Consider the following 56,224-nt stretch of genomic DNA (forward strand, 5'->3'; position numbering starts at 1 on the left):
TCATGAATTACGGCGGCATCCGCCTTTCCGAGGAATATCTGCAGGCAGCGTACAAAGTGTGCCGCGCCACCGACACGCCCGTACTGTGCGACGAGATCCAGTCCTGTGCATGGTATGACGGACTGTTCCTGTTCCGCAAATACGGCCTTACGCCGGACTTTGTCTCCGTAGGCAAGGGCTTCCCCGGGGGCGTTTACCCCGCCAGCAAGATCCTGACGAGCGCCGCTTTCGACAGCCTGAGCCAGTTCGGTGCGCTTGTGACCAACGGACAGGAAGAACTGGCCAGCCTGGCTTATCTTGTGACAATGGAATTCATCGGGGCCAACGGCGCGCACATCGAAGCCGCGGGCCGGTATTACCACGAACAGGTACGCGCACTGGCGCAAAAATACCCGCAGGTATGCACAGGCGTGGAAGGTGACGCCCACATGACGGCGCTGTGCTTCGACAGCGTGGACGATGCGGTGGATTTCTGTACCCGCATGAACCGGGACCGCTGCGTGGACATCAGTGCACAGACCTATAAGCCCAATTGTCCGCCGGTAGCTCTTACAAAGCTGCCGCTCATTACCACAGAAACGATGGCCGGAAGGCTCGTCGCCCTGTTTGACAGCGCGCTGGCCGAGACAGCCGCGCAGAAGGGAGCGGCCCTATGAATATGGAACCCGTGCGCTTCGGTGTGATCGGCTGCGGCCTGATGGGCCGCGAATTCGCCAGCGTCTCCATGCGCTGGCTGCATCTGGCATGCGAGCTGCCCCGCCCCGTCATTGTTGCTGCGTGCGACCTCTCGCCAAAAAATCTCGACTGGTTCCGCCAGGTGCCGGACACAAAGTACTTTTACAGCGATTACCACGAGCTGCTGGCCAATCCCGAGGTGGAGGCCGTATACTGCGCGGTGCCCCACCACCTGCACGCACAGGTGTACGGCGACGTCATCCGCGCGGGAAAACACCTCATCGGGGAAAAACCTTTCGGCATGGACCTTGCGGCCTGCGAGGAGGTGGAGGCCGCCATGGCCGGTCGCCCCGAGGTATTTGTGCGGTGCGCCAGCGAATTTCCATTCTATCCCGCCGTACAGCAGATGGTAAAATGGTACCGCGAGGGCGCATTCGGGCAGATCATCGAGGCACGCTTCGCCATCAAGCATTCCTCCGACATGGATCTGGCAAAACCCATCAACTGGAAGCGCATGCGTGCAGCCAACGGAGAATACGGCTGTATGGGAGACCTGGGCATCCACACGCAGCACCTGCCCTTCCGGCTTGGTTTTTCGCCCCGCACCGTCAGCGCGCAGCTTGCCAATATCGCCAAAACACGGCCGGACGAAAGCGGCGTGCCCGTTCCCTGTGAAACCTGGGACAACGCCATCCTGATGTGCGAAGCGCAAAACACAGCGGGGGATACGTTCCCCATGCAGCTTGAAATGAAGCGTATGGCCCCTGGCTGCACCAACACCGTGGAGTATGAAATTTACGGTCTCAACCTGTCGGCCCGGTTCACCACCGACGATCCCAACGCCATCCATTATACACAGGCCGTTGGCCGTGAACAGGCATGGGCGCGGCTGGTCATCGGCCAGAAAACGCTGTATCCCGTTATCACCGGCTCTATTTTTGAATTCGGCTTTTCCGATTCCCTGCTGCAAATGTTCGCGGCGTTCGTCAGCGAGCTGCGCGGCCTTCCCTGCTCCTTCGGCTGCTTCACCCCGGCCGAGGCGCATCTGAGCCATCGCGTGCTCACGGCAGCCCTGGAATCCTACACGCAAAAGCGCGTGGTGACGCTGGAATAAAGCAAAAACCGGACAGATTTTACTCCTGTCCGGTTCAGCTTGTCGGAAAAGCACAGCTTTTTCGACAAGCTGCTTACGACCAGTGCCAAGGCCCTGGTCGCCACGCACGGCGGCCTTCGGCGGGCGCTTCGCTCTACACGCCTCGGCACTAGCCCTGCGGGGTGTCGCGGGGTTATTTTAAATGAAAAAAGGAGTTCACCACCCCTTTTTCAAGCTTTTCCTGGTGATATCTTTTGCGTTTCTACTTTTTCGATAGCCTAAACCGGACAGGTTTTACCCCTGTCCGGTTTTACTTATTCCTTTTTTGGATTTTTTGTTCTTCCCATCAAATAATCAACGCTAACGTTATAATAGTCCGCCAGCTTGATAAAAACTTCAACTGGGATGCCGCGTGCTCCAATTTCATAGTTTGTATAGCTGCCGCGCGAAATTTGCAGATAGCCCGCAAGTTCCTGCCGGCTTAAATCCCCCCTCCTCACACAACGCGCAAACATTCGGATATTCCATTGGCATCACCACCCTTTCCGTTATAAATTGTTTCATATCGACGCATCGTCATGCGCGTCAATATGACGCATAATGAAAATACAGCAGGTGTGCAAATGAAAAATGTTGGATTTATTCGTAAAGCGGATTCTCCAGGACGCATTGTGATTCCCAAAGAAATATGTAAAATCCCCGGCTTTGACGCTGGTTCTTTATCGTTTGTGCATTGGCAGGACAGACAGCTAATTTTCGAAGAATACCAAAAGACTCGCGCTTTTTGCGGCGCCTGCCCCGCACTGAAATTCGATACAAAAATTCTATGCGGCGGCGCAGACTGTTATGCCGATTTGCGCCTCCACGTCGAGGCGCAAAAAGAAAGCCGCGGCAATTCCAGCAAATAGGCAGAAAGCGGGAACCCGCAACAGGCGGGTTCCCGCTTTTCTTATGATGTCTACGATTCAAGCATTCACCACATTCTGCGGCGCGCCCGCCAAAAAAGCTTTCAGGTTTTCCACCGCAATGTCCATCAGCCGCTGGCGGCTTTCCTTCGGTGCCCAGGCAATGTGCGGCGTCACCAGGCAGTTTTCTTCCTTCAGCAGCGGGTTATCCATGCGCGCAGGCTCCACAGCCAGAACATCCAGGCCCGCGCCCGCCACCTTGCCGCTGTGCAGCGCCGCAGCCAGGTCCTCCTCCACGATCAGGGGCCCGCGGGAGGTATTGATGAGCAGTACGCCATCCTTCATCTTTGCAATGCTCTCCCGGTTGATGATGCCCTGCGTGTCCAGAAACAGCGGGCAGTGCAGGCTGATCACATCGCTTTGCGCCAGCAGTTCGTCCAGTGTCACCATGCGCGCCACGCCGTCGTCCTGCGCGAACTTATCGAAAGCAAGCACCTCCATGCCGAAGGCCGCGGCCAGCTTCGCCGCCGCCCTGCCGATGCGCCCGTAGCCGATAACGCCGAACGTCTTGCCCGCCAGCTCGATGAGAGGCGTATTCCAGTAGCAAAAGTCCGGACAGCTGCTCCAGCCGCCCTCTTTTACCGAGCGGCTGTGGTCCCCCACATGGTGGCACAGCTCCAGCAGCAACGCCATCACAAACTGGGCCACCGCCGCAGTGCCGTAGGTTGGGATATTGCACACGGGCACGCCCTGCGCTTTGGCCGCGGCGGTATCCACCACATTGTAGCCTGTGGCCAGTACGCCGATATACCGCAGTTCCGGCGCAAGTTTCGCCAGCGTTTCAGCGGAAAGCGGCGTTTTGTTCACGATGAGGATATCCGCCCCCTTCGCCCGCCGCACGATCTCGCCGCTGCCGTCGGCAAAGGGTGTGCGGTCGTATACCGTTACCTCTCCCAGCGCCTCAAAGCCGTTCCAGCTCAAATCTCCGGGGTTTTCCGTGTATCCGTCCAGAATTACGATTTTCATGCCTGCTCCTTCCCGCGCAGCCCGGCTATTTCCGAGGCGCCCAGGGCCAAAAGCCCATTGTCGCTGTTCCACATATTCATCTGCATCCCGCGGGCAAGCCACGGTTTCAGCGGCTCCGCCGCGCCGAAATGTACGCCGGCCCACTTTCCGTTTTCCTCGGCCGCCGCGATGACCTTTTCAAACGCCGCCACGATATCAGGATGGCCGAACTGGTTCAGGATACCGTAATCCTGCGTCATATCGTTCGGGCCGATGAAGCCCACGTCGATACCTTCCACCGCCATGATCTCGCCGATGTTCTCCACGCCCTTGCGGGATTCGATCTGGCACATCAGGATGGTTTCTTCATTGGCCCGGCGCATATATTCCCGTCCGTCTACTCTTTTAAAATCCGTATGCGGACGCGAAAGCGAAACGCCCCGGTGTCCCATGGGCGCGTATTTGGTGCAGTCCACCAGCATACGCGCCTGTTCGGCTGTTTCCGTATTGGGCAGAAGCAGCCCGGACGCCCCCATCTCCATGAATTTGAGCGCGTGCTCCCGGCGCATCTCCGGGATACGCACCAACGCGGGCATACCGATGCCGCGCGCCACCGCAATGATGTTCGCCGCCTCGCGCGTAGTGAACGCGCCGTGCTCGCAGTCCACGATGAAGAAGTCAAACCCACAGCTCTGCAGTATTTTCGCCATATCCGGGCTTGCAAATGCCGTCACCATGGTCCCCAGTACCTGCTCGCCGTTTTTCAGGCGTTCTTTTAACAATGCCATGTCTCTCTTCTCCTTTTTTCAGCAGCGCGCCGTGCGGCGCGCGTTCTCTCCTATGCGGGGCCTCCGTTCAGCGCACCGGCATACCGCGCCCGCCGCCCCCGCCGCGGGCGCGGTATGCCTTTCGCCGGTACGCGGCGGGCTCAGATTTCCTTGCCGTCATACCAGGCTTTCCAGCGGCATGCATTCCACACGGCACACGCCGGAGGCCACCATCGCATCCACCTGTCCGCGTTCGGGCAGCGCCATCCCGATGGCACCTTTTTTCTTGATGACCAGCGTGCCCGCACAGTTGCAGAACGCCGCCAGCCGTGCCAGGGGCATATCCTCCTGCAGGCCTACGCACAGTGCCGCGGCAAGCGTATCGCCCGCGCCCGTGGGGTCGACCGGCTCTTCGTCGATGCCCGCCGCAACAGCCACCTCACCGCCGCGGCTCAGCACGGCGCCGTCTTTGTCACGCGTGAGCGCCACGACCCGCGGCCCCATTGCATGCAGCGCGCGCAGCACGCCGCCGATGCTCGTTTCACCCGTAATCATCTGCCCCTCGCTCAATGTGGGCGCCACTACGTCCGCATGGCGCACCGCCCACAGCAGGCGCGCCCGTGCGGCCGCATCCGCTGAAAGCTCGCGGCGGATGTTTGGGTCGAACGAAACCAGAATCCCCTTCTCCCGCGCGATCTCCACCAGACGTTCACATGCACCGCGCATTTCTTCCGTCAGCTCCAGCAGCATGCCGGGGAAATGCACCGCATAGGCGCCGCTGATGTACTCCGCGTCCAGCTCACTGGCCCGCAGCAGGCTGCCCACTGAATTTTTACGGTAATACTGATAATTCCGCCCTTCCGGCAGATATTCCAAAAACGCAAGGCCCATCTGCCCCTCGTCCGAGACGATGAGACGGGAGAGATCCACCCCCTGGCCGCGCAGTGTGCCTGCTACCATCCGGCTGAGGCTGTCGCGCCCCACTTTGCCGATGAAGCCGCCCCGTCCGCCCAGCAGCGTGGCGGCGCAGGCGAAAATGCCCGCCGAGCCGCTGGCCGTTTTTACAACAGGGCCCGCGTCCTCGATACGCATGCCCTCACGCCCGGGTACAAGGTCCACAAGCAGCTCCCCCAAAGCCAGGATCGGCTTGCGCGCTCCTATATTTCCGCTGTTTCCGCCCTTTTCCATTCCTACTGCACCGCTTTCTTTTGCCTGTGTAAAATATTAGTAATAATATTTCAATATAAATAATATTTTGCACTTTCAGTATATCCGACCTGCAGCCCGATGTCAAGAGATATCAAGCCCTCAAAGCGCCAAAAGATTTTCCCTGCTTTTGGTCACTATGTTTGACTTGAAGAATTTTTCTGCTATAATATTAGTAAGATATTATTAAAAAGGAGCGTCTGGACCATGAAAAAGGCCACCTCGCAGGATGTTGCGGAACTTGCGGGCGTTTCGCAGGCGACCGTGTCTCTTATTTTAAACAACAGCGATAAGATCACCTTCAGCAACGAGACCAAGGAGCGCGTGCTCGCAGCAGCTCAAAAGCTGAACTACCGCCTGCCTCAGCGCAAAAAACAGCGCGAAAAAAAGGCCAGCAACATGCTTCTCGTTCTGACGCCCACGCTCACCAACCAGTACTATGCCGAGCTGATCCAGGCCATCGAGGACTATGCCGACACGCTGGATTACCGCGTCATCGTCTGCAACACCTTCCGCAAGCCGGATCTGGAAAAGTTCTATCTCGACACTTTTGTCGGCGCGCATGTGGACGGTATCATCTATACTTTTCTGCCCAGCTTCCCGCGCCTGGTGGAGCAGATCTCCTCGTCCACACCCACGGTCATCATCGGGGAAAAGCTGGACGACCTGTCCATCTGCTCCATCGAGCTGAGCAACGTGAACGCAGGCGCCATGCTGGCCGAGCATTTGTATCAGCTGGGCCACCGCAAGCTGGTGTTCATCTCCACGCCGTTCAACCAACTGACACTGGCGCGTGAGCAGCGCCTGGAGGGAATCCGCAAGCAGTTGGAGCTGCACGGTGTGACGGATGGACTGGAGGTGCTGGTGGCCGACCGCCAGGCCGAGGCAGACAGCCAGGATGACGGCCTGCCCTACGAATATTCGGTTGGGCGGCAGCTCACGGCGGAGCTGATCCGGCGTGAGAGCATGGCCACAGCCCTCATCGGCGTGAATGATATGACGGCGCTCGGCATTCTGAGCGAGCTTGCAGCCCAAGGTCTGCGCGTACCGCGTGATTTTTCGGTGTGTGGCTTCGACAACATTTTTTCTTCCAGCATCACCACGCCGGGTCTCACCACCATTGACCATCATCTTCGCACCCGCTGCCAGGCGGCGGTGGATATGGTCATCACACAGAGCACGCCTTCGCGCATCCCCACTCCCTTCGTGAATAAAATCGAATACACGCCGCAGCTCATCGTACGCAGTTCCACCGGGCAAAGCCCGACGCACCGCAGCAGCGAAAAAATCTGAATTTGCCGCAGGGCGCGGCGCCCTTCTATACATTCAAAAAAAACACCGGTCGCAAAGACCGGTGTTTTTTATCATGCAACCAAAACGCACGTCCGCTTTTCAAACAATTCACCCAATAATAATTATTTATTTTCAATAATGTGTTGACAAACAATATTATACACAATATAATATTGTCAACGGAATAAATCATCCGGAATGCCGGGCGGCCGGCGCCGTGCAACCCCGGCCGCCCACGCAACAGAAACGGAGTGAAAGACGATATGGCTTTTAACACAGGAGCAGCCCTGATGGATGCCCTGGTGCTGAGCGTCGTGGCCAGTGAAAGCACATACGGCTACAAGATCACGCAGGATGTGCGCAGTGTGATGGAGGTGTCCGAGAGCACCCTCTACCCGGTGCTGCGGCGTCTGCAGAAGAGCGAGTGCCTGGAGACCTACGACCGTGAATTCGCAGGCCGTAACCGCCGCTATTACAGCATCACGGAAAAGGGGTGCGAGCAGTTGGAAACGTACCGCCGTGAGTGGACGGAGTATAAAGCGAAGATCGACAACGTATTGTTCGGAGGAATCAGTAATGAATAGAGCGGAGTTTATGGCGGCCCTGGAAGCCCAGCTGCGCGATATCACCACAGAGGAGCGCGACGAAGCGCTGAAATTCTACAACGAATATCTGGATGAAGCAGGCCCGGAGAACGAGGCCGCTGTGCTGGCCGAGCTGGGCAGCCCCCAAAAGGTGGCCTGCATCATTCGCGCAAACTGCGGCTTCGGCGTACCCGCCGTGCGTGATGCAGCGGAAAAAAGCACCACTCCGGAAAAGCCGGAACAGGCGCCCGTTCCGGAGCTTACACTGGACGGCCCGGACTGGCAGGCGTCCCAGGTCTCGGCGCAGGAAACAGAACGCTCTTGGGCCGAAGGCCAGCGCGCGGACGAGGAAGCTCCGGACGGTTTCCCGAATGCGCAGGCGGCGGACGGCGCGCAGCACGGCCCTGCCTATGCATACAGCTATCGCCAAGACGGCGCGCAACGCGAAAACGGCGGACGCTCCGCCTCCAACCGCACGCTCTGGGTCATCCTGCTCATTCTCACCTGTCCCATCTGGATCGGCCTCATCGGCGGCCTGTTCGGCGGCGTAGTGGGCATCGTCGGCGGGCTGTGCGGCATTGCGTTCGCGGGCTTTGCCACAATGATCGCGGGCGTGGCGGCTTTCGGCGGCGGCGTTGGGCTGCTGTTCACATCCGTTCCCAGTGGTATCCTGACGATGGGTCTCAGCCTGCTGTGCATCTCCATCGGCGCGCTGCTGGGCGCGGGTACGGTATGGGTCGTGGCCAAGGCCGGTCCGGCGCTCTTCCGTGCCGTCGGTTCGCTGTGCCGCACCCTGTTTGGGAAAGTGAGGTAAGACGGCGATGACAAAATTCATAAAAACACTGCTGAGCATTGCGGGCGGCTGCCTTGTATTGGGCATCATACTCTCTATCGTGGGCCTGTGCCTGGGCGGACGGCTTACCAGTATCCGCGTCGGCTGGGACAACGGCCCCCGTGTCTATTACACCGACGCTTTTACCGACGGTGAATTCGGCATGTTCCGGGCAGACGCCTCCGGCGCTCCCTCCGCCCCTGGTGCGCCCTCCCCCTCCAGCTCCGGCTCCGTCCCCACCGGCAGCGTGCGGGAACTGGAAATCGATATCTCCACGGCAGAGGTCGTCATTCAGCCGGGTGACGCGTATGACCTGCAGGTCTCCGGCAGCCCGCGTTATGAGTCCAGGGTCTCAGGCGGGGTGTGGACGATTAAGACGACCGGCGACTGGCAGCTGCGCAACTGGGAAAACGTAAAATTTTTCATCACGGTTCCCCGGGACACCGTGTTTGACGAGGTGGAGCTTTCCATCGGCGCGGGCACGCTGAAGGCGGACGGCTTGGCCTGCCGCACAGCCGACCTTGAGGTGGGCGCGGGCGAGATGACCGTAAAAAATCTCACCTGCACACAGGAGAGCAGCCTGGATGTCGGCATGGGTAAGCTGACCATCGACGGCGGCAGCCTGGACGGCAAAAACGAGGTTTCCTGCGGCATGGGCGTCGCCGAGGTGGCCGTCTCCCGGCCGGCGGACTACGGCTACGCGCTGGAGAGCGGCATGGGTTCCGTGACCATCGACGACTATTCTCATTCCGGCATGGGCGTCGAGCTGGAAGTAAACCGCAGCGCGGCCACATTTTATGACATCGAATGCGGCATGGGCGAAGTAACGATCACATTCAACTGATAACAGGAGGAAATGACTGATGGACCAGAAACGTTTGTATAAAGCCCGCGGCCACCGTATGGTATGCGGCGTGTGCGGCGGCATCGCGGAATATTTCGGCGTAGACCCAACCATCGTACGGCTGGCGTTCGTGCTGCTGTGCTTCGGCTGGGGCTCGGGCCTGCTGGCCTATATCGTAGCCGCGCTCATTATGCCGGAGCCGCCCTACGACCCCAACGATGTACGTCCATAACAGCTGAAATGCAGCGGCCCGCGCCGGGGTGTACCGGTGCGGGCCGCTTTGCTTTACGCTTTGGACGAACGGCCTTACTCCGCCGCCAGACGGGCAAGATCCTCTTTCGTCAGTCTCCATGTTGTCCATTCATCCATCGGCTTTGCGCCAAGGCTCTTATAGAACTCCTGGCTGGGGGTGTTCCAGTTCAGGCAGCACCACTCCATGCGGCCGCAGTTTTCCGCCGCGGCGATCTTGAACAGCTCGCGGATGAGCCGCTTGCCGTAACCGGCCTTACGGTATTCGGGATACAGGAAAAGATCCTCCAGATAGAGGCCTTTTGTACCGATAAACGTGGAATAGTTGTAAAAGTACAGCGCGTATCCAATGACCTTGCCGTCCAGCTCTGCCAGCAGGCAGCGGGTGACGTGTTCGTCGAACATCGCATGCCGGATGGTCTCTTCGGTAGCAACGACTTCGTCGCTCATCTTTTCGTATTCCGCAATGCCGCGGATCAGCTCCAGAATGGTGCCGCAGTCCTCAGGCCGGGCGGGGCGGATGCTAAATTGTGCCATAGGTTTTTGTCCTCCCGTTTCGTTGGGGTGGTAAAACATATATGCGCAAAAAAGAAGCCGGCTGCCGCCGGCTTCTTCGCACAGGCTTTGCTGATAAACGCGGTTTAAACGGATTCCCGAATCTTGGACGGGCTGTATGTCTTGACGGCGGAGACATCCTCCGTCACGGCATAGGCCGCAGTCTCCTCCTCCACTTTGTCCGAGAACGCGGCCGAAGTGATCTCGCTGAGGATGGTCGTTTTGTAATTCGCGGTGAAATCGTCATTGTCCTCGTAGTTGGCGATTTTCTGATAGATCATCGGAACACTGTAACCGTCGTACACGCCGGCGGCGCCCACCTCAGCGGCGACGACCCCCTGCACGAATTCCTCGGAATAGCTGGTGGATTCCGCGGTGAGGAAGCTTTTGGACATATACGACGAAGCGGTGTCCTCGGCATACTCGCGGCCGCAGATCTCAAACGCCTTTTCCAGCGTTTCGGGGCCAAGCTCATCCATGGAACCGCCCGCGTTCAGGTCGTCGGCAAGCTGGGCCGCCAGTACGTTCAGCTCTTCCAGCTTTTCGCCAGGCAGCGCGGCGGAATCCGCATCCGTAGTTGGCAACACCAGCGTCTGGATGCGGGAATAGGTCTCGTCCATGTACTTTTTGGCCTCGGCGTCGGTGATCTTGTCCGATTCGCCGTCCTGATACTCAGCCAGCAGCTTTTCATACTTCGCTTCGCATTCATAGAAGCGGCGGTAGTTTTCCCGCCCAATGCCGTTGGCCGCCAGCAGGGCTTCGTTGTTGGCCCAGATGGCATCGAGCTGGCTGTCGATGGACGCCTGCTCCTCCTCGGTGAAGGTAAGGCCCGCTTCCGCAAAGGCTTTTTCCACCCAGACATAACGTTTTGCGGAGGCCACCGTCTCGTTGTGGATCCATTCCTCAGCTTTCACGCCCTCGATCTCGCTTTTCAGTACCTTGGCGCTTTTATCCTCCAGCTTGCTTTTTGCGCTGGAATACGCCTGATACTGGTACATCAGGTACAGGCCCGCGGGGATATCCTCGCCCTCCACCGTCATCACGACGGCGGGCGTGGTGAACTTACAGGCAGCCATAGAAAGGGCCAACGCCGCGCACAGCAGCAGGCCGGTGAATTTTTTCAGCTTCAATGTGTTTCCCTCCGCGCGGGCGCCGCTTCGGCCGCGGCCTTCACCCGCAATGATACAACAAATTATACCGCGTTGCGCGGCTGTTGGCAAGTGCCGGGCAAAACTTTCGGCCCCGGAGCGCGTTACTGCGGCCGCTCCAGCTCCGCCATTTTGTCGAACACGGCATTCATCACATCCAGCGGCTTTTCGCCGGGCAGGATGCGCACCGAAAGGTACGGCTTGCCGGAAGCGTTCACCAGCAGGCGGCGGCCCATATCCTTGAGCAGGGGCTTGAGCGTGGCGAGGTCCAGCTTATCGGAATACAGAATGAGCGTATCCCGGTTTTGTGTGATCTCGTAGATGCCAAGCTTTGCAGCCACCACCCGCACCAGGCTGATGTCGATAAGCCCCTGCACGCTTTTGGGCACAGGACCGTAACGGTCCGCCAGCTCGTCCAGCACGTCGTCCGCGCCGGGGCGGTCGTCGATGGCGGCAATGCGCTTGTATGCCTCAATGCGTCCGGCGGCGTCCGGGATGTATTTTTCTGGGATGTAGGCGTCCACGGTGATGTCAATGAGGCAATCGCTCTTATCCGCCTGAACAGCCTCTCCCTTTTCGGCGGCGATGGCCTGGTTCAGCAGCTTGACATACATCTCATAGCCCACAGCCTCCATGTGGCCGTGCTGGCTCTGCCCCAACAGGTTGCCCGCGCCGCGGATCTGCAGATCGCGCATGGCGATGCGGAAGCCGGAGCCGAAGCTTGTGAACTCCCGGATGGCGGAAAGACGCTTGGCCGCAATGTCCGTGAGCACTTTATCCCGCCGGAACGTGAAATAGGCGTAGGCCTTGCGGCCCGAGCGGCCCACGCGGCCGCGGATCTGGTACAGCTGGGCAAGACCCATGCGGTCCGCGTCCTCTATGATGAGCGTGTTGCAGTTGCGCACGTCCACACCTGTCTCGATGAGCGTGGTGCACACCAGGACATCGATCTCGCCGTCCAGCAGCTTCTGCCATACCCCCGAAAGCGTGGCCTCGTCCATACGGCCGTGGGCCGTGGCGATGCGCGCGCCGGGCAAAAGCTCCGCCAGCTTTGCCGCACACTGGTCGATGGTGTCGATGCGGTTGTGGATATAATACGCCTGGCCGCCGCGGTCCAGCTCGCGCCGCAGGGCCTCGGCCACCACGCCCGCGTCGTATTCCATCACATAGGTCTCGATGGGGCGGCGCTCAAAGGGCGGCTCTTCGATGGTGCTCATGTCCCGCAGGCCGCTCATCGCCATGTTCAGCGTGCGCGGGATGGGCGTAGCCGAAAGCGTCAGCATGTCCACGCCGATGAAATTTTCCTTCAGCTTTTCCTTGTGCTTGACGCCGAAGCGCTGCTCCTCGTCGATGATGACAAGGCCCAGATCGTGAAATTTCACATCCTTCTGCAGCATACGGTGGGTGCCCACCACCACATCCACAGTACCCGCGGCAAGGCCCTTAATGGTCTCTTTCTGCTGGCGGGCGCTGGCAAAGCGGGAGAGCAGCCCCGCTTTGACGGGGAACGCCTCCATGCGGGAGAGAATGGTGGTGTAGTGCTGCCACGCCAGGATCGTGGTAGGCACCAGCACGGCCACCTGCTTGCCGCCCATGATGCACTTGAACGCGGCGCGCAGCGCCACCTCCGTTTTGCCCACGCCCACGTCGCCGCACAGCAGGCGGTCCATCGGGTGGGGCTTTTCCATGTCTTTTTTTATTTCGGCCGCGCTGGTGAGCTGGTCGGCCGTTTCGTCGTATTCAAAACGCGTTTCAAAATCCCGCTGCCACTCGTTGTCCTCGGGGAACGCATAGCCCTGGGCCTGCTGGCGCCGGGCATACAAAGCGATCAGCTCTTTTGCCATCTCCTGCGTGGCCTTGCGCACGCGGCTTTTGGTTTTGTTCCACGCGTCGCCGCCCAGCTTCGAGAGCTTGACGCGCTCGCCGTCGCCGGGAGCTGTATAGCGGCTGATAAGGTCCAGTTGGGTAACGGGCACATACAGCGTGTCCGCTTTGTCGTAGTTGATTTTGATGTAATCCTTCACCACGCCCTGCAGGTCCAGCCTCTGGATGCCCGCATATACCCCGATGCCGTGGTTCTGGTGCACCACATAATCGCCGGGCGTGATGTCCGACAGGCTGGAAAGGCCCTTGTTCTTTGCCCTGGCCTTCTGCGGCGCGGCCGCGTTGTGGCGGCGGCTGGTGAACACGGCGAACTTGGCGAAGGGGTAATCCGCGCCCGCGTTCAGGTGGCCTTCAAACACACCCACGCTACCCGGCGCAAGGGACGGCGGTTCCTTATGATACGCCTGGGCGGAAAAGCCCGCGGCGGCAAGGTCCCGCGCAAGCGCGGCGGCCGCGCGCTGCGTGCCCGCCAGCACTGCCACGGCATACTTTTGTGCCGTGAGCGGGCGCAGGTCGTCGGCCAGCGCGCTCACCTCGCCGCCCCAGGGCGGCAGGCTGTGGGTCTGGGCGTTGACGGTATCCGCCAGTTTCAGGTCCGGGATGGTGCGGGCAAAATTTTCACACACCACGGCATGCCGCTTCTCCGTCTCGTGCAGCAGATACGCGGTGTCCTCGTAGAAACGGTCCAGCCCGGGGGCCAGCACACCCTCTTCCAACAGGCCCTTGAACGCCTCTCCGAAGCGGAACTCCACGCCTTTGGCGGCCTCGCGCACGGCGCTTGGCTCGTTGAGGAACACGATGGGCGCGTCGAAATATTCAAAGATCGTCGCCGGCTTTTCGTACCGCAGCGCCAGATATTTGTCCATGGCGGCGGGCATCGTACCCGCGTCCAGCGCCTTGAGGTCGCCGTCCATGGCGTCGGCCAAAGCTTCCGCATAGGCGGGCTTTGCCTTGGAAAGCGCCGTGCGCAGCAGCCTTGCGGCGGCCTCGGTGTCTCCGAACAGCACTTCCCGGGCCGGGGAAAGATAAATTTTTTTCACCGCCCCTTCCCGCCGCTGGGAAACAAGGTCAAAGCTGTGGATGCTGTCCACCTCGTCGCCCCAAAACTCCAGGCGGTGGGGCTTCTGCATGTCGGGCGCGTAAATATCCACAATACCGCCGCGCACCGAAAACTGGCCCGGGCCGTCCACCTGGAAGCGGCGCAGATACCCCGCGCCGAACAGCCGCTCGATGAGCACGTCCATGGAGATAGCCATTCCCTGCTTCACCGTGAGAGTGTTGCCGCAGAATTCCTGTTTGGGCGTTGTATATTGCAGCACGGCCTCCACGGGCGCGCACGCGACGCTCGTGCGGCCGCCCACCAGGTTGCCCAGCACGGCAAGGCGCCGGTACTCGTATTCATGGCTCTGGCCTTCCACGGGGCGCAGCACATAATCCCGTGCGGGGAATACCTCGGCCCGCCGGCCGAACACGGCGGCGTCCTCCGCAAAGCGCGTGGCATCGGCCTCGCCCGCGCACACCACCAGCGCGGAACGGCCCGTATCCTCGCACAGTGCGGCCAGCATCTGGGCGCGGGCCGTGGGCGGCATACCGAACAGGGCCACCACAGCGGGCTTCGCGCCCGCCATGCCCGCCAGCAGCCGTTTGTATTCAGGTGTTTGTTTCAGGAGAGCAGTCAGCATGAAAAAACCTCTCTGCGCCAAAGGCGGCTATATCGTCAAATAAAGAAAAAAACATACGCACAGCGCCGCCACGCCCACGCACAAAACGAGTGCCAGCGCCAACGGCCCCTCGCGGTAGGCCCGCGTCTCAGCGGCAGGCGTACGGCGCAGATGCACCACGGCCGCCAGAACGGAAGCCACACCCAGGCCCAGCGCAGCCGCGGGCACGAACACGGTGCCGGCCAAAAGCGTCAAGATGATAACGCTCTCCGCCAGCACGTCGTCCAGGCCCGTCACATTGCCCGGCAGCAGATACAAAAGCCATGTAGCGCCCGCCCAGGCAGGCACCGCCAGCGCGAACCGCACGGGCCGCGTAAAGCTTTTTGCCAGCAGGCGCTGCTTGTCGCGGCACAGCCACAACCGCGCCGCCGCGCACCACAAAAGCGCCGTCAGGCACACGCCCAGCAGCGGGATAACGGCAAACGTCCATTCGTTGGGCCGCAAAATGCAGCCCAGCGCACCACCCAGCACCACGCCGCCCAAAATCAGGCAAGCAAGCTCATACCGGCGCTCCGGCGTCATTTTCTCTTTTTTCTTATCCATTGTACCTCGACATCGCAGTGTCAAACTGCCCTTTCATCATAAGCTCCAGCGCGCCGCAGATATCGTCGTAACGCGCCTCCACGGCCTTTTTCTCAGCCTGCGTCAGTCGGCTCAGCACCCAGTCCGCCAGGTCGTACTCCGGACGCGGCTTTTCCCCCACGCCGATCTTTACCCGCGGGAAATCCTGCCCGATGTTCCCAATGATGCTTTTGATGCCGTTGTGCCCGCCCGCCGAGCCCGTTTTCCGGATGCGCAGGCGTCCCGGCGCCAGCGAGATATCGTCGAACAGAACGATGATGCGCTCCGGCGGGACCTTGTAAAAATCCGCCGCCTTGCGCACGGCATCTCCGGAAAGGTTCATAAAGGTCTGCGGCTTCATCAGCAGCACCTTCACGCCCGCCGCCGTGCCCGTGCCCGTCAGCGCGTCGAACTTCGCCTTCGTCACCCTCACGCCCCATTTTTCCGCCACATGGTCCAGCGCGGCGAAGCCCGCGTTATGGCGCGTGCCTTCATATTTTTTGCCCGGGTTGCCCAGGCCCACGATGATCGCATCAATGCTTGTCTGCTTTTTGAAAAACATGGTCTCTCCTGTGGAATGCACAACACGGCGGCACGGCGCACCGCGCCGTGCCGCTGCATTTGTATTGTATTATTTCAGCCGCGCCGCTCACACAAACAGCGTGGAGACGGGCTTGTCGGAATAGATGCGCGCCACTGCCTCGGCCAGCACGGGCGCGACGCTGAGCACCTTGATCTTTTCAATTTGTTTTTCCGGCGGCAGGGCGATGGTGTCCAGCAGCACGACCTCATCCAGCGCGCTGTCCCGGATGCGCCCGATGGCCGGACCGGAGAGCACGCCGTGGGTGGCGCAGGCCGTCACGCTCTTGGCTCCGCGCGCCTTAATGGCGCCGGCCGCATTGCACAGCGTGCCCGCGGTGTCGATCATATCGTCCACGATGACCACGTCCCGGCCTTCCACCTCGCCGATGATGTTCATCACCTCAGAAACATTTGCCCTTGGACGCCGCTTATCCACAATGGCCAGCGGAACGTCCAGCCGTTCGGCAAAGGCACGGGCGCGGGCCACGCTGCCCAGGTCCGGGCTGACGACCGTCACGTTGTCATGGTAAGGCTCCGTTTTGCGTGCGAAATAGGGCGTCAGAATGGGCGCGCCGTACATATGGTCCACCGGTACGTCGAAAAAGCCCTGGATCTGCGACGCGTGCAGGTCCATGGTCAGCACGCGGTCGGCTCCCGCCGTTACGATCAGGTCCGCCACCAGCTTGGCCGTAATGGGGTCCCGCGCGCGGGATTTCCGGTCCTGCCGGGCGTAGCCGTAATACGGAATGACGGCTGTGATGCGCCCGGCCGACGCGCGCCGGAAAGCGTCCATCATGATGAGCAGCTCCATCAGGTTGCGGTTGACAGGGCTTGAGGTGCTCTGCACCACATAAACGTCGCTGCCGCGCACCGATTCCTGGATGGAGACCTGTATCTCGCCGTCGCTGAAGCGTCCCACTTCGCTGCGTCCCAGCGTGATGCCGAGACACTCCGCCATTGCCGCCGCCAGTGGCTTGTTGGAATTCCCCGCGAAGATCTTGATATCCTTGCCGTGAAGATTCATACCCGCGCACGTCCTTTCCGCATCATCCGTCATTCTGTCCTTATTCTGTTTTCAAAGTTTATTTCGAGCCGGCTTCTTCCTTTGCCTGCTGCTTTGCGATGAACTTTTCCAGCTTGCCCTTCGCCCACTGCGGCTTGTTCACCTGCCGCGCCCGGGCAATGCCCAGCGCGCCCGCGGGCACGTCGTCGGTAATGGTGCTGCCCGCCGCAGTGTACGCGCCGTCGCCCACGCTCACAGGCGCCACCAGGTTCGTATTGCAGCCGATGAACGCATAATCCCCGATGGTGTTGCGGTGCTTGGCCGCGCCGTCGTAATTGACGGTGACCACGCCGCAGCCGAAATTGCAGTATTTGCCCACGTCGGAATCGCCCACATAGGTCAGGTGCGAAACGCTGGTACCCTTGCCCACAGTGGAATTCTTGATCTCCACAAAATCGCCGATGTGCACATTTTCGCACACACGGCTGTCCGGCCGAATGTGGGCAAACGGGCCGATGGCCGCGCCGCTCTCGATGACGCTGTCATAACCCTGGCTGGCGTTGAATTTCACGTTCTCGCCCACCGTCACGTTTTCCAGCAGGCTGTTCGGGCCGATGACGCTGCCCGCGCCGATTTTTGTCTCCCCCCGCAGGATGGTGCCCGGCAGGATGACCGCGCCCGGCGCGATCTCTACCGTGTCGTCGATGAGGATGCCGTCGGCGGAATAAAAAACAACGCCCGCGGCCAGGTGCCGCTCAAACGTTGCCTCAAATGCCGCCCGGCGCTGCCGGTATGCTGTTATTGCTTCGTTCTCCATGGACAAACGCCCCCGTTTCTGGTTTGATGTGCGGCGCGCGCAAGGCCCGTCCGCAGAGTTCGATAACGCTTATCTATACACTTCTATTTTACGATATTCCGGGCGTTTTGCAAGGGCATCGGCAAAATTGCACCAAAAATTCAAAATTGCGCGTTAAAATACAATAAAAAACAGGGAAATAACAGTAGCATTGCCCGCCGCTTTTTGTTATAATGATGTGTGCAAATGGACAAGTTTTTTGTTCATTCGTGCACGGGAATGGGTTTTGGGCTTTCCCGCGCACAAAAAAATTTGGAGGTAGAGAAATTTGAGTGACAAAAAATACCTGTACCTGTTCAGTGAAGGGAACAAGGACATGCGTGAGATCCTCGGCGGCAAGGGCGCTAACCTTGCCGAGATGACCAATGCCGGCATGCCTGTTCCCCAGGGCTTCACCATCAGCACCGAGGCCTGCACCCAGTATTACAACGACGGCCGCCAGATCAACGAAGGCATCATGGCCGACATCTACGAGTATATCGGCAAGATGGAGGAGATCGTCGGCAAGAAGTTCGGCGACCCCGCCAACCCCCTGCTGGTTTCCGTCCGTTCGGGCGCGCGCGCTTCCATGCCCGGTATGATGGATACCATCCTCAACCTGGGCCTGAACGACGAAGTTGTTGAGGGTCTGGCCAAAAAGACGGGCAACCCCCGCTTCGCCTATGACAGCTACCGCCGCTTTGTGCAGATGTTCAGCGACGTTGTCATGGAGATGAACAAAAGCGAATTCGAAAAAATCATCGATGAGATGAAGGAAGCCAAGGGCGTCACCCAGGACGTGGAGCTGGACGCCGACGACATGAAGGCTCTTGTTGCCAAATTCAAATCTCTCTACAAGGAAAAAATGGGCGCGGACTTCCCCACCGACCCGAAGACGCAGCTCATCGAGGCCGTTAAGGCCGTGTTCCGCAGCTGGGACAACCCCCGCGCCAACACCTACCGCCGCATGAACGAGATTCCCTACGACTGGGGCACCGCCGTCAACGTACAGGCCATGGTGTTCGGCAACTCCGGCGAGAACTCCGGCACGGGCGTGGCGTTCACCCGCAACCCCGCCACCGGCGAGAAGGCCCTGTTCGGCGAATACCTCATCAACGCCCAGGGCGAGGACGTGGTGGCCGGCATCCGTACGCCGTCCCCCATCAGCCACCTGAAAGACCAGATGCCTGAGGTCTACGACCAGTTCGTGACCATCGCCACCAAGCTTGAGAACCACTATCGCGACATGCAGGACATGGAGTTCACCATCGAGGACGGCAAGCTGTATATGCTGCAGACGCGCAACGGCAAGCGCACCGCCGCCGCCGCGCTGAAGATCGCCGTGGACCTGGTGGATGAGGGCATGATCACCGAAAAGGAAGCCGTGCTGCGCGTGGAGCCCAAGCAGCTGGACAGCCTGCTGCATCCGCAGTTTGACCCGGCCGCGCTGAAGGCCGCCGCCGTCATCGGCAAGGGCCTGGCCGCCTCTCCGGGCGCCGCCTGCGGCCAGGTGGTGTTCACCGCCGACGAAGCCAAAGAGGCTGTTGAAAGCGGCAAGATGAAGAAGGTCGTTCTGGTCCGTCTGGAGACCAGCCCCGAGGACATCGAAGGCATGGCCGTGGCGCAGGGCATCCTGACGGTGCGCGGCGGCATGACCAGCCACGCGGCCGTTGTGGCCCGCGGTATGGGTACCTGCTGCGTGTCCGGCTGCGGCGATATCGTCGTAGATTACGACAAAAAATGCTTCACGCTTTCCGGCAAGACCTACAACGAGGGCGACTGGATCTCCATCGACGGCTCCACGGGCAACATCTACGGCGAGGCCGTGCCCACGGTGGAAGCCTCCATCTCCGGCGATTTTGGCCGCTTCATGGGCTGGGCCGACGCCGCGCGCAAGCTGGAAGTGTTTGCCAACGCGGACAACCCCCGCGATGCCAAGCAGGCCGTCGAGTTCGGCGCGGAAGGCATCGGCCTGTGCCGCACCGAGCATATGTTCTTTGAAGCCGACCGCATCAAGGCTGTGCGCGAGATGATCGTAGCCCGCGACGTAGAGGCCCGCAAGGCCGCTTTGGCCAAGGTTCTGCCGTATCAGCAGAGCGATTTCGAGGCCATGTACAAGGTCATGGGTGAGCGCCCGATGACCATCCGCTACCTGGACCCGCCCCTCCACGAGTTCCTGCCCACCAAGGAAGAGGACATCGTTGAGCTGGCAAAGGATCTGGGCATCACCGTGGAGCACCTGCGCAATGTCATCGACAGCCTGCATGAGTTCAATCCGATGATGGGTCACCGCGGCTGCCGCCTGGCCGTTTCTTATCCGGAAATTGCCGAGATGCAGACGACCGCCGTCATCAACGCGGCCATCAACGTCATCAAGGAGTGCGGCTACAACATCGTGCCCCACATCATGATCCCGCTGGTTGGCGAAGTGAAAGAGCTGAAGTTCGTGAAAGACGTTGTTGTTGCAACCGCGGACAAGCTGATTGCTGAGGCCGGTGTGGACATGAAATATGAGGTCGGCACCATGATCGAGATCCCGCGCGCCGCCCTGACGGCCGACGAGATCGCCAAGGAAGCCGAATTCTTCTCCTTCGGCACCAATGACCTGACGCAGATGACTTTCGGCTTCAGCCGCGACGACGCGGGCAAGTTCCTCAGCTATTACTACGACAACAAGGTCTACGAGAGCGACCCGTTCGCGCACCTGGACCAAAACGGCGTAGGCAAGCTGGTAGAGATGGCTGCGAAGCTGGGCCGCCAGACCCGTCCGGAGCTGGGCCTCGGCATCTGCGGCGAGCACGGCGGCGACCCGACGAGCGTCGAGTTCTGCCACCGCGTGGGCCTGGACTATGTGAGCTGCTCCCCCTTCCGCGTGCCCATCGCGCGCCTTGCCGCCGCACAGGCTGCTATTAAAAATTAAGGGGGAGTATACACCCCGCTTTTCCATCGTATTTTGATTCAGCAAACCGCCCCTTATATGGCTTGACAGCCATATAAGGGGCGGTTTCTTGTTTGTCTCCGCGGCGCCTGCGCTGTCCGGGCGCAGCGAAGCGTTCAGTATTTTTCCGGGATGCGGACGCTCGCCGCCTTATAAAAATTATAATTCTCCAGCATGTATACCTTGGCTCGCTTTAAAACATGGCGATAACAATCTGCAATGCTGTCCGCAAAGGAAGCGGCGTCGCCTGCGCGCAGATATTGGACCGAAGCGGCAACCCGCCCGTTGAGATCTTCCAGCGCCTGCCTCCTGTCCGTATAGTAAGCAATATAGTACCCCCATTCCGTAAGGCGAAAGGTTTCGGCCAACACGATACGCAGGGGTTCCAATTCGATATGCTTTAAAATCGCCTCAACGATCTCAACGATACAAATGGAATCGGGCATCGCAAATTTTCCATCCAGCTCATCGAGTTCTTTTGCGGTAAACAGCGGCGCTGCAGAAAGCGCCGCGGGGTGGATGATCAGCACCAGTAATTGCAGTGCCTGAAGATACCGCATGGCTTCTTCTGTGCGCCGTGAGCTGAAGATCACCTGGCTTACCCGGGAAGAATCCGGCTCTATTACTACAGTTCCCTTCCCGTTCAGCGTTTTCACAAAGCCCCTTTGCTCCAGCTCTGCCAATGCCTTGCGGACCGTTGATACCGAAACGCCATACTGGCCCGCCAGGGCTTTTTCATGAGGAAGATACGTCCTGCGCGGATACTCCCCGCTGCCGATCTTCTGGTTCAGGTCGCTGATTATCCTCATATAAAAGTAATCTTTACCGCGCAACGGCCGCCATGAAAATGCGGCTTCAGACGGCGGCGGACAATCTGGAGCAGTCTCCGCCAGATGCTTCAGCGTACATTCGATTGAACTTGTGAGCCTTTGATACAGGGCCGTCAGCCGGCCGTGCTTGACGACGGGGTCCGTATCTTTCATGATATCCATGATAACACCTGCAAACGGCACGGAGCCCCGGGGGAAAAAATCATAAAAGCAGGGGCATTGTTCTGTAAAGAACGTTAAATCGTGGTACAGTTCAAATGTTGAATAGAGGTCGCAGAGCAAAGGGCTTCCGCCTATTTTCAATACGTCCCTGTCGAAAGCAGAAAACGCACGCCAGCCGCCGGCTGCGACACCAATGCGCGATACGCGCATCGCCTGTTTATAATGGGGCATCATTTCCAGGCTGCAGTTTTGCGTTGCAAACACCAGAAGCGGCGGAAGGATCAAGGTCCATGTCCGGTATATCTGTACAAGCCCTTCTCTTTTTTTCAAAATATCCCGCAGCATATGCTCCGACCCTGGCATTTTTTCCCCGTCAAGGACGACCGGCGCCAAGCGCGGCTGTATCTCGATCAGTCCATCTTTTTTCAACGCGTCAAAAACCCGGTTGACCGTATACCGGCTTACATGATATTGATCACAAAGCATCCTGGAAGACGGAAGGCTGTTTCCCGGAAGGACCTGGCCGTTTAGAATACGCTGTTTGACCTCATTGTATACAAATGAAAATTTAGTCTCCTGATGTTCCACGCTCCGTCTCCCTTTCCCGCATCTGTTTTAACCATTCCCTTTCGCCGAAGCTATTTTAAGGATATTATAACCCTTATATCCCTGCTTGTCAGGCCAAAAAGCCAAAGCTATTCGCTTCCCTTACCAATATTAATGTTGCTATGCCCTAAACTGTTCCTTTATACTAAAAAATAGAAATTCATTTGTGAAAGAGATTGGTTCCCAATGGAAAAGCAAAAAATCCTGATTGCAGACGATTCCGAAATGAACCGGGCGCTTTTGGTGGATATTCTGGAGGATCAATACGATATCGTCGAAGCCGATAACGGCGCGGCGGCAATTGATCTTCTTACACAGTGCGGCGGAGATTTTTCGCTTCTGCTTCTGGATATCATGATGCCCGAAATGGACGGGTTTGAGGTTTTGGCGTATATAAACAGATATCACCTGAACGATACGCTCGCCGTCATCATGATCTCTGCCGACGACTCCCCCGCCAACATAAAGCGCGCTTACGACCTGGGCGCGTTTGACTATATCAGCCGCCCTTTTGACGCGGCGATCGTGCGCCGCCGCATCTCGAACACGATGCTTTTGTATGCCAGGCAGCGCCACCTTGAAAATATCATCGCCGAACAATTTTACGAGCAGGAGAAAAACAACGACCTCATGATCTCGATCCTCTCTCACATCGTAGAATTCCGCAATGGCGAAAGCGGCCTGCATGTTTTGCACATCAAAACCATCACAGAGCTTTTATTGAAGGAGCTTCTTCGGCATACGGACCGGTATCCTCTCTCTCAAACCGATATCAATTTGATCAGTACCGCGTCATCGCTTCATGACATCGGAAAAATCTCTATTTCAGGGGACATATTGAACAAGCCCGGACGCCTTACTGCCGAGGAGTTCGAAATCATAAAGGGGCATTCGCTGATCGGCGCAAAAATGCTGTCGGAACTGCCGCTTGACCAGCAGGAGGCGCCGCTTGTCAAAGTAGCTTCCGATATCTGCCGCTGGCACCACGAACGATACGACGGCAACGGTTACCCGGACGGCCTGAAGGGAGATGAAATCCCCATTGCCGCCCAGGTGGTTGCCCTGGCAGACGTCTATGACGCTCTGACCAGTGAACGCTGTTATAAAAAAGCGTACTCCCACAGCAAAGCGCTGGAGATGATTTTCGAGGGCCGCTGCGGAGCGTTTAACCCCACCCTTTTGCAGTGCCTGCTGGAAATTTCCGACACGCTTGAAAGCGAATTGGGACAAGCGGCGCTTGAGCGGAATGCCAGGCACAGGCGGGACACGAAAGGCCGGATAGACTATGACAATTTATTCGCACGGGAGCACAGCGTCTCTCTGGTGCCGCCGTCATCGGAGACGCTTCAGCTGTTATATACCGATTCGCTGACCGAAGTTTACAACCGCCGCTATTATGACGAACAGTTTCGGGATTCTGACGACATCGAGGCCGTTGTCGTCATCGACGTCGATTCTTTCAAACACATCAACGACCGTTACGGGCATCACGCGGGAGATATCGTCCTGCGCCGCATTGCCAAAACGGTCTCATCGTGCGTGCGGAAAACGGACGCCGTGATCCGCTATGGCGGCGATGAATTCGTAATCATTTTCCACCGGCTCCCCGGGGATGTTTTCCGGAAAAAGCTGGAAGAGATCCGGGCCGCCGTTGACAGGCTGACGATAGCCGAGCACCCCGGGCTTCACGTTTCCGTAAGCCTCGGCGGGGCATACGGCGTGGGAAAAACAACAGAGCTGTTCGAAACAGCCGACAGGCTTATGTATCAGGCAAAAAAGAGTAAGAACAAAGCCATCGCCGGCTTTGTGAGCACGCAAACGGAAAATACCGGCAAAGGCAGGGATGTCGAGATATGGAGTTAAGAGATTGCTATGCGGAATTCGGCGGAGATTACAAGGAAGTGCTGAGCAGGCTGCAGCGTGAGCAGACCGTCCAGAAATTCGTTCTCAAATTTTTAGACGACAAAAGCTTCAGCTCTCTGGAAACGGCCCTGCAAAACCGGAATTACGAAGAAGCATTGCGCTTTGTCCATACGCTCAAAGGGATCTGCCGGAACCTTTCTTTCACCAGACTGTACGAAAGCAGCAGCCGAATGACAGGAGCGTTTAAGGCCGGAGATTTTGAAAATGCAGCCGCCGGAATGCCGCAGCTCTCTGACGACTATCATCAGATCATCCGTGCAGTTGAAGCCTACAAGACGTGCAGGGAGGGATAGCCGCAGATGGACAGCAGCTTGGCAAAAAAGAATACTACGCGGTTTCTGATATACAGCTTCGTCGGCCTTCTTGTCTTCAGCATGGGTGTTTTTGCCATGCTGGGTGTCTATATGAGCCGGAAAAGCACAAAGACCATCCATGAAGTCGGCGAGATCTATATGTCCGGGATGAGCGAACAGATGGCCCGGCACTTTGAGAACATCATCGAACTGCGGTTTGAGCAGGTCGAAGGCATCGTGTCCGTGGTCCCGTCGAAGAGCGCCGACAAGGAAGCCATGTATGCAGATCTCGTTTACAGGGCGCAGGTGCGCGGTTTCGAATATCTGGCTCTCTGTACCTCAGACGGCAGATTTGAAACGCTCTGCGGGGAAGCATTCCAGCCGGTCAACCCGCCGCCCTTCGTGGACGCGTTAAGGCGGGGCGAGCAGCGGGTCGCCGTTGGCGTGGACGCCGCCGGCAACGAAGTTGTGCTGTTCGGGATCGACGCGGATTATCCGATGCAGGACGGCGAAGCCTGCACCGGTTTGGTCGCGGCGGTGCCCCTGGAATATATCAGCGATTTTCTTTTTTCAGAAAATCAGGATGCTCTGATCTATTGCCATATCATCCGCTCGGACGGCAGCCTTGTGATCGCCAACTCCAATACGGAGCTGGTTGGATATTTCAGCGCGCTGCCTGCCTCTTCCGCGGCAGGCGGTCCGCTTGAGGGGCTTGACGCGGCGCTGGAAGAACAGAAGGATTACACCGTAACGCTCGACACGGGCGGAAATAGCCTGCAGATCTACGGCAAGCCTTTGCCGCACTCCGAGTGGTACCTCATCTCGGTGATGCCTTACGGCATGTTGGACGAAAGCATCAACGACCTGAACGCGCAGCGCACCTTCATCACTTTGCTTGCCTGCGGCTCCATCCTGCTTTTCCTGACGCTGATTTTTCTGCGGTACTTTTTCCTGACCCGCCAGCAGCTGCAGGAGCTGGGAAAGGCCCGCCAGGCGGCGCTTGAGGCAAGCAAGGCCAAAAGCGAATTTCTGGCCAATATGAGCCATGATATCCGCACGCCGATGAACGCGATCGTGGGCATGACTGCCATCGCAACGGCGCATATAGACGACCGTAAGCAGGTGCAGAACTGTTTGCGCAAAATCTCGCTGTCGAGCCGGCATTTGCTTGGGCTCATCAACGATGTGCTGGACATGTCCAAAATCGAGAGCGGAAAGCTGACCCTGACGCTGGAAGCAATCTCGTTGAAAGAAGTTGTTGAAGGCGTTGTCGGCATCATACAGCCGCAGATCAAAACCAAAAAGCAAAACTTTGACGTCCATATAGAAAATATCACGGTGGAAAACGTATATTGCGACAGCGTCCGCCTGAACCAGGTTTTGCTGAACCTTTTGTCCAATGCCACCAAATATACGCCCGAGGGTGGCTCCATTCAGCTTTCTCTCTTTGAAGAGGCGTCCCCGCGCGGCGAAAATTTTGTCCGGACGCACCTTAAAGTGAAAGACAACGGGATCGGCATGTCCCCGGAATTTTTGCAAAGGATATACGAATCTTACAGCCGTGCGGATGAAGCCAGAATCCACAAGACCGAAGGCGCCGGCCTTGGAATGGCGATCACAAAATACATCGTGGATGCGATGGGCGGGACCATCGACATTCGGAGTGAACTGAATAAGGGCACTGAATTCCACATCACAATCGACCTTGAAAAGGCCGCCCTTCCGGAAGCCGACATGGTGCTTCCTCCCTGGAACATGCTGGTAGTCGACGACGACGCGGTATTATGCCAGACCGCCGTCAGCGCATTAAAGTCGATCGGAGTAAATGCCGAATCAACGCTGAGCGGAGAAAGCGCGATGAAACGGATCGTTCAGCGCCACCGGCAGCACAATGACTATCAGATCATTCTTTTGGACTGGAAGCTTCCGGATATGGACGGCCTCCAGATCGCCAGGGAGATACGGCGCAGCTTTGGGAGCGAAATCCCGATTCTGCTGATCTCCGCCTACGATTGGACCGAATTTGAGGAAGAGGCGCGTGAGGCCGGCATCAGCGGTTTTATTTCCAAGCCGCTGTTCAAATCCACTTTGTTTTATGGCCTGCGCCAGTATATGGGCCTTGAAGCCACGCATCAGCCTGCATCCAGCCACGGCGCCGGCCTCTCCGGCAGCCGTGTCCTGCTCGCAGAGGACAATGAGCTGAATTGGGAGATTGCAAGCGAACTGCTGTCCGATTTGGGTGTGGAGCTGGAATGGGCGGAAGACGGACAGATCTGTCTGGACAAATTCCGGGAATCGCCGGAGGGTTATTATGATTTTATCCTGATGGATCTCCGGATGCCGCACATGACAGGCTATGAGGCTGCACAGGCGATCCGCGGGCTGAACCGCGCGGATTCGGCGTCGGTCCCCATCATCGCCATGACGGCGGACGCCTTTGCCGAGGACATTCAGCGTTGTCTGGAATGCGGCATGAACGCGCATATCGCAAAGCCCATCGACGTGGCTGAATTGACCCGTCTGCTGAAAAAGCATTCGCGCAAAGTATAACAGCAAAAGAGGAACGGCCTGCTTTTGAGCAGGCCGTTCCTCTTTTGGTCTTTTTTACTCTTTCATCCCGCCGAGAAAATCCCGGTAAATGCCGGGGACGGAATCCGGGATCAGCATCGCGCCCACACACTTTTTGTAAAACTCCTGCGGGCCCACGCCGCCGATGACTGCATAGGCGTAGCCCTCCGCACGCATGGCCGCGAGGCTGCGCAGCAGCATCGCCCGGCCGATGCCGCCGCCCTGCTCTTCGTCCAGCACGCGTGTAGGGCCGAAGAAATCCGGAGCCGTCGCATCATAACAGGCATAACCCAGGATTTTTTTGCCCCGCGTGGCGATGAAGCACGAAACAGCCGGGCGGGCAAAGCACACGTCGCATTCCCCTGCCGCGGAAAGGCCGGAGTGCTCCTTCACCCATTCCACCACACGAAATTTATCCGGCGCCATTGCGCGGCGGATCTGTACGCTCTCATCCCGGGGGCACGCCGTCTGCGCATCTTCAGGCAGGTCGTATAATTTCACCAGCATATCAGGCATTTTTATTTTCTCCTTTTTCTGTATTCAATGTTTCCAGCGCCAGAAGCGCTGCGCCTGCGGCGGCGTCGCTTTTGGGTTCCGCCAGCCGCATGCCCGGAAATCGCATCCGAAGCAGCGCCGCCGTACCCTCGCGCACCGCTTTGTCCCGCAGCAGAATGCTGCCCGTCAGCGCCAGCACCCCGTCCTCCATATGCAGAACGCGGGCTACCGGCTCCACCAGCAGCGCCAGCTCGCGGCATGCTTTTTCCACCACCGCTTTCGCGGCCTCATCTCCGGCTTCATACGCCCGGGCAACCAGCGGAGCCAGCGCCGCGATCTGTTTTTTGTCTGTTTGCGGGTCATAAGTAAACTGCACCAGGCCGCCGACGTCAACCACCTTCAGCTGTGCAAACACCAGATCCGTGAGCAGCGTCCGCGGCCCACGGCCGTCCTGCGCCCGCACAACGGCCGCCAGAGCGTCTCTGCCGAGCGCATAGCCGCTGCCCTCGTCGTCGATTTTATGCCCGTAGCCGCCGCTTCGGGCTGTTTTACCCGCTGCATCCCTGCCAAAACAAATGGACCCGGTGCCCGCGATAAGCACCATGCCGCAGGGTGCGCCCAGCGCGCCTGCCAGCGCAGTTTCCTGATCTCCTGTCAAAAGAAGCGCGCCCCGGTATCCGCACCGGCGCAGCATTTGCTCCAGCAGCGCGCGTGCCTGCGGATTGCTGACGCCCGCGCTGCCGACGCACAGCGCGGCACAGGCCTCCAGGCCGCCGGGCAGGCGCGCCAATGCATCCGTACAGCCCTGCATCGTCTCCCGCACTGCCTGTGACGCAGCACTGTTAAGGTTCAGGGGGCCAAACCGTTCCCGAAGCAGCACGCGTCCGTCCGGCGCGCGGGCCTCTAAAACCGTCTTTGTCCCGCCGCCGTCCATCCCGGCCGCATATCTCATATCCGGCATTTTTTCTTCTCCGCTCATAAAGTCACGGGCAGCCTTCCGGTTGGTTCGGCCTCGCCGCGCAGCACGCGCGCAACCGCCCGAATGCTCTGCTCCGTATACTCGAATGCCGCCAGCGTCCACACGCTTTCGGGCAGGCCCGCCAGATCGTACGGGCCGCGCAGCGCCACCGCCACGGTGGGCACGCCCGCCTCCGCCAGCCGGGCCACCAGCTCCAGCTGGCCCCTGCGCAAGCGCCCGTTGAAGGTGCCTACCACGGCCGAGGTATGCCGCCGCGCCAGTTCTACCAACGCCGCGATCTCTTCCCGCCCCGGCTCCGGCTGCATGGCCGCCGCGCTGCCATGCAGCGCCCGTGCCATACCGTCGCCGAAGCGGTTCGTCTCGCCGGCATCCACATTCCCCACCAGCGACGTGCGGTAGGCCGGGCAGCCGATGCACAGCGGCGCGCTCCCCAGTGCGGGCCGCCCGCCTGCGGGGCGGTGCACCTCTGTGATGGTCTTTTGCAACAGCGCCTCGTTCTCCCGGCGTGCCGCATCAAAATCGAAGCCGCCCTCGGGCATGCCGTCCACCCATTTTTCCTTCAGCGCCAGAATGCGCTGCACGCTGGCCTGCATTTCCGCCGCGCTCAACCGTCCCTCGGCCACGGCCTGCTCTGCCGCGCGGGCCGCCTGCCCGCTGAGCAGTGTGTCGTGGGAAATAAACACCAGGTCCACTCCGGCAGCCATGGCCGCCACCACGCCGTTTACCGTGCCGAAGTGGTCCTTGATGGCCCGCATCTCCATGCAGTCGCTGACGATGAGGCCGTCAAAGCCCATCTGCTCCCGCAGGAGCCCCGTCATGATGCGCCGGGACATCGTTGCCGGAAGATGCTCCGGTTCGAGCTGCGGGAACAGGATATGTGTCGTCATCACCGCGGGCACGCCCGCACGCACTGCCTCCCGGAAGGGCAGCAGCTCCGTCCGTTCCAGCTCCTCCATGCTTTTGTCCACGCAGGGCAGCGCCAGATGGGAATCCGTGTCCGTATCTCCGTGGCCGGGAAAATGCTTGGCCGAGCACAGCACGCCGCCGTCCAACAGGCCGCGTATCATCCGGTTGGCGTAACGGGAGACCTCCTGCGGCGTGTCGCCGTAGCTTCGCGCACCGATGACCGGATTTTCCGGGTTGGAATTGACGTCCACACTGGGGGCAAGGTCGAAATTGACACCCAGCGCGCGCAGCTCCCGCCCCGTCAAAAGCCCGGCGCGGTAGGCATTTTCCGGGTCTCCCGTGGCGGCGATGGCCATAGCGCCCGGCACATTTACCGCGTCCCCGGGCAGGCGCGTCACCAGGCCGCCCTCCTGGTCCGCTGTGATAAAGGCGCCATGGCCCGTTTCCCGCCGCACCAGCGCCTGGATCTCCCCGCACAGTTGTTTGAGCTGTGCACAATCCGTGATATTCTCCCGGAACAGGATCACATTGGATATTTTGTACTCCCGCACCATCCTGCGGAAATCCTCCGTAAGCTCTGTTCCCGGAAAGCCTGTCACCAGTCTCTGCCCGATCTGTTCCCGTAGATCCATCTGTATCCCTCCTGTTTTATTTGTAAAGATGATATGCCGCCTTGCGCCGTGCAAAAGCGGCGCTGTCCGCTTCCCATGCCGCAAGCAGCGCTTCCGGTGCAGGCGGCTCGTCCTCGAACGCGCCGCAGCCCGCCAGCAGGCTGATGAAGCGCCGCGGCTTCCCATCCCGTGGTTTCCACCGGAACTGCCGTGGCCACATCTCCCGGATGCGGTACAGCAGTGTAACGCCCGTGCGCACCGGGCGGAAAGCATGTGCGTCGCTGACATGCAGCAGCACCCCTTCGCACGGCTCGCCCTTGTGCTTCGAAGCGTATGGCGTAAAGCAGGCCGCCGTAAAAATCACGCCGGGCAGGCCCTCCCGGTTCATGGTCACGGCCAGTGCCGCGCCGTCGACAAACGGCGCGCCGATCATCTCGAACGGGCATGCGGTCCCTCTCCCTTCGGAGACGTTTGTTCCCTCGAACAGACAGGTGCCCGGATAAACCAGAGCCGTGCTGAAATGCGGAATGCCCATGCTGGGCATCATCCAGAGGTTTCCCGTCTCGCTGAACAGGCGCGTGCGCTCCCAGCCTGTGCAGGGTACTACCGTCAGCCGGCAGCCCAGCTTTTGTTCCGCATTTACCATGCACGCCAGCTCGCCCGCGGTAAGGCCGTAACGGATGCAAAGCGGGTACGCTCCGACAAAGCTGCGGTATTCCGGCTCCAGCAGGCCGCCCTCCACCGTCACGCCGTCCAGCGGTGCGGGACGGTCCAGCACGATCAGCTCCCGGCCCGCCGCGGCGCAGTCCTCCATGACGTAGAGCAGCGTGGAGATGAAGGTGTAAAAGCGCGTGCCCAGATCCTGAATGTCATAGACCACCGCGTCCAGCGTTTCCAAACGTTCCGGCGCGATATGCCTGCCCTCCTCGCCGCCGTACAGGCTGTATACCGGCAAGCCCGTCGCGCTGTCGCGGGCAACATCGTCCACATCCTCCCCCGCGCCGTCTTTGCCGTACATTCCATGCTCAGGGCCGAAAAGGCATACCAGCGGATAGACCTCATGAAATTTCACATATCCGGGCCTGAGGTCCAGCGTCACGCCTGAAACAGACGTCACCATCCCCAGCCTTTTGCCCCGGAACAATGCACCGAATTCACCGATCCTGTCGATCCCGCATTTCACCATGCACCGGTTCCTCCCTCTTTCCTGTTATTCGCGCGTCAGCCGCGCAACTATTTTTCATTTTTGAAATATTTCTTTGCAATACATGCATTTTACGCTTTATTTCGTAAAATTTTTTATGGATTCTGTTGACAAGGCGCCACCTGTTGGGAGTATAATTGAAACTAAAGAACAATTCGTTTGTAATTTTATTTCATTTTTGTCAGGCCCGGCGCGGGCCATATAAAGGAGGATATTTTTATGAAGCGCGCTCTTTTCCATGACGACGCAAGCCCTCGCCTGGCCATTGGGCTGATGAGCGGTACGTCTGCCGACGGCATAGACGCCGCCCTGGTGGAGATCAGCGGCTGCAGCACGGATACCCGCGTGCGGCTGCTGTCGTTTCTCACGCTGCCTTTCTCGGACGCAGCGCGGGCGCGCATTCTGCGCGTGGCAGCAGGCGATTTCGGCGGCACGGAGGAACTGTGCCTTCTGAACTTTTATCTGGGTGAGCTCAGCGCCGACGCCTGCGAGGCCGTGTGCGCACAGGCGGGCGTTGCCCCCGATAAAGTCAGCTTTGTGGGCAGCCACGGCCAAACCGTATTCCACGCGCCGGACGCACGGGAATACCTTGGCCGCCCGGTGCGGGGCACGCTTCAAACCGGCGAGGCGTCCGTTATTGCGGAACGGCTGGGCTGTCCGGTCGTCAGCGATTTCCGCGTTCGGGACATGGCTGCCGGCGGGCTTGGGGCTCCATTGGTCCCCTACACGGAATACTTGCTTTATCGGGACGCGCAGCGCACCGTGGGGCTGCAGAATATCGGCGGCATCGGCAATATCACCGTGCTTCCCAAAGGCTGTTCCCTGAATGACGTATTTGCCTTTGACACCGGCCCGGGCAATATGGTCATGGACGCGCTTGCCGCGCGGCTGACAGAGGGAAAAGCCCGCTTTGACGACGGCGGGCGGCTGGCCGCGCAGGGCACGGTAAACGCCGGGCTGCTGGCCTGGATGATGCAGGACCCATACCTGAGCGCCCCGCCGCCCAAGACCACGGGGCGCGAGGTATACGGCGCCGCCTATGTGGACGCCCTGTGCGCACATGCCCGGACGCTGGGTGTTTCCCTGCGGGACACGCTGTCCACCGCGACGCGCTTTACAGCCGAGTGCATCCGGGAGGGTGTGGAACGGTTCTGCTCTCAGCGCCCCGAGCGGCTGATCGTGGGCGGCGGCGGAAGCATGAACCCTGTGCTGCTGGCCCATATAGCCGACTGCCTGCCCGGCTGCCAGGTGCTTACCAACGAGCAGCTTGGCCTGGACAGCAGCGCCAAGGAGGCAGTTGCCTTTGCCGTTCTGGCAAACGAAGCGCTGTATGGCTGCGCCAACAACGCGCCCGGAGCCACCGGCGCCGCGCACGGCGTGGTGATGGGGAAAATCAGCCTGTGAACACGGCCCGAAAAGGAGAAGAAGTGAAATGACCAACATCGAGGTACGCACGCAGAACATTTACGAAAACCTGAGCAACGCCGAAAAAAAGGTGGCCTCGTATTTTCTGGATAACGTGGAAAATGTATTCGCCAAGCCCATCAGCCAGCTGGCCGAGGAGTCCGGCGTCAGCAAGGTCGCATGGGTGCGTTTCTGCAAAGCCATCGGGTTCGACGGCCTTAAGGACCTGAAAAAAAGCCTGTTCAGCGAGCTGCATGAAACGGCGGGTGAGCCCGCCGAGGCAGCGGCCTTCTCCGATATCCGGGAAGCCACCGGCATCGACCAGCTGATCCTCAGCGTCAAGAACAACAGCATCCGCGCCGTACGCGACACCATAAAGCTGCTGGACCCCGCCTCCGTGGAGGCTGCCGCACGCCAAATCCTGAACGCCCGTTCCGTGCGCATTTTCGGCGTCGGCGCGTCTGCTCTGGTTGGCGAGGACCTGTACAACAAGCTGCTGCGCATCGACAAAAACGTGTGCTTCTGCCGTGACCTGCACATCCAGCTCACCTACGCCGCCAATATGACGCCGCAGGATGTGGCTGTACTGATCTCCATGTCCGGCAATACCAAGGAAGTGCTGGAGATGCTGGCCCTTTCCCGCCAGTGCGGCACGCCTACCGTGGCGCTGACGAAATTCGACAAAAGCGTGCTGGCCCAGAACGCCGACATCCGGCTGTATATCTCCGCGCCGGAGGCCACGCCCCGCAGCGGCGCCATGAGCAGCCGCATCGCCCAGATGGTGGCGGTGGATGTTCTGTTCACAGCCGTGGCGCATCTGGATTACGACCGCGCGGCGGCCAGCCTGGAAAAAAGCCGGGAAAGCTGCCGTCCCCACCGTGTGGACGGTGCTCCGCCGCTCCGCCGCCGGTATTGAGAACGCCGCCTTCCGCCGCACTTAACTTGCGCCGGGACAGCCTTGGGCTGTCCCGGCGCTTTTTGCTGTTACAGCCGGCGCACAAACGCATCGGTCTGTACGCCGTCCGGCCGCGATAAAACCGCTGCCGAAACTTGCCCGTCCACACGCTGCAAAAGCGCATGGGCTTCGCCGGCATCCACGCCGCACAGGATCATAACGATGGCCGTCTTGGCGGAAAAACCCGCCTCATCCAAAACGCCGCGCGCGCGCTCCGGGCTCACGCCGGTCGCGCAGCAGACGATGGATACCGCGCGCGCCACCAGCTTCTGGTTGCTGGCGCACACATCCACCATCAGGTTGCTGTATACCTTCCCCAGCTTTACCATCACGGCAGTGGACAGCATATTCAGCACCATTTTCTGTGCGGTGCCGCTTTTCAGGCGGGTGGAGCCGGTGACGACCTCCGGCCCCGGCTGTGGGGCGATGCCGATATCCGCGGCCGCGTCGATGGCGGAGCCGGGGCAGCAGGTCAGCCCGATCACGGGTGCCCCCAACGCCCGGGCATAGTCCATTGCCCCCAGCACATAGGGCGTGCGCCCGCTGGCCGCTATGCCCACAAGCACGTCCTGTGCACGGAAGTCCAGCGCCTGCAGGTCTTTTGCACCGTCCTCAAAATGGTCCTCCGCGCCCTCGGCCGCGTTGGTCAGCGCGTCCGGCCCGCCGGCGATCACACCGCGCACCAGCCCCGGCTCCACGCCGAAGGTCGGCGGGCATTCCGATGCGTCCAGCACGCCCAGGCGGCCGGAGGTTCCGCACCCGCAGTAGATGAGCCGTCCGCCGCAGCGCATGTGCGCGTAAATTACATCCACTGCTTTTTCCACCTGCGGCAGAACCTGTTCCACCGCGGGCGCCACTTTTTTGTCTTCTTCGTTCATCAGCCGCAGGATCTCCGCAGTATCCGCGCGGTCGATCTCCAGCGTATTGGGGTTGCGCTGTTCGGTGCCGATCGTTTTGATCTGTACCACTGGACATGCCTCCTCGTGGCTCGCATAGCCTTTTGTGGGTTCCGCTGACGACGGAAACGCGCTCATCCCTTTACGCCCCCAATGGTCAAGCCCTTGACGAAAAATTTCTGAAGGAAGGGATAGATCACGATAATGGGTACGGTGGATGTGATGATGACCGCGGATTTCACCGAGATGGCAATGGTCGTCTTTTCCGCCGAACCGCTGCCCGTGCCGATGACCATGGTACCGTTCACGATATTGCGCAGGAACATCATAACAGGGTATTGGTCGCTCTTGAGATAGATCAGGCTGTTGAACCAGTCGTTCCAGAAGAACACGGCATAGTACAGGCCGATGGTGGCGATGGCCGCCGTGGAGAGCGGCAGCACGATGCGCCGCAGGATGCCGAAATACCCCAGCCCGTCGATCAGCGCCGCCTCCTCGATCTCATTGGGAATGCTCCTGAAAAAGTTGATAAGGATGATAAGATTGAACGAGTTGATGGCGAAGGGCATCAGCATGGCCGCCCGCGTCCCCACAAGGTGAAGGCTGTTGAGCAGCAGGTAGTTTGGGATCAGGCCGCCGGAGAAGAACATCGTCACCACGACCATTTTCGTAAAGAACTTATTGCCCCACAAAAACGTCTTGGAAAGCGGATATGCCATCAGGCTCGTCATGATGAGCGCGATGGCCGTGCCGCCCACCGCGTATAAAAACGTATTGCCATATGCCTTGAAGAAGTTTGGGTAAGTGAAGATCTGCTTGTACGAATCCAGTGTAAAATCCTTCGGCCACAAAAACACCTCGCCGTTGATGAGCGGCTTTGTGCCGGAAAAGGAAACAGCCAGCATGTAAATGAACGGGACAAGGCAGCAGATCAGCACGAAAGCCATCACGAGATAAACGATCGCGTCGAAGATGATATTTTCCAGGGTATGATACCGTTTTTGCATCAGACTGCCGCCTCCTTTAATAAATACTTTCGCCGGTCAGCTTCCGGCTCACAGCGTTGGACGACGTGACGAGGATCAGGCCGACAATGCCGCTGAACAGGCCAATGGCCGTCGCATAGGAATAGTTCTGGCTGACAAGGCCGGTGCGGTACACCAGCGTGTCGATGATATCGCTTACGCCCGAATTGGACGGCGTGTACATCAGCAGCACCTTTTCAAAGCCAAGGCTGAGCATATGCCCCACGTTCATGATCAGCATGATCATGATGGTAGGCAGGATGGACGGGATCGTCACGTACCAGATCTGCTGCAGCCGGGACGCTCCGTCCATCTCCGCGGCCTCAAACAGGTCCGGGCTGATGGAGGTGATGGCCGCCAGGTAAATAATGGCCGTCCACCCCGTGAACTGCCAGGTCTCGGATAAAATATACACCGGGCGGAACCATTGCGGCTCGTTCATGAAGTAAATGGGGTCGACGCCGAACAGGCCCAGGAACTGGTTCAGAATCCCGGAGCTGGGCGAAAGGATCTCGTTCAGGATGGCGATGACCACCACCGTGGAGATAAAGCGCGGCATATAAGATACCGTCTGAACGAACTTTTTGAATTTTTTTGCCCGCACCTCGTTGAGCAGAATGGCAAAAAGAATGGGGATGGGAAAATTGATGAGGATGTTCCCTATGGAAAGCACCAGCGTGTTGCGCAAAGCGCGCCAGAACATTGGGTCACGCAGAAAACGGTCAAAATAGCGCAGCGTCCATTCCGTGCCGAACGGGCCCTTGCCCGGCCGGTAGCGCCGGAACGCAAGCACGTTGCCCACCATGGGGACATACTTAAATACAATATAATATGCGACGGGCAGTACCAGCATCGCATACAGCACCCAGTAACGTTTGAGATGTTTTCGGAACGCTTTGCGCTTCGCGGCTTTCGCGTCCGCCGTCAATACGGCTGTCTTGGGCATTCCGCAGGACCTCCTTGCAGTTGATTTGCACGCCATACAAAGGCAGTAAATGGAAAAACACGGGACGGGGCCATATCGGTTGTACGGCCCCGTCCCGCGGGCACTTATGTTTTTTTCGGTTTATTTGCGCAGGTTGTCGTTGTACATCTTGCAGAATTCTTCGATCTGCAGGTTTTTCATCTCTGCCACATAGGCGTCCCAATCGGTATCCAGGCTCTTTGAACCGGTGACGAATGCGTCGATCCATACCTCGATGCTGTCCGCCAGCGGCGTCTGCAGGCTGGCCGCATCTTCGGCCGTCAGGTCGTCAAACAGCGGCGTCGGGGGCAGCGGCTGGATCACATTGCCATCCTCCATGCCTGCGACGGTTTTGTTGATCTGGGCGTAGTTCTCGTCATACTTGCTCATTTCGCGTTCGTTGATCCACACAAACTGGAAAGGATCCGCGCCGCAGCCGTACTTCACCTGCATGGTTTTGTAAATGCCGTCGGGCGAACTTGTGAGGTCGTCGGAATAAACGATCTTGTCGCCGTCCATGGTGTAGGTCGTACCCTCCACGCCCAGGCACCAGATCGTGGAGCATTCCTCCGAGAAGAACATCTCATCCACGGCGCGTACTACCTGCTCGAAATCGTCGCGCTCGGCGGTGGAAGCCGGGAACATGATGCCCTTGCCGGTTTTGGATTTGGGCTGATGGTGTGCGCCGGCCGGGCCTTCCAGGGACGGATACATCTGGAGCTTGAAGCCGTCGATCTCGCTGGCGGTCTCAACGCCGCCGATCTGGTCGTAGTAAGCGTAAGTAGCCATTGCGGCGCCCGTTGCCATCTTGGTGGACCATACGTCGCCGTCGATGGGGGCAGCCATCTCGGGGTCGAGCAGGCCTTCCGCATACAGCTTATTCATGAAGCGCAGATATTCGCGGGCTTCCTCGCTGATGCAGCCCTCAAAATATTCGCCCTTTTCATAATCGTAGCTCAGCGCGCCCGTGCCGGAGGATGAGCTCTTTCCGAAGCTGATGCCGAAAGAAGGCATCGTCATGCGGTATGTAACATAAGGCGCGACAAGCGTGGTAAGCGGGTAGGAATCGGGATGGTCCGCCTTATAGGCTTTGAGGATCTCGTACAGATCATCGAAGGTCTTGGGCGCATCAAAGCCCTTTTCCTCCAGGTAATCCTGACGCATGATCAGGCCGCCGTCATAGAAGGGCTGGTCGAACAGCTGCGGCATAAAATAGCGCTTGCCGTCCTTCAGCGCCAGTTCCTCCACATCATCCTTCAGGCCCAGCTTTTCCACCATGGCATTAAAGTTGGGCGTCCATTCCGGATAATCGCTGATGGGGACGATGGCTCCGTTGAGCGCCAGCGAAGAATTCTCGCCCTTAGTATCCTGATAAAGTATCACGTCGGGACAATTTTCGCCGGTGTTCAGCGCCAGGGAGACCTTGGTATTGTAATCCGTGGAAGGGATAGCCTCCACCGTCAGGTCCACACCCGCGATTTTCGCAGTCTCCTGAACCGCCAGCCAGCTGTCCATATACGGCAGCGTGGGGTTATCTGCGTAATACATCGATATTTTGATGGGTTCGTCCGAAACGGCCGGGGCGCTGCCCGAGCCCCCCGCGGACGGGGACGTGGATGCAGAGCTGCCGCAGGCAGCTAGACCGGCGGCCATTGCCGCAGCCATGGTAAATGCCAGGATCTTCTTCAGCGACTTTTTCATGTTGTCCTCCTTTATTACTGCGCAATACATTCGGCAGGATTTGAAACGGTTCAGAAAATTAATTTTAATAATCTTAAAATTTTCAGAACAATTGTTTCATGCTCATATCATAATGCTTTTTCCTTTGCTTTGTCAATACAAAAACCGGAAAAAACTGCACAATATGAACAGAATTATTTTTTATGATTCAAAAAAACAGTTATATTGTCCATAGTTTTTTCTTTGATTTTGTTAAAAACGCCCCGCTGTGCCTTCTTGACATTTTCCGCTTCGTGCACTACCATCTAGGTGACTTCCCGCCGCCGCGCGGTTCGGAAACTATTTTTTCAGGAGGCTGCCATGAAAAATTTTGAGCAAGTGTGCCGTCTTGTCCGGCAGGGCCTGGATGACGGCGCTTATCCCTCCGCCTGCCTTTCCGTGGGTATCCGCGGGAGCGTCTGTGTCCGGCAGACCTTCGGCCCCGCCCGGGAGACTACGCTGTACGACATCGCCAGCCTGTCAAAGATCGTGGGCACCACGATGATCGCATTCCGCTTTCTGGAGGAAGGGCGGCTGCGCCTTTACGATACAGTGGAACAGTTTTTCCCCGCGCCCGAAGACAAAAAAGGCATTACTGTGCTCCAGTTGATGACACATACCAGCGGCCTGCCCGCCCATTTTTATCTCAGCGAGGAAGCGGACGGCCCCGGAGACGCCGTCCGGGCGATCCTTGCCCACCCGCTGGAGCATGCGCCGGGCGCTTTGCCCGTTTACAGCTGCATGGGATACATCCTTCTGGGGCGTATTTTGGAACAAATCGGCGGCCAGTCCATCGACCGGCTGGCACAGGAGTATGTATTCGAGCCTCTGGGCCTGACGCACACTACCTACCGCCCGGCGGGGGATGTCGCTCCCACGGAACGGGACCCGGCCACGGGCGAGCTGCTGCGCGGTGCCGTCCATGATGAAAACGCCCGGTTTCTGGGCGGTCTTTCGGGCAACGCGGGTATATTCAGCGATCTTTGCGACATGACGCGCTTTGTTCAGATGCTGGCGCTGGGCGGGAAACTGCCGGACGGCACACAGTTTCTTTCCCCTGCAACGCTGCGCGCCGCGCTGGTCAACCGCACACCGGGTGCCGGGCACGAATTCCGCGGCCTGGGCTTCAACCTGGCAGGCAGCCCCTCCAATTTTTTGGGCGATCTGATGAGCCCGCGCGCCTACGGACATACCGGCTTCACAGGCACCAGCATCGCCGTGGACCCCGATACCGGGCTTTTTGTGGTGCTGCTGACCAACCGCGTATGCCCCACCCGGGAAAACGGAAAGCTCATCCGCATGCGTTCGCTGATCCACAATGCCGCGGCCGCCGCGGCCGGACGCATGCAGCAGGAGGCGCCGCCATGGAATTGATCTGCCGCGCCGCCGCACAGGCCGATCTTCCCGCCTGCTGCAATGTATTTGCAGACAGCGAAATTTATGAACGTTACTTTTCCGCGCCCGGGGCATTGGCGCGCTCCCTCGAAAACGCATTGAACGCAGGCGAACTTTACGTTGCCTGCGGCAGTGCGGGAGAGGTGCTGGGCGTAATGCGGATCCGGGCCAAGGGCTTTTGCGGGCTGTATCCCTATCTCGCGCTCATCGGCGCCGCACCCCGGGCCCGCGGGCGCGGCGTGGGGCATTTTCTTCTCGCGGAGTTCGAAGCCATGGCCCGTGTGCAAGGAGCCGGACGCGTTGCGCTGATGGTGAGCGACTTCAACGAAAAGGCGCAGGCCCTGTACCGTTCCCTCGGCTATTGGGAATTGGGCCGTCTGCCCGACGCCGTCCGAAAAGGCGTCTCTGAACTGGTATTGATAAAGGATCTGTGATCTGCCGCCTCTCACGCGCCGTACTCTCCGTCCTTTTTCACAAGTACAACTGTGCATTCCTACAAAGTTGATGGATTACCTGAATTTTCCAAAAAAGCTCTTGCAAACTGCGTCCGGTTGTGTCATGCTGTAAGCAGCGGAGCGTTTGCGTTCCGGCTGCCGCGCCGCCCGGCGCGGCAAAATATTGCATCAGGATGGAGGATCGGATATGAAGTTTTATATCTGTAAACATTGTGGAAATATCATCGCTTATGTGCGCAGCAGCGGCGTGCCCGTTGTGTGCTGCGGCGAGCCGATGCAGGAGATCATCCCCGGCACTACGGACGGGGCATTGGAAAAGCACGTGCCTGTCATCGAGGTAGAGGGCAACAAGGTGACTGTGCGCGTCGGCGCTGTGGAACACCCCATGCTGCCCGAGCATTACATCGAATGGATCGCGCTGGAGACGGCTCAGGGCAACCAGCGCAAGCCTTTGGCGCCGGGCCAGAAGCCGGAAGCCGTGTTTATGCTGGCCGAGGGCGACAGCGTTGTGGCCGCGTACGAGTACTGCAACCTGCACAGCCTGTGGAAGGCCTGAAAAAGCTCCCCTTTGCGGCGCGCGGGTCCTTCCGCACACCGCGTCATCCAAAAAACGTGTCCCGTACCGGAAGGTATGGGGCGCGTTTTTTATTTCCATCGCTCTGTTTCAGCCCGCACGTCCTTGCCGGGCACCGCAGGCAGCGCGCCGCCCGCACTTGTGGAAACGGCTGAAACGGGCGGTAAAATCGTGTCCGGTCTATTCAATCTCCTGGTTTCGTGTGCTATACTGGAAAAGCAGCGGCGAGTGCATCTCTGCTGCACGGACTTATGCCGGTAAAGGAGCGTTCTCTGAATGAGACAGGAATTGGAACGGCTGCTGGACACGCACCGGGCGCAGCGCCCGGAGATGCAGCCGCAGGATTATTACAAACTGCTGTACCAGCGGGAATTCGGGTGCGGCCACACGGCCCCCGCGCCGGAAACCGCCGGACGGCACCTGATGGAGGAATATGCCCGGGCCGCCGGGCTCCCCGGCGCAGACGCCGTGCCGGAGCATGTAAAGGGCGCCGCTCTGCCGGGCTGTGTCGAGGATATCGGCAACGGGCTGTGCCGCATCTATTTGAACGGCGCGTGGAGCCGTGAGGTGCTGCGCCTTTTGGGGCGCGTATTCTGCGCCACGGCTCGTGAACACAAGGGGGAAACCGCCTGTTTCGCCGCCGTGCTGGACGGCCTGGCGCATTGGGCGGACGCCGTGCTGCCGCCACGGGACGCACAGACCCTGCGGCGGCAGACCGGGACTCTGCGCGCCGCAGGCTGCCCGGCCGTACACCACAGCGCAGCGTACCGGGAGCAATATGCGCCCCACTACCGCGTGGTGCGCCGGTGTTATGCAGACGCCTGGCCCGCTCTGCTGCTGGCCCAGCGCGTTTTGGAATCCGTTTTCCCCGGCGGCCATGCGCTGCTGGCCATCGACGGGCGCTGCGGCAGCGGAAAAAGCACGTTGGCCGCGCATATGGCGCAGGTGTTCGGGTGTCCGGTCTTTCACATGGACGACTTTTTTCTGCCGCCGGAACTGCGCACGCCGGAACGTCTGGCCCAGCCCGGCGAAAATGTGCACCATGAGCGTTTCCTGCGCGAGGCGCTGGAGCCGTTTGCAGCCGGACAACCCGTGCGTTTTTGCCCTTTCGACTGCTCCGCAGGCGTGCCCGGCTCCGCTGTGGAAATTCCCGCCGCGTCCTTTGCCGTTGTGGAGGGCAGCTATTCTCTGCATCCGTCCCTGCGCGGGCATTATACGGCCTCGGTGTTCGTCACCTGCGCGCAGGCGGTACAGCGCGCCCGGCTGACAGCCCGGGGCGGCGCGGATTCCTGGACCGTATTTGAAGCGCGCTGGATTCCGCTGGAGGAAACCTATTTTAAGGCCCACGCGGTGCAGGCGCTTGCAGATCTGACACTGGACACCACCCCGTTCGCCTGACTGGCCCCGCGCACAAAATACTTGCCAGCGTCCGCATCGTCTGCTATAATAACAGGGAACCGCCGCCATGAAGGCGCGCATCTCCCCGGCGTCCCGGCCGCCCGTGCGGCTTTGCATGCACACGCGTGCATCCATCATCATAAAAACCAGAAAGCCACGAAGGCACGCGCCCCGCATGAAGCAGGGCCTTGTTTTCGCGGCTTTTTTCTGTGAGGAAAGGGATTGTTTATGACAAAATCGAAGTTCAACACAAAACAACTGGTGCTGGCCGCGCTGTGCGTGGCGCTGGGCGTTGTTCTGCCCGTGGCGTTCCACAGCATCCCCAATGCCGGCAGCGTGCTGCTGCCCATGCATATCCCCGTGCTGCTGTGCGGGCTCGTCTGCGGGCCGGTCTACGGTTTGCTGTCCGGTATTCTCACTTCCCTGCTCTCCAGCATGATCACCGGCATGCCGCCGATGGCTTATCTGCCCAGCATGCTGTGCGAGCTGGCCGCCTACGGCCTTGCGGCGGGCGTGCTGCGCCGGTTCGTGCGCACGGGTAAGCGCCCGCTGGACCTGTACATCCAGCTCGTGAGCGCCATGCTCATCGGCCGCCTTGTATACGGCGTGATGAACGCGCTCATCTTCTCCGCCGGAAATTATTCCTTCGCGGTATTTGTTTCGGGCGCGTTCGTAACGGCGCTGCCGGGCATCGTCATCCAGCTCGTGCTGCTGCCTGCCGTCGTCCTTTTGCTGGAAAAGGCGCGGCTGGTGGAAAAACCGTACTAAGAGCGTGCGGCTTCTCCTGAACCGCTGCGGGCGGCACATTTTGTGCCGCCCGTTTTATTTTACAGCTGAACGCGCTGCTTCTCTTCCCTCTGTTTTCATGGTATAATAACCTCAAGCCCGCCGCTTGCGCGGCTGCGCGCACTTCGTGCGCCGATGCGCTTTTGCGCATGGGCTTGAGAACATTGAACCATGCAAAACCGCGGCAGGCGCGGTTTTGTTGAGACCGCTTCGCGGCGCCATGGTATAATAACCTCAAGCCCGCCGCTTGCGCGGCTGCGCGCACTTCGTGCGCCGATGCGCTTTTGCGCATGGGCTTGAGAGCATTGAACCATGCAAAACCGCAGCAGGTGCGGTTTTGTTGGGGCCGCTGCGCGGCATCATGGTATAATAACCTCACGACCGCCGCTTGCGCGGCCACGCACACTTCGTGCGCCGATGCGCTTTTGCGCATGGGCTTGAGAGCATTGAACCATGCAAAACCGCAGTGAATGCGGTTTTGTTGAGGCCGCTTCGCGGCATCATGGTATAATATGTCCGGTTGGCGAATGCAAGCCGCAGGCGAAGCATGAGCCTGGCGGCATAGATACCATGTTTCTTAGTGAACACGAGCGGTACCCGAAGTGCGAGCTCGGAAATATGGCAGAACAGGAAAAATTGCTGAAGAAAGGGGGGCGGGCGGCTTGTCCACCCTGTTTGTGACGGATCTGGACGGCACGCTGCTGGGCGCAGACGCGCGCATTTCACAGGAAAGCGCAGCATTGCTGCACCCTATGCTGGACGAAGGGCTTCAGCTTGCCGTGGCCACGGCCCGCAGCCCCGCCACGGTGGTGGAGCTGCTGCGGCCGCTGGGCCTTCGCACGCCCGCTGTGCTGATGACGGGTACGATGATTTACGACGTTGCGCACACGCGCTGCCTTGCCGCCACGCCGCTGGCGCGGGAAACGGCCGCCGCCGTGTGCGCGGTGCTGGAGCGCACGGGCCAGGAGGCGCTTGCTTACAGCGTCAAAGGCGGCCATTTGTATGTGTATTACAAAGAATTCGCCTGCGATTTTGAGCGGTCGTTCGTTTCCAGCCGCATCCATTCGCCGTATAAGACCTTTGTGCAGGTGGAACACTATCCCGAAGCGCTTGCGGGCGGCGACACGCTGATGTTCCTTCTTGCGCTGCCCGGCGCAGAGGAAGCCCGCGCGTTTTACGATATTTTTTCGGCCATTCCCGGGCTTATCTGCTACTATTATTCCGACGAATACGGCAGCGGCGGCTGCCTGCTGGAAATCTATCCTGAAGGCTGCACCAAGGCCAGCGCACTGGCCCGCGTGGTGGAGATGACGGGCGCGCGGCGCATCGTCAGCTTTGGGGACAACATCAATGACGTGCCGATGTTCCGCATCTCCGCGGAGAGCTGCGCCGTGGCCAACGCCGTGCCCGAAGCGCGCGCCGCCGCTACACGCGTCATCGGCGCCAACACGGAAAACGGCGTGGCCCGCTGGCTGGCCGAGCACTGGAGAGACTGGCAATGACACTTCCCGATATCGCGCCGCCGCTGCTGCGGTGGTATGAACAGAACAAACGCACTCTGCCGTTTCGCACGGTCTCCACGCCCTACCGCGTTTGGGTAAGCGAGATCATGCTGCAGCAAACGAGAGTCTCGGCCGCGCTGCCTTACTTTGAACGTTTCATGGCCGAGCTGCCCACAGTGGCCGACCTTGCCGCCTGCGACCCCGAGCGCCTGCACAAACTGTGGGAGGGCCTGGGCTATTACAGCCGTGTGCGGAATCTGCAAAAGGCCGCGCAGATCGTAATGGAGCAGCACGGGGGCGCGCTGCCCGCCGATTATGACGCGCTGCTGAAGCTGCCGGGCGTAGGCGCATATACGGCGGGCGCCATCGCCTCCATCAGCTTTGGTCTGCCCGTGCCCGCCGTGGACGGCAACGTACTGCGGGTGTTTGCCCGTATCCTGAACGATGGGCGCGATGTGACCAGGCCTGACGTAAAAAAAGGCCTGACAGCTTGCGTGATGGAGCTGCAGCCGCCGGAACGCCCCGGCGACTACAACCAGGCGCTGATGGAGCTGGGAGCATTGGTGTGCCTGCCGGGCGGCGCGCCCCTGTGCAGCGAATGTCCCTTGCGCGGGCTGTGTGCGGCCCGCGCCCTGGGCGTGCAGGAGACACTGCCCGTAAAGGCGCCGCCCGCTGCAAAAAGAACGCAGCATTGGACCGTGGCGCTGGTGCTGGATATGGAAAACCGGCGCGTCCTGCTGCAGCAGCGCCCGCAGAAGGGGCTTCTGGCGGGGCTGTGGCAGCCCGTGCTGCTGGAGGGCGCGCGCAGCGCCATACAAACAGAGCAGGCCCTGGCGGCGCTCGGCGTCACAGCCCGCGCCGTGGAGCCTTTGACGCCCGCCCGGCATGTGTTCAGCCATCTTGTGTGGGAGATGGACGGGTTTGCCTGCGCCGCGCAAAGCTGCGCGCCTCCGCCGGGCTGCGTCTGGGCCGGGCGCGCGGAAGTGGACGGAGTGTATACACTGCCGGGCGCGTTCAAGGCATACCGTCCGGTGTTGAAAAAATACTTGTAAACCGGCCGGAAAGCGGATATAATAAGCGTAAGTGAAAATCGGTGTGCAGGAGGGTGCGGATGGGACTTTTTCTGGCGTCAAAACTGACGAGGCTTGCACTTGGGGCGGCCCAAACCGCTCTGGCCGCGGGAGAGGCCTACCGCACCGGCAAAAAAATAGAAAAACGGGTGCGGGAAGCCCTGCGCCCCCAAAAGGAGGACGTTATCACCATGAAAAAATCGACTTTTGCAGCCATTTTGGTGTTCTTCGCTGCCATTGCCGGCGCGCTGACTGCCGCTTATATGTATCTGCGCCGCCGCGAGGCCGAGCTGGATGAATATGAGCAGCTCCTGTTCAGTGATGATTTCAGCCATGAGGAACCTGCGGCGGAAGAAACCGCCGCAGCGGACGAGGCGGATGACGCCGAGGATGACATCGCGTTTTAAGCGCGGACGCTCCGCAGCATCTGAAACAGAAAAACGCCGGAACGGTCTGCGGGCCGTTCCGGCGTTTCAATTTGTCAAAAAACTTTGCTTTTCCGCCCAACTGCTTTACGAACGGAGCCTCACGCGCCTGCGGGCGCAGTCGTCACCCCATTCTTCCGGAATACTCTTTCACTTATGCCTCGTTCAACGCAGCGAAACGCCTCCTCAGCCTGCACGCATCCGGCGGCATATGCTCTGTCCTATTCGACAAAGGAATGGGATAAAATATAAAATTTCTCCTGCGAGGGCTGCCATTTTTTCTCCAGCTTTTCCAAAGTATCGTCATACCTTTGGGCTTCTTCCTCTGAAAACGCCATCACAGGGCTATCGCGATAGACCCATTTGCGCCCATCCAGCGCGCCGGGAACAAGCTCCTTCACCAGCATGGCCGCGGGGTAACGTCCGTTATCCGCGCAGACGTTGAACTTTTTGCAGCTTTTAAAGCCTCGGGCCACATAGTTCGCCGGACTGCCGAAAATAACAATAACGTCATAGCCCAGCGCGGCCGCTTTTTCAAAAGACGTTTCCATAAGCCGCCTGCCATAGCCCATCCGCTGATATTCCGGCGCGATGCAGACAGGGCCGAACGTGAGGATCTCTTTTTCCTTCCCCGCCGCGTCGGAAAGCTTCGCCTTTGTGTACAGAATGCTGCCGATCACCCGGCCGTCCAGTTCCAGCACCAGGTCCGGCTCCGGAATAAAGTCCTCGTGGCCGCGCATGACCCGCGCCAGATAATGCTCGGTGCAGCCGGGCACATAAAGGTTGTAAAACGCTTTTCTTATGAGCTCTTCCACATGCCTGTGGTCGGTTTCTTTTTCATTTCGTACAATCATTCTTCAGAATGCTCCTTTTCTCCCGCGCGCAGCATGCTCAAACCACACCGCCCACAGATACCAGCCCCATGGACACCGCAAAGGTAACGGCCGCCAGCACCACGATGGATGCCCCGATACACACGCCCGTGAGGATCAGTCCCGCACGCGCCAGGCTCCGTCGGCTCTCGTTGCCCCGGGCCGCATAAGCCCATTTCAGCATCAAAACAAGGTTGAGCACCGGCACGCAGAGGGCCAGCAGGATACCCACACATTGCCCTGTTGTCAGGGGGATCATATCTTCCGGCGGGATGGGAGGGTCGGCAGGCGGCATTTTTTCACGCTTTGCGCGGCGGCGCTTCCGCCCGGGCCGGGCAGCATCCTCCGACGCCGGATTTTCCTGTTCCGGGCTTCCGCCTTCGTCCAAAGGCATGCTTTTCCGCGCAGACGCGGAACGCGCCTGCGCCGCGTCCGCCTGCAGCGCCGCGCGCGCCCCGCAATTTTCACAATACAGCGCGTCCTGCGCAATGGGTTCGCCGCATTTCTCGCAGATCATACCGGGTCCTTTCCGTGCTCATGCACATCCAAAGTAAAGCGCCGGTCCACCGGCGCGGATAAAATGATCTGGGTGCTCGTCTGCCCCAGCTTCTGAAAACGGTTGATAAGATGCTCCAGCTCATGGATGCCCGCGCAGCTCACCTTCACAATAAAGCTGTGGCTGCCCGTAACATGAAAGCATTGCGCCACGCCGGGCTGATTCTCCACCATCGTGATGAAATACTGCCTGTCGGCCGGAGCGACGGAAATACTGATCAGCGCGTCGATATGGCTTTTCGGCTCGGCGTCGCCCAGCACTACGGTGTAGCCTGCGATCACGCCCGTCTTTTCCATGCGGCGGATGCGCTCGCTCACAGCCGGGCTTGTCAGCGATACCTGGCGGGCGATATCCTTTACCGTCATGCGGCCATCGGCCGACAGCAGGCGCAGTATTTTGCGGTCCAGTTCATCCATGCGGGACAAGCCTCCAATGGTAAAATCTTAATGTTTTAAAGCTGTTTTTCAAAGAAAAGTTACAAAATAAATATTTTGAATCCACTTTCGCAGTTTTCTTAATTATATAATGAATTTTTTCGTTTGTAAATGTTTTTATTAAGCATTTTTTCGCTTTCTTCTTTTGACAAATAAAGCAAAAGGAGTATACTAAAGCTACTGAATTTGATTACACCAAACTTATTTATACTTTCCCACCCCTCTATGCAAAAAGCGCTGCCGCCAAGCAGCGCTTTTTGCTTTGTATATAAAAATTGCGGCCCGCGCCCCTTTCCGGCGGCGCGGGCCGTTTTATCCGCCTCAGACCAGATACGGTGTAAAACGGTGCAGATCCATCGTTTTGACAATGCCTTCCAGATACACGCCTTCGGGACGGTACTCCTCGGTTAGGACAGTGCCATTCTCCCGCATGGGCGTAGCCTCTCCCAGTTTATCATAGGGCAGCAGCACCGCGATGCGCCGCACGCGGCCCGCCAACGCGGCGTCCAGGCGTGCCAGCAGCGCGTCCAGCCCCTCGCCCGTCACCGCGCTGGTGCGCACGGCCGAAGTATCGAACAGCGCCGCGTTCTCCACACGGTCACATTTATTGTACACAACGATCTGCGGGATATCTCCACAGCCCAGCTCGCCCAGCACGTCGTCCGTCACGGCCAGCTGCGCGGCAGCCTCCGGGTCCGAAGCGTCGCATACTTTCAGAATCACGTCCGCAAAGGCGGCCTCCTCCAGCGTGCTTTTGAACGCCTGCACCAGATTGTGCGGCAGCCGGCTTACAAAGCCTACGGTGTCTACAGCCACACAGGCCAGCCCCGAGGGCAGCGTCAGACGGCGGGCTGTCGGGTCCAGCGTGGCAAACAGCATGTCAGCCTCCAGCACCTGCGCGCCGCAAAGGCGGTTCAGCAGGCTGGATTTCCCCACATTGGTATACCCTACCAGCGCCACCACGGGCACACCGCTCTTTTCGCGGCTCTTGCGCGTTTCGGCACGGCGGCGCTCCAGCTCTTCCAGGCGTTCGCGCAGCGCGTCGATGCGGCGGCGCACATGGCGGCGGTCGTATTCCAGCTTGCTTTCGCCCGCGCCGCGGCGGGCGCCTGCGCCGCCGCCCCCGCCGCCGCCCTGACGGGACAGGCTGGCGCCAAGGCCCGCCAGACGGGGCAGACGGTACTGCAGCGTGGCAAGCTCCGTTTGCAGTTTGCCTTCATTTGTCACGGCCCGGCTTGCGAATATCTCCAAAATCAGCATGGTGCGGTCTATGACCTGCACCTCCAGCAGCTCCTCCAGATTTCGGATCTGGCTGCCGGACAGCTCGGCGTCGAACACGGCGCACTCCGCGCCCAGGTTGATGCACAGCATACGGCCCTCGGCCAGGCGGCCTTCGCCCAAAAATGTGGCCGCCTCCGGCGTTTCACGCTTCTGCACCACCTCCGCCACGGCTTCCATGCCGTTTGCCTGTGCCAGGGCGGCCAGCTCTTCCATGCTGCGCTCAATGTCATATCCGCCGCAGTCCGCGGCAAACAATACTACTTTGATTGGTTCTTCCGTCATAATTCTCCTTCATGGGGCGTGCCGCCGTACAGCGGCGCATCCCGTCCCGCTCTTTGTCCGTTCATAAAACCGGCGGCGCCAATGCGCGCCGCTCCTGCCGTGTTCATGCTCATCCGGCGCATGGCGGACACCTCTTTCTACATTACTTTTATAATGCATAAGCTGCCTTGCTGCCGCTTACAGCTCATTATAATAAGTATTCCGCCCTCCGTCAAAGGATTTTTTGCTTTCCGGGTTTTTTTATGCTATAATAACCCCAAAACCGCCGCTGCCGCGGCTGGGCGCACTCTGTGCGCCTACGCGCTCCCGCGCGTGGTTTTGGGAACATTGCAGCATGCAAAACCGCAGCACGTGCGGTTTTGTTGGGGCCGCTTCGCGGCGTCATGCTATAATAACCCCAAAACCGCCGCTGCCGCGGCTGGGCGCACTCTGTGCGCTTACGCGCTCCCGCGCGTGGTTTTGGGAACATTGCAGCATGCAAAACCGCAGTACGTGCGGTTTTGTTGGGGCCGCTTCGCGGCGTCATGCTATAATAACCCCAAAACCGCCGCTGCCGCGGCTGGGCACACCCTGTGCGCTTACGCGGCAGCACGGCTGTGCGCGCGGGTAGATTCGGCCCGTGCTGGGGAAAGTATGAATGGGTTGGGGGCTTTTTTTGATGCGAGTTGTCGTAAAGGTGGGCACTTCCACGCTTGCCCACAAAACCGGATGTCTGAACATCCGCCTGGTGGAAACACTGTGCAAAACATTGGCGGACCTGCAGAATGCCGGGCACCAGATCGTGCTGGTTTCCTCGGGCGCCATCGGCATGGGCGTGGGCAAGCTGCAGCTCGGGGCGCGCCCCTCGGACATGGCCACCAAGCAGGCCGCCGCGGCCGTGGGCCAATGCGAGCTGATGTACACCTACGACAAGCTGTTTACCGAATACAACCACACCGTGGCGCAGGTGCTGCTCACGGCGGCGGACATCGAGGACAAAATGCGCCGCCACAACGTGGAAACGACCCTCCAGCGCCTGCTGCAGCTGGGCGCCATTCCTGTCATCAACGAAAACGACACGGTTTCCACAGCTGAGATCGCAGAGGTCTCCACCCTGGGCGACAACGATACGCTGGCCTCCATTGTGGCCGTCAGCGTTGAAGCGGACCTGTTGGTGCTGCTCAGCGACATCGAGGGCCTGTACACCGCCGACCCGCACAAAGACCCGGACGCGGTGCTCATCCGTGAGGTCGCCGCCATCACGCCGGACATTGAGGCGCTGGCGGGGGGCGCGGGCTCCGGCCAGGGCACGGGCGGCATGGTGACGAAGCTGCGCGCCGCGCGCCGTGTGACACAGCAGGGCATCCCCATGGTCATTGCCAACGGCGCGGACCCGCTTTGCCTGTACGACATCGTTGAGGGAAAGCCGGTGGGCACACGCTTTCTGGGGAATGCCCAGGCCTGAAGCGCCGCGCCCATTGAACGTCCCGTTTTAAAGGAGGAAACCGACATGACCACCGCCGATCTGCTTTGCGCCGCCCGCGCCGTAAAACCGGCCGCGGCCGCACTTTCCACCGCTGAGAAAAACCGTCTGCTGGAGGCCATGGCCCAGGCTTTGCTGGACCACGCCGATAATATCCTCGCGGCCAACGCCGCGGATGTGGAGGCCGCGCGCGGCGTGATCGCCCCTGTCATGATCGACCGTCTCTCTCTCTCGCCCGCGCGCGTGGAAAGCATGGCCGAGGGCATGCGCGCCGTCGCCGCACTGCCGGACCCGGTGGGCGAGCTCCTCAGCGAGACAGCCCGGTCCAACGGGCTCGTCATCCGCAAGGTTCGCGTGCCCATGGGCGTGATTGCCATTATCTACGAGAGCCGCCCCAATGTGACGGCGGACGCCGCCGCGCTCTGCCTGAAGAGCGGCAACGTATGCGTCCTGCGCGGCGGCAAGGAGTCCATCCGCTCCAATACAGCCGTTGTCGCCGCGCTGCGCGCGGGGCTGGAGCACTGCGGAGCGCCCGGCACGCTGGTGAATCTGGTGGAGGATACCTCCCGCGCCAGTGCCGCCCACCTGATGGAGGCCCGCGGCTTTGTGGACCTGCTGATCCCCCGGGGCGGCAAGGGCCTCATCCGCGCCTGCGTGGACAGCGCCAAGGTGCCCTGCATCGAAACAGGCACGGGTATCTGCCATATTTATGTGGATGCCGCGGCCGACCTGCAAAAAGCCCTGGACATCGTATACAACGCGAAAACGAGCCGTCCGTCCGTGTGCAACGCCGCCGAGGTTTGCCTGGTTCACCGGGACGTTGCAGAAGCGTTCCTGCCCGCGTTGGCCGCGCGTCTGGCCGGTAAACAGGTGGAGCTTCGGCTCTGCCCCCGCGCCGCGGCCGTCATTCCCGGCACGCCCGCCGGGCCGGAGGATTTCGACACCGAATTTCTGGATTACATTCTGGCCGTAAAGGTCGTGGACAGCGTGCAGGACGCGGCGGCGCACATCGCGGCCCACTCCACGGGCCACAGCGAGGCCATCGTCACCGAAGACGCCGCCGCGGCGGACGCATTCTGCGCAGCCGTGGATTCGGCCGCCGTATATGTGAACGCCTCCACGCGCTTTACGGACGGCGGCGAATTTGGGCTGGGCTGTGAAATGGGCATTTCCACGCAGAAGCTGGGCGCGCGCGGGCCGATGGGCCTGGCCGAGCTGACCAGCTACAAATATATCATCCGGGGCAACGGACAAGTGCGCTGAACGCCCCGCTTTCAACAAGGAGAGTACCGATATGGCAACTTCAAACGAAGCCGAAAAGGCGCGCCACGCGCTGCGCCGCCGCCGCAGGCTGCGGCAGGTGCTGGGCGCGGTGGTGTGTGTCCTGGTCGTCATTGGGCTGGCAAGCGTCATTTCCGGCGGCGTGCGCCTGACAGCCAGCCTGTTCGACGACACCGAGGAAAAAGAGGAATTCGAGCTGCGGCTGCAAACGCTTGTCTCGCTGGACCCGGAGCCTTTTGATTCACTGGAAAGCGCAAACCGCGCGCGCCTGCTGGACGCGGCCATCTGGTCCGTTATCCAGCAAAACAGCGACAGTCTGGACACCTACGAGCGCGACGAGGTGGGCGCGATGTACCTGCCCACACTGGATATCGACCGCGCCGTGGCCTCGCTGTACGGGCCGGATTTTCATTTCAATTACGAGACCTTCACCGACAACGGGCTGACGTTCCAGTATGTGCCGGAAAAGAACGCCTACCTGCTGCCCATCACCAGCGTGAACGGCAACTATTCGCCGCGCGTGATGCAGATCCGGCGCGAAGGCAGCACCAAGCGCGTGACCGTCGGCTATCTGGACCTGTACGGCAGCGGCGAGATCGTGTTCGACCCCACCAAGCTGGAACCGGCGAAATATATGGATTATATCTTTACGAGAAGCGGCGACGCGTATTACCTGACAGCCATTACCGAAAGCGAGATGAAAGCAGAGAGCCAGACGGGTTCCGTCTCTTCCGGTGGAGCGCAGGCGCCTGTTGCCCCGCAGGACCAGGTGATGGACAATGTGGCCTCGGCTCTGCCCGAGAGCGTGGCACCCGCACAGAGCGGTTCCGCCTCGGAAAGCGCAACCACGGACCCGGCTTCCGCGCCGGCAGAATAACTGCGAAAACACCGCCTATCCTGCGATGGGCGGTGTTTTTGTGACAAGGCGTATTTTTAAGGAAATCGTAAGGGTTTTCCCCTGCCGGAATTTATAATCGGGCGGTATCATACAAGCAACGGGAGGATGCGGATATGGAACAGACAAAAATTCTTGTCGTGGACGACGACCGTGAGATCGTAGGAGCCATTGCGGCGCTGCTGGAGCTGGAGGGCTACACCGTGCTGCGCGCCTACGACGGACTGGAGGCATTGGACGCGCTGCACACCCACGATGTGCAGCTGATGATTTTGGACGTGATGATGCCGCGCATGGACGGCCTTTCCGCCACCATGCAGATCCGCAAGGAAAAGAACGTGCCCATCCTGCTGCTGAGCGCCAAGACCGAGGACGCCGATAAGATCGCGGGGCTGGCCATCGGCGCGGACGATTACATCACCAAGCCCTACAATCCCATGGAGCTGGTGGCCCGCGTGAAAGCAATGCTGCGCCGCTATCTGGCGCTGGGCACGCTGGCGGGCGCGCCCGCCCGGGAAAATGTGGTGACGCTGGGCGGCCTTTCGCTGGACCTGGACGAAAAGCAGCTGACCGTGGACGGCGCGCCCGTGCGTCTGACGGCCACGGAATACCGCATCGTAGCGCTGCTGATGCAGAACCCCGGCCGCGTTTACAACGCGGAGGAGATCTACGAACGGGTGTGGAACGAGCCTGGCTTCAGCGTGGAAAACACCGTGATGGTACACATTCGCCGCATCCGCGAAAAAATCGAGATCAACCCGAAAAATCCCAAATATCTGAAGGTGGTGTGGGGACTTGGATACAAGATGGAAAAGGCGCAATAAAGCGTCGTTTGGGCAGATGGCGGCGTTTGCGCTGGTATTGGCGACGAACCCTGTGCTGGCATTTGTGATATGCCCGAATTTTTCCGGCGCAATGGGGATACTGCTTTTGCTGCTGAGCTGTGCGGTGTGCATTGGCTGCACGGTGTTCCTGTTCGTGCGCACCGGGCGCGTACAGGGCTCGGATGACATTTTTTTAGGAGAATCCGGCGCGCTGCCCACCGAGGTGCTGGCTGCGGTGATCCTGTTCACGCCTCTGCTGGGAATGGCGCTCGGGCTGTCTCTGGGCGCTGTGGATGTAGTCATCGCGGGCATCGGCACCGCGGGCGGCGGCGTGATGCTGCTGTGCCTTTTGGCGCTGGCGCGCAAATGGAAGGCCGGGCGTCTCATCGCCGACAGCCTGCTGGCCCGCGTCTGGCCAACGCTTTGCCGGGCGGCGCGCTTTGCCGGGCGCGCGCTGCGGAGCATCCTCACGGGCGAGAACCATCTCAACGTCCATTATCCCGCCGGGCGTGCGTGGGTCTATCGCATTTTGTGGGTGTGCGGAGTCATGGCCGGGCTTGTGGTGCTTTCCTATCTCATTCTCAGCAATCAGCTTCTGGGCGTAGGCAATGCGCGTTGGTTCGGCTCAGGGCGCTATACCGCCTTCGCCATATTCGCCATTTTTGTGGTGACGACAGGCGCCGGATATCTTGTATGGCGCTCTTATCGGGACGCACAGAGCTTCGACGCACTTCTGCGCCAGCTTGATATTGCCGCAAAGGGCGACCCCGCGCCTGTCTGCGTTCCCGAGGACAGCAGCCTGTACGCTGCTTCCAAGGCCGTATCGGACATCGGCGCCCATCTGCAGGAAAGCGTGGCTGCCCAGATGAAAAGCGAACGCATGAAGCTGGACCTCATCACAAATGTCTCCCACGACCTGAAAACGCCCCTCACAAGCATCATCGGCTATCTGGACCTTCTGGAAAAGCAGGACGACCTGCCCGCCGGGACACGGGACTATGTGCTCATCCTGCGGCAGAAGTCCGAACGGCTGGCCACCACTGTGGCGGACCTGTTCACGCTGGCCAAGGCCACCAGCGGCAGCGAGGCGCTGGCCATCGAACCGCTGGACCTTGTAATGGCCGTGCGCCAGACATTGGGTGATATGAACGACTCCATCCGGCATACAGGCGTTCCGGTAAAGGCGACAATGCCGGAGAGCGCCATCGTGCAGGCGGACAGCGGCAAGCTGTACCGCGTGCTGCAAAACATCCTGGACAATGCGCTGCGCTATTCGCTGGTGGGCACGCGCATTTATCTGGTGGTCTCCCGGGGCGACATCGCCACCCGCCTGACGCTGACGAATACCGCGTCTTACGAAATGAACTTCGCCCCGGACGACATTCTCCAGCGCTTTGTGCGGGGAGACGCCAGCCGCACCACCGAGGGCAGCGGCCTGGGGCTTTCCATCGCGCAGACCTTCATGCAGAATTTCGGCGGCGGGCTGGAGGTCGGCGTACAGGGCGACACGTTCACCGTGACGCTCACCTTTCCGGGCAGCGCGGCCGCGGGAAACGGCGCCGCGCCTGCCGCCAGGATGGAGGTGTTCGGAGCAGCGGAGACCTGCGGCGAAAACGACGGCGGAGATACGGAGCTTGCGGCGGAGCCGGATGCACCGACCTGTACGCCCGCAGACGTATCCGGCGCGGATGCAGACAAGGCCCGCGGGGCGTGCGCCACAGCGCCGGAAACACCGGAACCGTGCGGCGTCTCCACCGGCGTCCCGGACGCCGCGCCTGTGCCGGAAGCACCCGCAGGCACGCCCGGCACAGTGGAAAGCGCACACGCCTCCGGCAGGCCGGACGGTACGGACGGCTGTTCCCCGTACGGCGAAGCTGCGGCCTTTTCCGATAAAGCAGCCGCAGCCGCTGGTTCTCCTTCCGAAACAGCTGCACGGACGGAACCAAAAGAGCCGGTGCCTGCGGAAAGCGTGCCGCCTTCTAAAACAGAGAAAAACAGCGGTTCCCCCACCTCGGTTTCCCCTGACGGGCGGCGTAAAAAGCGTTGAGCCGCCGACTACGAAGCACAAGACGCAAAAGCGGAGCCGCATATCCTGACAGGATATGCGGCTCCGCTTGGTCTATCCGGTTTCGGAATTTTGCTTCCCGCAGGGCCCTTACGCTACGCCCGCTTTTGCCAGACGGCCCGCCAGCAGGCGGCCCAGAACACACGCAAGCACGCCCTTGCACACGTCCGGCACAATGAACGGCAGCACGCACCAGCCCAGCGCCGAAACAAGATCCGCCCCGGTGACGGCCATGAACCACGCAGTGCCGAACCCGTAACAGACGAGCAGCCCCGCCAGCATTGCGGCCCCGATCACAGGCAGCTTGCCCGAACGTTTGACGGCCAGCGCTGTGGCCAGAGCAATGAAAATATATCCGATCACATAACCGCCCGTCTTGCCCAAAAGCACGGCAGGGCCGCCCATAAAACCCGCGAACACGGGGATTCCCACCGCGCCCAGAAGCAT

General features: G+C 59.8%; 52 protein-coding genes (2 of these 52 only partly in view). 27 read left to right on the top strand and 25 right to left on the bottom strand.

Annotation, left to right across the window (positions count from 1 at the left end; genetic code table 11):
* Both TQ39_RS06835 and TQ39_RS06840 read left to right on the top strand, forming a co-directional pair.
* Window positions 1-656 carry the end of an aminotransferase class III-fold pyridoxal phosphate-dependent enzyme gene (locus tag TQ39_RS06835; protein WP_050004997.1) on the top strand. It extends 904 nt beyond the left edge of the window, so only the last 656 of its 1,560 coding nucleotides appear in the window; its start codon lies beyond the left edge, outside the window; its stop codon occupies window positions 654-656.
* Window positions 653-1,789, top strand: a complete 1,137-nt coding sequence (locus TQ39_RS06840) for a Gfo/Idh/MocA family protein (RefSeq protein WP_205456783.1) — start codon at window positions 653-655, stop codon at window positions 1,787-1,789. Before TQ39_RS06835 ends, TQ39_RS06840 begins: the two co-directional genes overlap by 4 nt.
* A 293-nt stretch (window positions 1,790-2,082) precedes the next feature.
* Here the strand turns inward: TQ39_RS06840 and TQ39_RS06845 are convergent, their stop codons facing one another.
* Window positions 2,083-2,283, bottom strand: a complete 201-nt coding sequence (locus TQ39_RS06845) for a helix-turn-helix domain-containing protein (protein WP_050004998.1) — start codon at window positions 2,281-2,283, stop codon at window positions 2,083-2,085.
* Window positions 2,284-2,358: 75 nt separating this feature from the next.
* On the opposite strand from TQ39_RS06845, the gene TQ39_RS06850 reads away from it, so the two are divergent.
* Window positions 2,359-2,676 carry an AbrB/MazE/SpoVT family DNA-binding domain-containing protein gene (locus tag TQ39_RS06850; RefSeq protein WP_134109096.1) on the top strand — a complete coding sequence of 106 codons (318 nt, stop codon included), beginning with the start codon at window positions 2,359-2,361 and terminating at the stop codon, window positions 2,674-2,676.
* 57 nt (window positions 2,677-2,733) lie between these two features.
* On the opposite strand, the gene TQ39_RS06855 is transcribed toward TQ39_RS06850, so the two are convergent.
* The 3 genes from TQ39_RS06855 to TQ39_RS06865 form a co-directional block, all read right to left on the bottom strand.
* Window positions 2,734-3,699, bottom strand: coding sequence for a D-2-hydroxyacid dehydrogenase (locus TQ39_RS06855; protein ID WP_050005000.1), 966 nt, complete (start codon window positions 3,697-3,699; stop codon window positions 2,734-2,736).
* Window positions 3,696-4,466: an HpcH/HpaI aldolase family protein gene (locus TQ39_RS06860; RefSeq protein WP_050005001.1), complete on the bottom strand. Its 771-nt coding sequence runs from the start codon at window positions 4,464-4,466 to the stop codon at window positions 3,696-3,698. Before TQ39_RS06860 ends, TQ39_RS06855 begins: the two co-directional genes overlap by 4 nt.
* Window positions 4,467-4,622: 156 nt before the next feature.
* Complete coding sequence (locus TQ39_RS06865; RefSeq protein ID WP_050005002.1) at window positions 4,623-5,633, bottom strand: sugar kinase; 1,011 nt, start codon at window positions 5,631-5,633, stop codon at window positions 4,623-4,625.
* Window positions 5,634-5,858: 225 nt separating this feature from the next.
* Between TQ39_RS06865 and TQ39_RS06870 the strand changes: the two genes are divergently transcribed.
* The 5 genes from TQ39_RS06870 to TQ39_RS06890 all read left to right on the top strand — a co-directional run bounded on the left by TQ39_RS06870 (window position 5,859) and on the right by TQ39_RS06890 (window position 9,436).
* Window positions 5,859-6,944: a LacI family DNA-binding transcriptional regulator gene (locus tag TQ39_RS06870; RefSeq protein ID WP_009324824.1), complete on the top strand. Its 1,086-nt coding sequence runs from the start codon at window positions 5,859-5,861 to the stop codon at window positions 6,942-6,944.
* A gap of 263 nt (window positions 6,945-7,207) precedes the next feature.
* Window positions 7,208-7,528, top strand: a complete 321-nt coding sequence (locus TQ39_RS06875; protein WP_040910218.1) for a PadR family transcriptional regulator — start codon at window positions 7,208-7,210, stop codon at window positions 7,526-7,528.
* Complete coding sequence (locus tag TQ39_RS06880) at window positions 7,521-8,342, top strand: DUF1700 domain-containing protein (RefSeq protein WP_156146205.1); 822 nt, start codon at window positions 7,521-7,523, stop codon at window positions 8,340-8,342. The genes TQ39_RS06875 and TQ39_RS06880 overlap by 8 nt, the downstream gene beginning before the upstream one ends.
* Window positions 8,343-8,349: 7 nt before the next feature.
* A complete protein-coding gene (locus TQ39_RS06885) occupies window positions 8,350-9,204 on the top strand; it encodes a DUF4097 family beta strand repeat-containing protein (RefSeq protein WP_009324833.1) in 855 nt (284 codons plus the stop codon).
* A gap of 19 nt (window positions 9,205-9,223) precedes the next feature.
* Window positions 9,224-9,436: a PspC domain-containing protein gene (locus TQ39_RS06890; RefSeq protein ID WP_009324835.1), complete on the top strand. Its 213-nt coding sequence runs from the start codon at window positions 9,224-9,226 to the stop codon at window positions 9,434-9,436.
* A 74-nt stretch (window positions 9,437-9,510) separates the two neighbouring features.
* On the opposite strand, the gene TQ39_RS06895 is transcribed toward TQ39_RS06890, so the two are convergent.
* From TQ39_RS06895 to TQ39_RS06925, 7 genes are all read right to left on the bottom strand, one after another.
* Window positions 9,511-9,990 (bottom strand): GNAT family N-acetyltransferase, encoded by a 480-nt coding sequence (locus TQ39_RS06895; RefSeq protein ID WP_009324837.1) that lies wholly within the window; start codon window positions 9,988-9,990, stop codon window positions 9,511-9,513.
* A gap of 104 nt (window positions 9,991-10,094) precedes the next feature.
* Window positions 10,095-11,138 (bottom strand): hypothetical protein, encoded by a 1,044-nt coding sequence (locus tag TQ39_RS06900; RefSeq protein WP_050005004.1) that lies wholly within the window; start codon window positions 11,136-11,138, stop codon window positions 10,095-10,097.
* Window positions 11,139-11,260: 122 nt separating this feature from the next.
* Window positions 11,261-14,722, bottom strand: coding sequence for a transcription-repair coupling factor (gene mfd, locus TQ39_RS06905; protein WP_050005005.1), 3,462 nt, complete (start codon window positions 14,720-14,722; stop codon window positions 11,261-11,263).
* 27 nt (window positions 14,723-14,749) lie between these two features.
* Window positions 14,750-15,304, bottom strand: coding sequence for a hypothetical protein (locus TQ39_RS06910; protein ID WP_009324844.1), 555 nt, complete (start codon window positions 15,302-15,304; stop codon window positions 14,750-14,752).
* Complete coding sequence (gene pth / locus TQ39_RS06915; RefSeq protein ID WP_050005006.1) at window positions 15,297-15,884, bottom strand: aminoacyl-tRNA hydrolase; 588 nt, start codon at window positions 15,882-15,884, stop codon at window positions 15,297-15,299. The genes TQ39_RS06910 and pth overlap by 8 nt, the downstream gene beginning before the upstream one ends.
* Before the next feature lie 87 nt (window positions 15,885-15,971).
* Window positions 15,972-16,928 carry a ribose-phosphate pyrophosphokinase gene (locus TQ39_RS06920; protein ID WP_040910372.1) on the bottom strand — a complete coding sequence of 319 codons (957 nt, stop codon included), beginning with the start codon at window positions 16,926-16,928 and terminating at the stop codon, window positions 15,972-15,974.
* A gap of 58 nt (window positions 16,929-16,986) precedes the next feature.
* The gene (locus tag TQ39_RS06925; protein WP_009324850.1) at window positions 16,987-17,724 is read right to left on the bottom strand and encodes a UDP-N-acetylglucosamine diphosphorylase; all 738 of its coding nucleotides are present in this window, start codon (window positions 17,722-17,724) and stop codon (window positions 16,987-16,989) included.
* A 307-nt stretch (window positions 17,725-18,031) separates the two neighbouring features.
* Here TQ39_RS06925 and ppdK point away from each other — a divergent pair, with 307 nt between their 5' ends.
* Window positions 18,032-20,662 (top strand): pyruvate, phosphate dikinase, encoded by a 2,631-nt coding sequence (ppdK, locus tag TQ39_RS06930; protein WP_082052152.1) that lies wholly within the window; start codon window positions 18,032-18,034, stop codon window positions 20,660-20,662.
* Between the two features lie 134 nt (window positions 20,663-20,796).
* On the opposite strand, the gene TQ39_RS06935 is transcribed toward ppdK, so the two are convergent.
* Window positions 20,797-22,260: a GntR family transcriptional regulator gene (locus TQ39_RS06935; protein ID WP_050005007.1), complete on the bottom strand. Its 1,464-nt coding sequence runs from the start codon at window positions 22,258-22,260 to the stop codon at window positions 20,797-20,799.
* Between the two features lie 204 nt (window positions 22,261-22,464).
* Here TQ39_RS06935 and TQ39_RS06940 point away from each other — a divergent pair, with 204 nt between their 5' ends.
* The 3 genes from TQ39_RS06940 to TQ39_RS06950 are packed head-to-tail and all read left to right on the top strand — an operon-like array spanning window position 22,465 to window position 27,044.
* Complete coding sequence (locus TQ39_RS06940; protein WP_050005008.1) at window positions 22,465-24,141, top strand: diguanylate cyclase; 1,677 nt, start codon at window positions 22,465-22,467, stop codon at window positions 24,139-24,141.
* Window positions 24,132-24,494: an Hpt domain-containing protein gene (locus TQ39_RS06945; protein WP_050005009.1), complete on the top strand. Its 363-nt coding sequence runs from the start codon at window positions 24,132-24,134 to the stop codon at window positions 24,492-24,494. The genes TQ39_RS06940 and TQ39_RS06945 overlap by 10 nt, the downstream gene beginning before the upstream one ends.
* Before the next feature lie 6 nt (window positions 24,495-24,500).
* Window positions 24,501-27,044, top strand: a complete 2,544-nt coding sequence (locus TQ39_RS06950) for a hybrid sensor histidine kinase/response regulator (protein WP_050005010.1) — start codon at window positions 24,501-24,503, stop codon at window positions 27,042-27,044.
* 54 nt (window positions 27,045-27,098) lie between these two features.
* On the opposite strand, the gene TQ39_RS06955 is transcribed toward TQ39_RS06950, so the two are convergent.
* From TQ39_RS06955 to TQ39_RS06970, 4 genes are read right to left on the bottom strand one after another with little or no spacing between them, the layout of a single operon-like run.
* Window positions 27,099-27,578 carry a GNAT family N-acetyltransferase gene (locus TQ39_RS06955; RefSeq protein ID WP_050005011.1) on the bottom strand — a complete coding sequence of 160 codons (480 nt, stop codon included), beginning with the start codon at window positions 27,576-27,578 and terminating at the stop codon, window positions 27,099-27,101.
* Window positions 27,571-28,518, bottom strand: a complete 948-nt coding sequence (locus TQ39_RS06960) for a BadF/BadG/BcrA/BcrD ATPase family protein (RefSeq protein ID WP_167541526.1) — start codon at window positions 28,516-28,518, stop codon at window positions 27,571-27,573. The genes TQ39_RS06955 and TQ39_RS06960 overlap by 8 nt, the downstream gene beginning before the upstream one ends.
* A 14-nt stretch (window positions 28,519-28,532) precedes the next feature.
* The gene (locus TQ39_RS06965; protein WP_009324866.1) at window positions 28,533-30,074 is read right to left on the bottom strand and encodes a glycoside hydrolase family 3 protein; all 1,542 of its coding nucleotides are present in this window, start codon (window positions 30,072-30,074) and stop codon (window positions 28,533-28,535) included.
* 16 nt (window positions 30,075-30,090) lie between these two features.
* Entirely contained in the window at window positions 30,091-31,239 is a 1,149-nt protein-coding gene (locus TQ39_RS06970) for an exo-beta-N-acetylmuramidase NamZ family protein (protein WP_050005013.1), read from the bottom strand.
* A gap of 237 nt (window positions 31,240-31,476) precedes the next feature.
* On the opposite strand from TQ39_RS06970, the gene TQ39_RS06975 reads away from it, so the two are divergent.
* Both TQ39_RS06975 and TQ39_RS06980 read left to right on the top strand, forming a co-directional pair.
* Window positions 31,477-32,661, top strand: coding sequence for an anhydro-N-acetylmuramic acid kinase (locus tag TQ39_RS06975; RefSeq protein WP_050005014.1), 1,185 nt, complete (start codon window positions 31,477-31,479; stop codon window positions 32,659-32,661).
* Between the two features lie 28 nt (window positions 32,662-32,689).
* Window positions 32,690-33,577 (top strand): MurR/RpiR family transcriptional regulator, encoded by an 888-nt coding sequence (locus tag TQ39_RS06980; protein WP_050005015.1) that lies wholly within the window; start codon window positions 32,690-32,692, stop codon window positions 33,575-33,577.
* 68 nt (window positions 33,578-33,645) lie between these two features.
* Here TQ39_RS06980 and murQ read toward each other — a convergent pair whose 3' ends face one another.
* The 4 genes from murQ to TQ39_RS07000 form a co-directional block, all read right to left on the bottom strand.
* Complete coding sequence (murQ, locus tag TQ39_RS06985; protein ID WP_050005016.1) at window positions 33,646-34,584, bottom strand: N-acetylmuramic acid 6-phosphate etherase; 939 nt, start codon at window positions 34,582-34,584, stop codon at window positions 33,646-33,648.
* 62 nt (window positions 34,585-34,646) lie between these two features.
* Window positions 34,647-35,519 carry a carbohydrate ABC transporter permease gene (locus TQ39_RS06990; RefSeq protein WP_009324877.1) on the bottom strand — a complete coding sequence of 291 codons (873 nt, stop codon included), beginning with the start codon at window positions 35,517-35,519 and terminating at the stop codon, window positions 34,647-34,649.
* A 16-nt stretch (window positions 35,520-35,535) separates the two neighbouring features.
* Entirely contained in the window at window positions 35,536-36,483 is a 948-nt protein-coding gene (locus TQ39_RS06995) for an ABC transporter permease (protein WP_009324880.1), read from the bottom strand.
* 120 nt (window positions 36,484-36,603) lie between these two features.
* Window positions 36,604-38,202: an extracellular solute-binding protein gene (locus TQ39_RS07000; RefSeq protein ID WP_117460115.1), complete on the bottom strand. Its 1,599-nt coding sequence runs from the start codon at window positions 38,200-38,202 to the stop codon at window positions 36,604-36,606.
* Window positions 38,203-38,541: 339 nt separating this feature from the next.
* Here TQ39_RS07000 and TQ39_RS07005 point away from each other — a divergent pair, with 339 nt between their 5' ends.
* From TQ39_RS07005 to TQ39_RS21595, 8 genes are all read left to right on the top strand, one after another.
* A complete protein-coding gene (locus tag TQ39_RS07005) occupies window positions 38,542-39,594 on the top strand; it encodes a serine hydrolase domain-containing protein (protein ID WP_050005017.1) in 1,053 nt (350 codons plus the stop codon).
* Window positions 39,585-40,049 (top strand): GNAT family N-acetyltransferase, encoded by a 465-nt coding sequence (locus tag TQ39_RS07010; RefSeq protein WP_050005018.1) that lies wholly within the window; start codon window positions 39,585-39,587, stop codon window positions 40,047-40,049. Before TQ39_RS07005 ends, TQ39_RS07010 begins: the two co-directional genes overlap by 10 nt.
* A 208-nt stretch (window positions 40,050-40,257) precedes the next feature.
* Window positions 40,258-40,626, top strand: coding sequence for a desulfoferrodoxin family protein (locus tag TQ39_RS07015; RefSeq protein WP_009324888.1), 369 nt, complete (start codon window positions 40,258-40,260; stop codon window positions 40,624-40,626).
* Between the two features lie 294 nt (window positions 40,627-40,920).
* Complete coding sequence (locus tag TQ39_RS21590; protein WP_242853461.1) at window positions 40,921-42,042, top strand: uridine kinase family protein; 1,122 nt, start codon at window positions 40,921-40,923, stop codon at window positions 42,040-42,042.
* 228 nt (window positions 42,043-42,270) lie between these two features.
* A complete protein-coding gene (locus TQ39_RS07025; RefSeq protein WP_050005019.1) occupies window positions 42,271-42,810 on the top strand; it encodes an ECF transporter S component in 540 nt (179 codons plus the stop codon).
* Window positions 42,811-43,490: 680 nt separating this feature from the next.
* A complete protein-coding gene (locus TQ39_RS07030) occupies window positions 43,491-44,330 on the top strand; it encodes an HAD hydrolase family protein (protein ID WP_050005020.1) in 840 nt (279 codons plus the stop codon).
* Window positions 44,327-45,382: an A/G-specific adenine glycosylase gene (gene mutY / locus TQ39_RS07035; protein ID WP_050005021.1), complete on the top strand. Its 1,056-nt coding sequence runs from the start codon at window positions 44,327-44,329 to the stop codon at window positions 45,380-45,382. Before TQ39_RS07030 ends, mutY begins: the two co-directional genes overlap by 4 nt.
* A gap of 59 nt (window positions 45,383-45,441) precedes the next feature.
* Window positions 45,442-45,807, top strand: coding sequence for a hypothetical protein (locus TQ39_RS21595; protein ID WP_242853462.1), 366 nt, complete (start codon window positions 45,442-45,444; stop codon window positions 45,805-45,807).
* Between the two features lie 239 nt (window positions 45,808-46,046).
* On the opposite strand, the gene TQ39_RS07045 is transcribed toward TQ39_RS21595, so the two are convergent.
* The 4 genes from TQ39_RS07045 to hflX all read right to left on the bottom strand — a co-directional run bounded on the left by TQ39_RS07045 (window position 46,047) and on the right by hflX (window position 49,250).
* On the bottom strand, window positions 46,047-46,679 hold the full coding sequence (locus TQ39_RS07045) for a GNAT family N-acetyltransferase (protein WP_050005022.1): 633 nt from the start codon (window positions 46,677-46,679) through the stop codon (window positions 46,047-46,049).
* A gap of 37 nt (window positions 46,680-46,716) precedes the next feature.
* Entirely contained in the window at window positions 46,717-47,214 is a 498-nt protein-coding gene (locus TQ39_RS07050; RefSeq protein ID WP_009324902.1) for a zinc-ribbon domain-containing protein, read from the bottom strand.
* A complete protein-coding gene (locus TQ39_RS07055) occupies window positions 47,211-47,669 on the bottom strand; it encodes an Lrp/AsnC family transcriptional regulator (protein ID WP_009324904.1) in 459 nt (152 codons plus the stop codon). Before TQ39_RS07055 ends, TQ39_RS07050 begins: the two co-directional genes overlap by 4 nt.
* 339 nt (window positions 47,670-48,008) lie before the next feature.
* Entirely contained in the window at window positions 48,009-49,250 is a 1,242-nt protein-coding gene (hflX, locus tag TQ39_RS07060; RefSeq protein WP_050005023.1) for a GTPase HflX, read from the bottom strand.
* Between the two features lie 658 nt (window positions 49,251-49,908).
* Here hflX and proB point away from each other — a divergent pair.
* The 5 genes from proB (at window position 49,909) to TQ39_RS07085 (ending at window position 55,759) form a co-directional block, all read left to right on the top strand.
* Entirely contained in the window at window positions 49,909-50,694 is a 786-nt protein-coding gene (gene proB / locus TQ39_RS07065; protein ID WP_050005050.1) for a glutamate 5-kinase, read from the top strand.
* 45 nt (window positions 50,695-50,739) lie between these two features.
* On the top strand, window positions 50,740-51,975 hold the full coding sequence (locus TQ39_RS07070) for a glutamate-5-semialdehyde dehydrogenase (protein WP_050005024.1): 1,236 nt from the start codon (window positions 50,740-50,742) through the stop codon (window positions 51,973-51,975).
* Window positions 51,976-52,006: 31 nt separating this feature from the next.
* Window positions 52,007-52,870 (top strand): hypothetical protein, encoded by an 864-nt coding sequence (locus TQ39_RS07075; protein ID WP_009324912.1) that lies wholly within the window; start codon window positions 52,007-52,009, stop codon window positions 52,868-52,870.
* A 134-nt stretch (window positions 52,871-53,004) separates the two neighbouring features.
* Window positions 53,005-53,712: a response regulator transcription factor gene (locus TQ39_RS07080; RefSeq protein ID WP_009324914.1), complete on the top strand. Its 708-nt coding sequence runs from the start codon at window positions 53,005-53,007 to the stop codon at window positions 53,710-53,712.
* Window positions 53,684-55,759, top strand: coding sequence for a histidine kinase dimerization/phospho-acceptor domain-containing protein (locus TQ39_RS07085; protein ID WP_156146206.1), 2,076 nt, complete (start codon window positions 53,684-53,686; stop codon window positions 55,757-55,759). Before TQ39_RS07080 ends, TQ39_RS07085 begins: the two co-directional genes overlap by 29 nt.
* A gap of 108 nt (window positions 55,760-55,867) precedes the next feature.
* Here TQ39_RS07085 and TQ39_RS07090 read toward each other — a convergent pair whose 3' ends face one another.
* A protein-coding gene (locus tag TQ39_RS07090; protein ID WP_009324918.1) for a biotin transporter BioY crosses the window boundary here: on the bottom strand, window positions 55,868-56,224 show its 3' portion. The gene runs 183 nt beyond the window's last position; only the last 357 of its 540 coding nucleotides appear in the window; the start codon falls outside the window, past its right edge; it ends in the stop codon at window positions 55,868-55,870.

The organism is Ruthenibacterium lactatiformans (genome assembly GCF_000949455.1).
Classification (GTDB): Bacteria; Bacillota; Clostridia; order Oscillospirales; family Ruminococcaceae; genus Ruthenibacterium; species Ruthenibacterium lactatiformans.

What these genes read in the sequence shown, in the direction of transcription:
- mutY (WP_050005021.1), top strand. Translation starts at nt 44,327, where the DNA reads ATGACACTTCCCGATATCGCGCCGCCGCTGCTGCGGTGGTATGAACAG.
- TQ39_RS06870 (WP_009324824.1), top strand. Translation starts at nt 5,859, where the DNA reads ATGAAAAAGGCCACCTCGCAGGATGTTGCGGAACTTGCGGGCGTTTCG.
- TQ39_RS07015 (WP_009324888.1), top strand. Translation starts at nt 40,258, where the DNA reads ATGAAGTTTTATATCTGTAAACATTGTGGAAATATCATCGCTTATGTG.
- TQ39_RS06960 (WP_167541526.1), bottom strand. Translation starts at nt 28,518, where the DNA reads ATGCCGGATATGAGATATGCGGCCGGGATGGACGGCGGCGGGACAAAG.
- TQ39_RS06895 (WP_009324837.1), bottom strand. Translation starts at nt 9,990, where the DNA reads ATGGCACAATTTAGCATCCGCCCCGCCCGGCCTGAGGACTGCGGCACC.
- TQ39_RS06890 (WP_009324835.1), top strand. Translation starts at nt 9,224, where the DNA reads ATGGACCAGAAACGTTTGTATAAAGCCCGCGGCCACCGTATGGTATGC.
- TQ39_RS07070 (WP_050005024.1), top strand. Translation starts at nt 50,740, where the DNA reads ATGACCACCGCCGATCTGCTTTGCGCCGCCCGCGCCGTAAAACCGGCC.
- TQ39_RS06840 (WP_205456783.1), top strand. Translation starts at nt 653, where the DNA reads ATGAATATGGAACCCGTGCGCTTCGGTGTGATCGGCTGCGGCCTGATG.
- TQ39_RS06880 (WP_156146205.1), top strand. Translation starts at nt 7,521, where the DNA reads ATGAATAGAGCGGAGTTTATGGCGGCCCTGGAAGCCCAGCTGCGCGAT.
- TQ39_RS06910 (WP_009324844.1), bottom strand. Translation starts at nt 15,304, where the DNA reads ATGGATAAGAAAAAAGAGAAAATGACGCCGGAGCGCCGGTATGAGCTT.
- TQ39_RS07080 (WP_009324914.1), top strand. Translation starts at nt 53,005, where the DNA reads ATGGAACAGACAAAAATTCTTGTCGTGGACGACGACCGTGAGATCGTA.
- TQ39_RS06925 (WP_009324850.1), bottom strand. Translation starts at nt 17,724, where the DNA reads ATGGAGAACGAAGCAATAACAGCATACCGGCAGCGCCGGGCGGCATTT.
- TQ39_RS06980 (WP_050005015.1), top strand. Translation starts at nt 32,690, where the DNA reads ATGACCAACATCGAGGTACGCACGCAGAACATTTACGAAAACCTGAGC.
- TQ39_RS07005 (WP_050005017.1), top strand. Translation starts at nt 38,542, where the DNA reads ATGAAAAATTTTGAGCAAGTGTGCCGTCTTGTCCGGCAGGGCCTGGAT.
- TQ39_RS07050 (WP_009324902.1), bottom strand. Translation starts at nt 47,214, where the DNA reads ATGATCTGCGAGAAATGCGGCGAACCCATTGCGCAGGACGCGCTGTAT.
- mfd (WP_050005005.1), bottom strand. Translation starts at nt 14,722, where the DNA reads ATGCTGACTGCTCTCCTGAAACAAACACCTGAATACAAACGGCTGCTG.
- hflX (WP_050005023.1), bottom strand. Translation starts at nt 49,250, where the DNA reads ATGACGGAAGAACCAATCAAAGTAGTATTGTTTGCCGCGGACTGCGGC.
- TQ39_RS06845 (WP_050004998.1), bottom strand. Translation starts at nt 2,283, where the DNA reads ATGTTTGCGCGTTGTGTGAGGAGGGGGGATTTAAGCCGGCAGGAACTT.
- TQ39_RS06950 (WP_050005010.1), top strand. Translation starts at nt 24,501, where the DNA reads ATGGACAGCAGCTTGGCAAAAAAGAATACTACGCGGTTTCTGATATAC.
- TQ39_RS06940 (WP_050005008.1), top strand. Translation starts at nt 22,465, where the DNA reads ATGGAAAAGCAAAAAATCCTGATTGCAGACGATTCCGAAATGAACCGG.
- TQ39_RS06875 (WP_040910218.1), top strand. Translation starts at nt 7,208, where the DNA reads ATGGCTTTTAACACAGGAGCAGCCCTGATGGATGCCCTGGTGCTGAGC.
- TQ39_RS07055 (WP_009324904.1), bottom strand. Translation starts at nt 47,669, where the DNA reads ATGGATGAACTGGACCGCAAAATACTGCGCCTGCTGTCGGCCGATGGC.
- pth (WP_050005006.1), bottom strand. Translation starts at nt 15,884, where the DNA reads ATGTTTTTCAAAAAGCAGACAAGCATTGATGCGATCATCGTGGGCCTG.
- TQ39_RS06855 (WP_050005000.1), bottom strand. Translation starts at nt 3,699, where the DNA reads ATGAAAATCGTAATTCTGGACGGATACACGGAAAACCCCGGAGATTTG.
- TQ39_RS06860 (WP_050005001.1), bottom strand. Translation starts at nt 4,466, where the DNA reads ATGGCATTGTTAAAAGAACGCCTGAAAAACGGCGAGCAGGTACTGGGG.
- TQ39_RS07010 (WP_050005018.1), top strand. Translation starts at nt 39,585, where the DNA reads ATGGAATTGATCTGCCGCGCCGCCGCACAGGCCGATCTTCCCGCCTGC.
- TQ39_RS21595 (WP_242853462.1), top strand. Translation starts at nt 45,442, where the DNA reads ATGGGACTTTTTCTGGCGTCAAAACTGACGAGGCTTGCACTTGGGGCG.
- TQ39_RS06885 (WP_009324833.1), top strand. Translation starts at nt 8,350, where the DNA reads ATGACAAAATTCATAAAAACACTGCTGAGCATTGCGGGCGGCTGCCTT.
- TQ39_RS06955 (WP_050005011.1), bottom strand. Translation starts at nt 27,578, where the DNA reads ATGCCTGATATGCTGGTGAAATTATACGACCTGCCTGAAGATGCGCAG.
- TQ39_RS07025 (WP_050005019.1), top strand. Translation starts at nt 42,271, where the DNA reads ATGACAAAATCGAAGTTCAACACAAAACAACTGGTGCTGGCCGCGCTG.
- TQ39_RS07075 (WP_009324912.1), top strand. Translation starts at nt 52,007, where the DNA reads ATGGCAACTTCAAACGAAGCCGAAAAGGCGCGCCACGCGCTGCGCCGC.
- TQ39_RS06975 (WP_050005014.1), top strand. Translation starts at nt 31,477, where the DNA reads ATGAAGCGCGCTCTTTTCCATGACGACGCAAGCCCTCGCCTGGCCATT.
- TQ39_RS21590 (WP_242853461.1), top strand. Translation starts at nt 40,921, where the DNA reads ATGAGACAGGAATTGGAACGGCTGCTGGACACGCACCGGGCGCAGCGC.
- TQ39_RS06920 (WP_040910372.1), bottom strand. Translation starts at nt 16,928, where the DNA reads ATGAATCTTCACGGCAAGGATATCAAGATCTTCGCGGGGAATTCCAAC.
- TQ39_RS07045 (WP_050005022.1), bottom strand. Translation starts at nt 46,679, where the DNA reads ATGATTGTACGAAATGAAAAAGAAACCGACCACAGGCATGTGGAAGAG.
- proB (WP_050005050.1), top strand. Translation starts at nt 49,909, where the DNA reads ATGCGAGTTGTCGTAAAGGTGGGCACTTCCACGCTTGCCCACAAAACC.
- TQ39_RS06850 (WP_134109096.1), top strand. Translation starts at nt 2,359, where the DNA reads ATGACGCATAATGAAAATACAGCAGGTGTGCAAATGAAAAATGTTGGA.
- TQ39_RS06865 (WP_050005002.1), bottom strand. Translation starts at nt 5,633, where the DNA reads ATGGAAAAGGGCGGAAACAGCGGAAATATAGGAGCGCGCAAGCCGATC.
- TQ39_RS06970 (WP_050005013.1), bottom strand. Translation starts at nt 31,239, where the DNA reads ATGGTGAAATGCGGGATCGACAGGATCGGTGAATTCGGTGCATTGTTC.
- TQ39_RS06990 (WP_009324877.1), bottom strand. Translation starts at nt 35,519, where the DNA reads ATGCAAAAACGGTATCATACCCTGGAAAATATCATCTTCGACGCGATC.
- TQ39_RS07000 (WP_117460115.1), bottom strand. Translation starts at nt 38,202, where the DNA reads ATGAAAAAGTCGCTGAAGAAGATCCTGGCATTTACCATGGCTGCGGCA.
- TQ39_RS06965 (WP_009324866.1), bottom strand. Translation starts at nt 30,074, where the DNA reads ATGGATCTACGGGAACAGATCGGGCAGAGACTGGTGACAGGCTTTCCG.
- TQ39_RS06945 (WP_050005009.1), top strand. Translation starts at nt 24,132, where the DNA reads ATGGAGTTAAGAGATTGCTATGCGGAATTCGGCGGAGATTACAAGGAA.
- TQ39_RS06995 (WP_009324880.1), bottom strand. Translation starts at nt 36,483, where the DNA reads ATGCCCAAGACAGCCGTATTGACGGCGGACGCGAAAGCCGCGAAGCGC.